We start from the raw sequence: 56008 nt of genomic DNA, 5'->3' as shown, positions 1-56008 counted from the left end.
GGAGCACGTTCTGGGTGATGCCGCGCGCCTCCGCATAGGCGACAGCCAGCGCGGCGCCTACCGCGGCCGGGACGGCACCGGGCGCCGCCTTGTCGAGCACCGGCGCCAGCGCGCGCGCCGCGCCGGCGCGCACCGCGGCGATGTCGAGGCCGGCAAGCGCGGCGGGGATCAGGCCTACATTGGTGAGCGCGGCGAAGCGGCCGCCGACGCCCGGATCGTGCTCCAGGAAGCGGACACCGAAGGGCTCAAGCAGCTTGCGAAGCTTGTTGAGCTTGCCGGAGGCCGCCGGTTCGCTGAGGCCCAGCAGGCGCTCGCCGATCGCCCCCTTGAGCCCGGCGTCCTCGTAGGCCGCGAGCAGCACCATCGCCTGGATCAGCGTCTCGCCGGTGCCGCCGGACTTGGACACGACGATTGCCCTGGTGGTGGCGAGCGGAAGGACGGCAAGCGCCTCGGCGAGGCCGTGCGGATCGAGATTGTCGAGGAAGTGCAGGCGCGGGGCGGGACGGAAATCGCCGGAGACCGGGAGGCGCCAGCCGGCGACCTGGGCCAGCGTCTGGCCTCCGAGGCTGGATCCGCCGGTGCCGAGCACCAGGACGTCGGTGCTGCCGTCGGCGAGCCAGTCGGCGGCCTCGCGGATCGCGGCGAGATCGTCGGTTTTCCCGGGCAGCGACAAGAGCGGGAGAGCGCCGGATTCCCTGGCTTCGCGCAGCCACACCAGCACCGGCGCGGTGCGGGCCAGGACGGCCTCGAATTCGGCGCGCGCGAGACCGGTATCACCGACCTCGACATCGAAACAGGTATCGATCGTCTGCTTGAGCGGCATGGCCCCTCCCTCGCCCGGCGACTGGCGGCCCGCAGCGGGCCACGTTTCCACCTTTAGGCGAAAGGCTTACCGTACGCTAGCCCGAACGGGACGGCCGACCGTGGCGCGGCGGCAACGCCGGCGTGGTCGCGTCAGCCACCCTTGGCGTCGGCGGCGATGCCGTCGGGACGGCCGACCATGGTCACGTAGAGGCTGCCGTCGCCATAGAGCCTCTGGGCGACGCGCCTGGCGTCCTCGATCGTGACCGCATCGATCAGGTCGTTGCGCTCGTTGATGTAATCGATGCCGAGCTTGTCGCGCTGGATCTCGACGAGCTGGCGAGCGATCTTGGTCGAGGTGTCGAACCGCAGCGGATAGGAGCCCTTGAGATAGCGCTTGGCCTTGTCCAGTTCCTCCGCGGTCGGGCCCTCGTCGGCCATGCGCTTGATCTCCTCGTCGATGATGGCCAGCGACTCCGCGGCGCGGTCGTTGCGGGTCGCCGCCCCGCCGGCGATCAGGCCGGCGCGGTCGAGGGGATAGAGGAAGCTGTAGACCGAATAGGACAGGCCGCGCTTCTCGCGCACCTCCTGATAGAGGCGCGAGGAAAACGCGCCGCCGCCGAGGATGTGGTTGACCACGTAAGCGGGGACGAAATCGGGATCGTCGCGCTTCAGGCCCGGCCGGCCGAACTGGATCACCGTCTGCGGGATCTCCATCTCGACGACCTTCCGCATGCCGCCGTCCGGCAGCTTCGCCTCGGCGACCGGGGCGAGGTCGGCGGTCTGCGGCAGGCCGCCGAAGATCTCGTCGAGCAGCGGGCCGAGACGCTCGGCGGTGATATCGCCGACGACGGCGATCTTGAGCGTGTCGCGGGCGAAGATGCGCTCGTGATAGGCGCGCAGGTCGTCGACGGTGATCGCGGCCACCGTCTCCAGCGTGCCCTTGACCGGGCGGCCGTAGGGGTGGCTGCCGAACACGGTGTCGGACCACAGCCGGCCGGCGACGGCGTTGGGATCGGTCAGCTCGCGGCGCAGGCCGGATTCGGTCTGGACGCGCATGCGCTCGATCGCGTCGGCGTCGAAGCGCGGCTCGGTGATGGCCAGGCGCAGCAGGTTGGAGGCCTCGTCCAGGTTCTCCGTCAGCGTCTGCATCGCGCCGTAGAAGGTGTCGCGGCCGGCGTCGAACGACATCTCGATCGCCAGGCTCTCCAGCTTCTCCTGGAAGGCGGCGGAGTCGATGTCGCCGGCGCCCTCGTCGAGCAGCACGCTCACCAGGTTGGCGACGCCGGGCCTGTCGGGCGGATCCTGCGCGGCGCCGCCGTCGAAGGCGAACTGCACGGACACCAGCGGCACGGCGGATTCGGACACCAGCCAGGCCTCGATCCCGCCGGGCGAGACCACCTTGTCGATCTCGATCGCCGAGGCCGGGCGAACGGCCGCGGTGCCAGCCACGGTCGCGACCGTGGCGACGGCAAGGGCCGGGACAATCGCGTCAGTCATGAACTTCCACACCAGGGACTTCAGCATGGGGAGGGAACCTCCGCTTTCGAATGATCGGGCGACAGCGCAATGTGCTTACTGGGTGCTTACTGGGTGCTTACTGGGTGCTTACTGGGTGCTGACAGGGCGCTTACTGGACGGCGCTGGCGCCGGCGGGGTCTGCCGCGCCGGTCGCGCCGCCCTGCGGGACGGACGCCTGCTCCTGCGGCTCGGCGCGCAGATAGGCGGTCACCGATCGCTCCGGCGTCAGGTACTTGCGCGCGACGTCGACCACCTGGTCGGCGGTGACGGCGCGAACCTTGTCCGGCCACGCGGCGATGTCGGCGACGGTGCCGCCGGTGGTCAGCGCGGTGCCGTAGATGCGGGCGAGCGAGGACTGGCTGTCCTGGGCGTAGACCGATTCGGCGATCAGCGCGTTCTTGACGCGGCTCAGCTCGGCCTCGGTGACGCCGCCGGCGACGAGATCGGCGATGACGCCGTCCGCAGCCTGGGCCAACGTGTCGAGATCGACGTCGGGCTTGGGCACGCCGTAGACCATGAAGCGGGAATCATCGAGGGCGGATCCCTGGTAGAAGCCGCCGGCCGCGGCCGCCTCGCCGCCATTGACGACGAGCGCCTTGTAGAGCCGCGAGTTGGCGCCGCCGCCGAGGATGCCGGCGAGCACGTCGAGCGCCTCAGCCTCGCCCGGCTCGGCGGTGCGGTAGCTCGGCGCCAGCCATGCGATCCGCACGCTTTCCTGCTGCACCCGCGGGCTCGACATCGACACGGTGCGGGCGGCCCGCGGCTCCGGCTCGCGCGGGCGCAGGCGCTCGCCCGGCTCGGCGCGGCGCGCCACCTTGCCATAGGTCTCCTCGGCAAGCGCGCGGACCTCGTCCGGCGTCACGTCGCCGGCGACGACCAGGATGGCGTTGTTGGGAGTGTAGTAGCGCTTATAGAAGTTCAGCGCGTCGTCGCGGGTCAGCGCCTCGACCTCGTGCTTCCAGCCGATGATCGGGCGCGAATAGGGATGCGACATGTAGAGGGTGGCGTCGAGCTCCTCGCCGAGCTGGGCGGAGGGGTCGTTGTCGGTGCGGCTGGAGCGCTCCTCGAGAACGACCTGCAGCTCGGACGTGACGTCCTCGGGCGCCAGCACCAGGCCGGTCATCCGGTCGGCCTCGTATTCCATCATCAGGCCGAGATGGTCCTTGGCGACCTTCTGGAAATAGGCGGTGTAGTCGGAGGAGGTGAAGGCATTCTCCTGGCCGCCGATGTCGGCGACGACCTTGGAGAACTCGCCGGCGGGATGCGCCTCGGTTCCCTTGAACATCAGATGCTCGAGGAAATGGGCGATGCCGGACTTGGTCGGCGGCTCGTCGGACGCGCCGACCTTGTACCAAACCATGTGCGTGACCACCGGGGTGCGGTGATCCTCGATGACGACGACCTTGAGGCCGTTGTCGAGTTCGAAGGTCGTCACCGCGTCGGCGGAGGCCGCGCCCGCCGGCGCGCTGAAAGCAAAGCCGTAGGCCATCATTGAAACCAGTGCCGGAAAAACCAGACGTATCGCTGCGACTGCTCGCATCGGGCTACCCTCACATAGTTGGCCACCCCGGTCCGATCGACCGGCGCGACGCTGCCAAACGATATAGACGGGTGCCCCGTCCGGCGCCACCACGCTCCCGAAGTCGTGATCGGCCGGACCTCCTCTGACGTCCAGGTATTAACTGTTGCCCCACAGCCGCGAGAAGAAGCCCTTCTTCTCCGGCTCCCCGGTGCCCTCCACCGACGGCGCCGGCGTCCGGTAGCCGGCCGGCGGCTCGTTCAGGGACTGGCGGGGCGGCTCCGACCGGAGCGGCTGGTTGGGATCCTTGCGCCGATCCAGGAGTTCGCGCGGACTGACCGTCTTGGCTACTTCCTTGCCACCCGGCTTCTTCGGGCCGAGCGCGACACCGGAGCCGTTGCTGCGGCCGTACATGCGGCCCCACTCCTCGAGTTCGCCCGGCGTCATCGGCTCGGAGGCGTACTCGACGTCGCGCGGCTTCTCCTTGAGGGCGGCCTGGCGCATCTCCGCCTCCTTCCGGCGGCGTTCCGCGTCGGGGTCGGTCGGCCACTCGGCGCCGTAGGATTCGCTGGCGGCGACCGGCGGCGGCAGGTCCCGAGCGGCCTGGTCGGCCGACGGCATCACCAGCGGCGAGCGCGGGCCGTACTCGATCGTCTCCTCACTGGGATCGACCTTCAGGCCCATCGCGACGAGCGGATCGCCGAGCATGTCCTCCACGGGATCGTTGAAGCCACTGCTGGATCCGGAGCAGGCTGCCAGAAGCCCGCCCGCCACGCAGATCGCGAAGCCGTTCGTCAGCCTCGCACCGAACCGACCATCTCGTTTCATGCGGTTACCCGTTCCCGTGCCTGCTGGCGTCGAGCCCCGTTCGGGCCCATCGCCCAAGCGCCATACGCAATACCAGCACGTGTTGTGTCTCGTTCGAGACTAGCCCGCTAATCGGGCTTTGGGGCTCTTTTGTGACTATCCGTCAGGGATTCATACAGAAGCCCGACGACACCCGCAACAATCGCGACGTCGGCGAGGTTGAACACGTACCAGGACCAGCCGAAGGCGCTGAAGTGGAAAAAGTCCGCAACGGCGCCGTAAACCGCCCGATCGACGGCATTTCCGATCGCCCCGCCGATAACAAGGCCGATCGAGACCGCCGTCAGCCTGGAATGAACCCGCGCGAGCCAGATCCACAGGGCGAGGCTCGCGACGATCTTGACCGCCACGAGGAACCACCGCCCCGCATCGGTATCCTGCTGGAACAGGCCGTAGCTGACGCCGCGATTCCAGACGAGGATGAGATCGAAGAACGGCGCGACCTCGATTCGCCCCCGCGCGGCGATGTCGATCGGGCCGAGCATCGCCCACTTGTGCAACCGGTCGAGCAGGAAGACGGCGAGCGCGACCGAGGCGCCAAGGCCGGTCAGCGGGCCCCAGAGGGTGCGGCGGAGGCTCATCGTCATTGCTGTGTCCCGCTGTCCAACGGCCGGCGTCCTATTCCGCCGCCGCGCTGCCCGCGTCGAACTCACGCATCGCCAGGGCGTCGCGCGGCGACAGATCCGGCCACGCCGGATCGGAGCCGACGTCGGGGAGGATCTTCCACGAGCGGGCGCACTTCCTGCCCTCGGCCAGCGCCGGGACGACGGCGACGCCGGAAACCTCGTCGATGCGGTGCGCGTCGGCGGGACCTTCGCCTTCCTTCAGGACGATCTGGCTGGTGATCGAGACCTCGGCCAGGTCGACGTCGGCGACAGCCGCGATCAGATCGGCATCGGTGAACCAGACCTCGGGCGCGGCCTCGAGGCTGGAGCCGATGCGCTTGGCCGCGCGCTCGATCTCGATCGCGCCGGTGATGACGCGGCGCACCCGGCGCACCCGCCGCCACTTCTCGGCCAGGCGCTCGTCGTACCAGCTCTCGGGAACCTCCGGGAACGTCTCGAAATGCACCGAGCCGTCCTCAGAGGGGAACCGCGACAGCCACGCCTCGTCCATGGTGAAGGGCAGCATCGGCGCCCACCAGCCGATCAGGCACTTGAAGACGCGGTCGAGAACCGTCAGGCAGGCCTTGCGCTTCGTGCTGGAGATGGGATCGCAGTAGAGCGCGTCCTTGCGGATGTCGAAATAAAAGGCCGACAGGTCGACGGTCGCGAAATTGAACAGCGCGTGCGAGATGCGCTTGTAGTCGAAGTCCTGGTAGGCGCGCCGCACCAGCCGGTCGAGCTCGGCGAGCCGGTGCAGCATGTAGCGTTCCAGCTCCGGCATCTCGGCCTCGGGCACGTCCTCGCCGGTGTAGTGGGCGAGCGAGCCGAGCGTCCAGCGCACGGTGTTGCGCAGCTTGCGATAGGCCTCGACCGTGTTCTTCAGGATCTCCGGGCCGATGCGCAGGTCTTCCGAATAGTCGGACGTCACCACCCACAGGCGCAGGATGTCGGCGCCGGACTGCTTGATGACGTCCTGCGGGAAGACCTGGTTGTTCAGCGACTTCGACATCTTGCGGCCATCCTCAGCCATGACGAAGCCATGCGTCAGCACCGCGTCGTATGGCGCGCGCCCGCGCGTGCCGCAGGATTCCAGCAGCGAGGAATGGAACCAGCCGCGATGCTGGTCCGAGCCTTCCAGATAGAGCGAGGCCGGCCATTTCAGGTCCGGACGCACTTCCAGGACGAAGGAATGGGTCGAGCCGGAGTCGAACCAGACGTCGAGGATGTCGTCGACCTTGTCCCATTCGGCCGGATCGTCGACGAGGCCCGACAGGAAGCGCTCGCGTGCGCCGTCGGCGAACCAGGCATCGGCGCCTTCGGCCTCGAAGGCATCGGCGATGCGGCGGCCGAGCGCGTCGGATTCGGCGAAACCGGCATTCGGGATCACCTGGCCCGTCTCGCGATGGACGAACACGGTGATCGGCACGCCCCAGGCGCGCTGGCGCGAGATCACCCAGTCCGGGCGCTCGGCGATCATGCTGCGCAGGCGGTTCTGTCCGGCGTCCGGCACGAAACGGGTCTCGGCGATGGCCTTCAGCGCCTTGCCCCGCAGGCCCTCGTCGCCCCTGCCGTCCTCCATCGAGATGAACCATTGCGGCGTATTGCGGAAGATGACCGGCTTCTTGGAGCGCCAGGAATGCGGGTACTGGTGCTTGAGCCGGCCGCGGCCGACCACGTTGCCGGCGGCGGCCAGCGCGTCGATGACGGCCTGGTTGGCATCGCCCTTGTCGCCCTTGTCGGTGATCACCCGCTTGCCCGAGAAGCCCGGCGCGTCCCTGGTGAAGAAGCCGTCGGCGTCGACCGTGTAGGGGATGGTCGGGTCGATGCCGCGGCTTTCGAGCGCGACCCTGTTGTCGGTCCAGACCTCGAAGTCCTCCGCGCCGTGGCCGGGCGCGGTGTGCACGAAGCCGGTGCCGGCGTCGTCGGTGACGTGGTCGCCGGCGAGCAGCGGCACCGCGAACTCATAGCCGCCGTCGAGACCTTTCAGCGGATGGGCACAAACCATCTGGCCGGGCTCGGCATAGTCGATGTCGCGGACCCGCTTGTAGTGCTCGACCCGGGCAGCCTTCATCACCTCCTCGGCGAGCTTGTCGGCGAGAACGTAGAGGTCGCCCGGCTTTGCCCAGTTTTCTTCCGGTGCCTCGACCACCTTGTAGAGGCCGTATTCGATGCGCGGGCTGAACGAGATCGCGCGGTTGCCGGGGATCGTCCACGGCGTGGTCGTCCAGATTACCACCGCGGCGCTGCCGGCCTCGGGGCCCTCGACGATCGGAAACTTCACGAAGATCGTGTCCGACGTATAGTCGTGATACTCGACCTCGGCCTCGGCCAGCGCCGTCTTCTCGACCACCGACCACATCACCGGCTTGGAGCCGCGATAGAGGCCGCCGTTCATGGCGAACTTCATCAGCTCGCGGGCGATCTGCGCCTCGGCGGCAAAGGTCATGGTCGTGTAGGGGTTCTCCCAGTCGCCCTCGACGCCGAGACGGCGGAACTCTTCCTTCTGGACGCCGATCCAGTGCTCGGCGAACTGACGGCATTCCCTGCGGAACTCGATGACCGGGACGTCGTCCTTGTTGCGGCCCGAGGCGCGATACTGCTCCTCGATTTTCCATTCGATCGGCAGGCCGTGGCAGTCCCAGCCGGGCACGTAGTTGGAATCGTAGCCCAGCATCTGGTGCGAGCGGGTGACGACGTCCTTGAGGATCTTGTTGAGGCCGGTGCCGATGTGGATGTTGCCGTTGGCGTAGGGCGGGCCGTCGTGGAGGACGTATTTCTCGCGGCCCTTGGCGATCTCGCGCTGGCGCTTGTAGACCTCGAGGCGGTCCCAGCGCTCGATGAACTCGGGCTCGCGCTTGGGCAGGCCCGCGCGCATCGGGAATTCAGTCTTGGGCAGGAACAGGGTTTCGGAATAGTCGCGCTTGGCGGCGGAATCGGATCCGTTTGTCATGGTCTTCAGACTGGCTTTCGGGGCGGTCGCTCGATGGTTTCGGACACGTGGTCGGGTTTCCCGGCTTTCCGCCCGTCGGGATCGATCTCCCGCCTCAGGCGAAAACCGGGCCGATAATTCGCCGCGCGGCTATGAGCCCCCGGACGGGTCTGCTCACGGATTCGCTCGCGGTCTCGCTCACGGGCTTGCTCTCCATGACCAGGACATCCGAATGCTTGGCGGGCCTTCTATCAGGCACTGGAGCCCGGATAAAGAGGCGGTTTCGGCTCACAGGCCCGCGTCGGACCCGCTGATCGGCACCTGCGCGTGCCTCCTGCGGGCGCGGAACACCACGTAGAGGCCGCTGGAGACGATCACCGCGATGCCGACCCAGGTCCAGAAATCGGGGAAGTCGCCGAAGACCAGATAGCCGAGGATCGTCGCCCCGACGATCTCGAAATAGGTCATCGGCGCCAGCGTCGAGGCGGGGGCGCGGTTATAGGCCAGGATGATCAGGAAATGCGAGACAGTGGAAATGAGCCCGACCACCGCCAGAAGGCCCCATTCGCCCGGGCTCGGCGCGACCGGCGTGATCAGCGGGAATCCGGTGGCCATGCCGACGGCGAGCGGGATGCTGATCGCCACCGCGCTGACGACGGCGGTGAAAAAATGCGTCGAAATCGGCGGCGCCGAGGTCTTGAGGCGGCGGGTGACGATCAGATAGCAGGCGTAGGAGACCGCCGCCGTGATCGGCAGCAGGGCGACGACGCCGAACAGGCCGGAGCCCGGGCGGATGATGATGACCGCGCCGGCCAGGCCGATGACGACCGCCGTCCAGCGGCGCGGGCCGACCGTCTCGCCGAGCACCAGCGCCGACAGCGCGGTCACGACCAGCGGGGCGACGAAGACCAGCGCGATCGCGTCGGCGAGCGGCATCACCACGATCGCGGAGACGAAGGCGACATTGGTGCAGCCGATGAACAGGCCGCGGAGGATCTGCAGGCCGTAGGGCCTGGGCAGCAGGCCGGCGATGCCCGGCCCGATCAGCACGAAGGGCAGCGTGAACAGCATCTGGAAGACCATGCGCGCCCAGGCGACCTGCACCGCCGGCACGGCACCGCCGAGATACTTCATGATGGCGTCCTGCATCGGTTGCAGGGTGGCGGCCAGCAGCATCAAGAGGACGCCGGCGACGACTTCGCGCTCTCCGATGACGGATTCACCTGCGGGGCGCGCGGACGGACTCGACACCGAAAGGCTCAGCGCGCGGCGTGACGGGCGGGCACGGACAGTCCGGCCGTGCCCTCGGCGTCGGCCCTGGCCAGCAGGCGGCGGGCCTCGGCGACGTCGACCTTCATCCGCGCGACCAGCGCCTCGACGCCGTCGAAGCGCGCCTCGGGGCGGATGAAACCGACGAACTCGACCTCCACCGTCTTGCCGTAGAGATCGGGCGAGACGTCGAGCAGATGGACCTCGAGCAGCGGCGCGCCGTTGTCGAACTGCGGCCGGCGGCCGAAGCTGGCGGCGCCGTCATGGACCGCGCCGTCGACCCGCATCCGCACCGCGTAGACGCCGTGGGCGAGGCCGGTTTCCGGGGCGAGGCCGATATTGGCGGTCGGGAAGCCCAGGTCGCGGCCGCGCTTGGCGCCGTGGACGACCTCGCCGCGCACGAACCAGCGGTAGCCGAGGATGCGCGCCGCCGCCGCGACATCGCCCCCGGCCAGCGCCGCGCGCGCCGCGCTCGCCGACCAGACGGTCTCGGAATCGCCGGCCTTGCCGACGATCTCGACGTCGAAGCCGCGCGCCCGGCCCAGCGCCTTGAGGACGTCCGGCGAGCCGGCGCGGCCCTTGCCGAAATGGAAGTCGTAGCCGACCACGGCGGCGCCGACGCCGAGCCGCTCGACCAGAAGCCAGTCGACGAAGCTCTCGGCCGGCGTCGCCGCCAGCGCCGCGTCGAAGCCGACCTCGACGACGCCGTCGAGACCGAGGGCCTCGAACAGTTCCGCCTTGACGGCCGCGGGCGTCAGCCGGAACACCGGGGCCTCGGGGCGGAAGAAGGTGCGCGGATGCGGCTCGAAGGTCAGCGCCAGCGCGGCCACGCCGCGGGCGCGCGCCATTTCGATCACACGGCTGAGGACGGCCTGGTGGCCACGATGGACACCGTCGAAGTTGCCTATCGCGACGACGCCGCCGCGCAGGGCCGCGGGCACCGGATCGGCATTGGTGATGATGGCGAAGCGGTGGTCGGGCATCGGATCGGCTGGCGGCGTGGTGGTGACGGTCAGCCGCGCTTGCGCAGGCTGTCGCGGGAGGGAACCATCACGATCGCCTCGCCGTCGAGCACGGTCTTGGCGTCGACCGTGCATTCGCAATGCAGGCGGACGCGGCGCTTGTCGGCGTCGAGCTCGACGACCTCGACGTGCGCCTTGACCACGTCGCCGATGCGCACCGGCGCGCGGAAGTTCAGGCTCTGGGAGATATAGACGGCGCCGGGGCCCGGCAGCCGGGTTCCGAGCACGGCGGAGATCAGGCTGGCGGTATAGAGGCCGTGGGCGATCCGCTCGCGGAACGGGGTCTGGGCGGCGAAGTGATCGCTGAGATGCACCGGGTTGTTGTCGCCGGACAGCTTGGCGAAACCGATGACGTCGTCGGCCATGACGGTCTTCATCAGCACTTCGGTCATGCCGACGCGCAGATCCTCGAAAAAATAGCCGAAACCGGCCGGCGCCATGTTCATCGTCGGTCCTCTTTCCAGTACGGGCCCCTTTCCAGTACGGGCCCCTTTCCAGCACGGGCGATGACTAGCCGCGCAAACTAGGCGGGAGCGCCGACAGGCGCAATCCGCCAAATTCCGCAAACCAGCGGTTTACCAACCAAAACGGGCTGGGACCACCTTAACCTATTTTTCAGCGCGCGTTCCTACGGTCGGCGGCCTCAACGAGACGGGCAGGCGCCATGTCGCAGGACGCGGCTGGCGGCGGACAGGAGCCCGGAAAAGAATGGAGAGCTAGGATGGCGATCGACACCGCGATGCCGATTCTCGTCGTCGACGACTACAAGACGATGATCCGTATTATCCGCAATCTTTTGAAGCAACTCGGGTTCAACGACGTCGACGAGGCGACGGACGGGACCGAGGCGCTGCAGAAGCTGCGGGCCAAGCAATATGGTCTCGTCATCTCCGACTGGAACATGGAGCCGATGACCGGCTACGAGCTGTTGAAGCAGGTGCGCGGCGACGAACGTCTGTGCGGCATGCCCTTCATCATGGTCACCGCCGAATCCAAGACCGAGAACGTGATCGCCGCCAAGAAGGCCGGCGTGAACAACTACATCGTCAAGCCGTTCAACGCCGCGACGTTGAAGTCCAAGATCGACGCCGTCTTCGGCGCCTGATCCCGCCGGAGCGGCGGGACACCCGCCCCTCCGCAACAATCGGCTGGTCAAGAGGGGATCACACCATGGCCAACACGGAATCGGGCGCCGCACGGGTTTCGCAGGTCCTCGAGGAAATCGGCATCGGCACGAACGGCGATATCACCGTCAACGAGATCCTGTCTCTGGCGCAGACGATGTCGTCGTCGCTGTCGAGCGTCTATCGCGCCGTCGACGCCTCGATCCAGCGCGAGTTCCGCGAGATCGCCTCGTATATCGAGGCGATGAAGACGGATATCGCCGGGCTGCAGGCCAACGACCTGAAGCAGACGCACCTGCCGACGGCGGGCAAGGAACTCGACGCCGTTGTCGAGGCCACGGAAGAGGCCACGAACACGATCATGGAGTGCGCCGAGGCCATCATGAACGCCGACGACGCCGACCATGACGCCTACAAGGCGCTGGTCGACGAGAACGTCATGAAGATCTTCGAAGCCTGCTCGTTCCAGGACATCACCGGCCAGCGCATCACCAAGGTGGTCGAGACGTTGCGGATGATCGACGACCGCGTCAGCCGCTTCGCCCAGCGCATGCGGGTCGAGGACTCCGAGGGCCATGCCAACGAGGACGAGGCGAGCCGCGTGCGGCGCAGGAAAGACCTGCTGCTGGACGGGCCCCAGGCCAGGGGCGAGGGCGTCAGCCAGGACGAGGTCGACGACCTGTTTTCCGCTGCCTGACGCGCGCCCGTCAACCGGCCGGCGTCACCAGACGCGCCGTTACCTGACCCGCCGCTACCAGACCAGCCGCGACATCACCGCGCGCGGCCAGACATCGGCCTGCCGGAAGGACTGCTCCAGTCCCGGCAGGTCGAGTGCATCCTCGCGGATCAGTTCGCCGCCGTGAATGCCCGACGCGATGAACAGGGCATCCACGCCCGACCGCGCCGCGCCGGCGAGATCCGTGCGCAGGCTGTCGCCGATCGCCAGCACGCGCGCGCGCTCGACCGGACGGCCGGCCGCCGTCGCCAGGCGGGCCAGGGCCTCGTCGTAGATCGGCGGGTGCGGCTTGCCGGCCCAGAGCACCCTGCCGCCCAACGCTTCGTAGGCATCGGCGAGCGCGCCGGCGCAGTAGAGCAGTTCGTCGCCGCGCTCGACCACAACATCGGGATTGGCGCACACCATCTCGACGTCGCGCGCGCGGAACGCGGCGAGCATGTCGGCATAGTCATCGGGGGTCTCGGTGGTGTCGTCGAACAGGCCGGTATTGACCACCAGCTCGGCATCGGCGGCGCCGGTGAGCGGCATGTCGATCCCCTCGAACACCCCGAGGTCGCGCTCCGGCCCCAGATGGAAGGCCTTGCGGCCGGCCCGCTCGGCCAGCATCGCGTGCGTCAGGTCGCCCGAGGAGACGATGTCGTCATAGGCATGGTGCGGCACCTTCAGGCCGTCGAGCATCTCGCGGATCGGCGCAGAGGGACGCGGCGCGTTGGTGATCAGGACCACCCGGCCGCCGGCCTCGCGGAACCGGTGTAGCGCATCGCAGGCGTCCGGCCAGGCGCGGACGCCGTTGTGGACGACGCCCCAGATGTCGCAGAGGATACCATCATAGCGTTCCGCGAGATCGCGGAACCGCAACAGGATTTGCGGGTGCGGCCCGTTCGCCGGGCTGGTGTCTGACATTCAGTTTATCGTGGGGTTGCGGGCGGCCTGCGCGGCCTCGGCGCGGACGATGCGCGGCGGCGAGAACAGGTTTCCCTGGGCGAACCTGACATCGTAGTCGAGGATGTCGACCACCTGGGATTCCGACTCCACGCGGGTGGCAATCAGCGTGATACCGTACCGGGCGAGCAGCTTGGCCAGGTCGGCGGCGTGAATGTGGGCGCTCGCCGAAAGCGGCGGCTGCATCAGCGTCTCCGCGTCGATCTTGATGTAGCGGACACCGTGCTTGGCCAGGCGCGCGCCGTCGATATCGAGCCGGGTCACGTTGTCCAGCGAAAAGCGGAAGCCCAGTTCGGCGAGCGCGTCGAGATTGGCGAGCTCGATGGGACCGAGATCGTCGAAGGCGGCCTGCGTGAACTCGAAGACGATGGCGCCGGAGAGATTGCGGTTCTCGCCCATGAAATCCACGAACTGCTGGAAGAACTCGCCATCCCCCAGGGACCGGGCCGAGATGTTGCAGAAGACGCCGACGTCGTTGTTCTTGCGGGCGATCTTGCGCAGGATCTGAACCGTGCGGAACAGCACGGCGTTGTCGATGATCGGCATGATGCCGGTCCGCTCGGCGAGCGGGATGAACTGCCGCGGCATCAGCGAGCGGCCCTCGTCGGTGCGCAGCCGCGCGAAGGCCTCGTAGTACCGCACCCGCCGCTGCGGCAAGGTGACGATCGACTGCAGATGGATGAGCGGCCCGTGTTCCTCGACCGAGCGCCGCAGGATCGCCGCGGCCTCCGCATCCGACATGCCCGGGAACGCCGGGGTCTCCTCAAGAGTATCCGACGCACCGGCGGCCTGCCCGCCGATCTCCGCGGCGGCCAGCGCCCCCCGGGTGGCCGGAGCCGCGCCCTCAAGCGTCGAAACGGTCTCGGCGAGACCCTCTATCCGGTCCTCGATCTGGCGCATGTCGGCGACGATGGTCTCCACCCGTTCCTCGATCATGTCGTCGACGCGGACCGTCAGCGTCGCCTCGATGTCGGCGATCCGTTCGTTCAGCGCCGCGATCTCGTCCTGGAACCGGCCGGAGACGCGCACCACCTCCCGCAGCTCGGCCTCGACGGCGGAGCGCTCGCGGGCGCGGGCGGAATAGAATTCGGCCAGCACCATGATCAGAAGCGCGGCGAAGCCGATCCAGCCGGCCTCGGCCACGCTCATGCCGACGCGGGCATAGAGGATCGTCGCCAGCGATCCCGCGATCACCACCATGCAGAAGGCGACGAACCACGGCGACGGCGACGGCAGGACAGAGCGCGGCTCGTCCAGGCCTCTCAAGGTGTCCGCTTCGACCGGTGACGACACTGACATGCGGCGGATACTAGGTGATTCTCGCCGCCAAGTAGCGCGGCGCTTAACAAATCGTGTACCTGCCCGTCAGCAGCCCGCGCCGCCCGATACCTGGAACTTCAGCGTCGGCCGGCCGGCCTTCATGACCGTCACCTCGCCGGCGGAGACGGGAACGTCCTCGGGATCGGTCTCCTCGCCGAAATCGACCTCGACGACGACCCTGACCGTGTTGTCGGCGCTGTCGAACACCTGGCGCGGGTACTGGCCGAAGCCGATCGGCTCGCCGTCGGCGGTGGTGCGCGAGAAGGTGACGAGCGTGCCGTCGATCATCATCACCGCCGGCATCGGGCCGTTGGCGTCGTCACTGCCGCCGCCGGGCATGGCGTCGACGAAGACGATTTCCTCCTCGCCCTCGCGGCTGAGGAACAGGCCGCACCCGCTTTCGAACGGAAGTGCGGCCAGATCGAGGACGCCGACATTGGGCATCTCGTCGGACGATCCCTGGCCGGCGGGAACCGGCGTCGAGGTGCTGATCCGGGACGAGTCCTTGGCCGGCTGCGCCGGCGCGGGCTCCTCCACCCTCTCGACGCCCACCAGGTCAAGGGCGTCGGGAACGACCAACACATAGGCGGCGCCGGCCGCGATCAGCACGGCGACGCCTATGACCAACATGCTCTTTATCGACATCGGTTCCGATCCAATTACCGCCGTGCGGTCAGCTCAGCTCGCCGAGCAGCTTGCCGAGCCCGTCGAACAAACCGCCGATCTGGTCGCGGGAGATGGTCAGCGGCGGCGACAGCGCGATGGTGTCGCCGGTGACGCGCATCATCATGTCATACTCGTGGAAGCCCCTGTCCATCGCCTCGTAGGCACGGGCGCCGACGGCGCCGGGCCGCGACTCCAGGTCTATGGCCGCCACCAGGCCGATGGTGCGGATGTCGACGACGTTCGGCTTGCCCCTCAGGCTCATGGCCGCGTCGGCCCACTCGGTCTCCAGTTCCCTGGCCCGATCGAACAGGCCCTCGTCGAGATAGACGTCGAGGGTCGCCAGACCGGCGGCCACCGCGATCGGATGGGCCGAGTAGGTGTAGCCGTGGAACAGCTCGATCACGTGCTCGGGGCCGTTCATGAAGGCGTCGTAGATGGGCTTGCGCACGATCACGCCACCCATCGGAACGGTGCCGGAGGTGACGCCCTTGGCGAAGGTGATCATGTCGGGGACGACACCGTAGCGCTCGGCGGCTGTGGCGAAGCCGAGACGGCCGAAGGCGGTGATGACCTCGTCGAAGATCAGCAGGATGCCGTGCTTGTCGCAGATCTCGCGCAGCTTCCTGAGGTAGCCCTTGGGCGGCGGCAGCACGCCGGTGGAGCCGGCCATCGGCTCGACGACGACGGCGGCGATGGTGGAGGCGTCGTGCAGGGCGACGATCGATTCGAGATTGTCGGCCAGGTGCGCGCCCCATTCCGGCTCGCCGCGGGTGAAGGCCTGCTCGGCGCGGTTATAGGTGTGCGGCAGGTGGTCGACGCCGGTCAGGAGACCGCCGAAGAACTTGCGGTTGTTGACGATGCCGCCGACCGAGATGCCGCCGAAACCGACGCCGTGATAGCCGCGCTCGCGGCCAATCAGGCGGGTCTTCGAGCCCTTGCCCTGGACGTTCCAGTAGGCCAGCGCGATCTTCAGGGCCGAATCGACGGCCTCGGAGCCGGAATTGGCGAAGAAGACGTGGTCGAGATCGGCCGGCGCCATCATCGCCAGGCGGTTGGCCAGCGCGAAGGCCTTGGGATGGGCGAACTGGAAGGCCGGCGCGTAGTCGAGCTCGGCGGCCTGCTTCTGGATCGCCTCGACGATCGGCGCGCGGCCATGGCCGGCGTTGCAGCACCACAGCCCGGCGGTCGCATCGAGGACCGCGCGCCCGTCCGGGGTATAATAATGGACGTCCTTGGCGCGCGAGATCAGGCGCGGGTTCTTCTTGAACGCCCGATTCGGCGTGAACGGCATCCAGAATGCTTCGAGATCGTTGGGCGACAATTCCGCCGATGTGTCGATGTCATGCGCGACCGACATAGATGTGCTCCTTGAACGGATTTGGTTCTCGTTGGTGCAGCGCGCGGGACGATAGCAGAGGCCCGCGGGTCGGGAAACCACCCGCGCGGCGGCGCGGGCAACCGTTTCTTTACCCTAATTGCGGATTAATCGGGGCGTTCGCGGTCGTCAGTCTGCAGGAAAGCGAGGGGTTCGTCCGGGCATGGCATCGGCCGAAACAGGTTCACCAGTCCGTCGGGTTCTCGTCGTCGACCGCGATCCGGTCTTCCGGCGCTTCGTGCGCGAGGAGGCAGCATCGCGCTCGGGCCTGGCGCTCGTCATCCTCGAAGCCGAGAGCTGGAGCGAGGCGCGGGCGGCCGACGATGCGCCGGTCGACGCCATACTGCTCGGGATCGACGGCGCCAACGGCGAGCGGAGCGCCGATCTCGCCGCCGCCGCCGCCGAGGCGCCCGTCATCGCGATCAGCGGCACCGGATCGCTCGGCCTGGCGGTTGCCGCCATGCGGGCTGGCGCCGCCGACTTCCTGGTGCGGCCGACCCGACCCGAAGCCGTCGCCGAGGCGATCGAGCGGACGCTCGAGCCGACGCCCAGGCCGACCCTCGTTCCGGCCGGGTCGGCGCGGCAGACGGCCCGCGCCCCGTCCTCCGATTTCGAGCGGTTCATCGGCCGTTCGGAGGTGATGCGCGGCGTTTTCGAGCTGATTTCGCGGGTCGCCAGTTCGAAAGCGCCTGTTTTCGTCACCGGCGAGAGCGGAACCGGCAAGGAACTGACCGCAGAGGCGGTCCATGGCCGGTCCGGACGCACCGGCGCCTTCGTCGCGCTCAATTGCGGCGCGATCCCGCGCGACCTGATGGAAAGCGAGATTTTCGGCCACGTTCGCGGCGCCTTCACCAGCGCCAACGAGGACCGCGCCGGCGCCGCCGAGCTCGCCAATGGCGGCACGCTGTTCCTCGACGAAATCTGCGAAATGGCGCCGGACCTGCAGACCAAGCTCCTGCGCTTCATCCAAACAGGCACGCTGCGCCGGGTCGGCGACACGCGGTCCAGGCCCGTCGACGTGCGCTTCGTCTGCGCGACCAACCGAAACCCGGAGGCCGAAGTCGCCGCCGGCCGGTTCCGCGCCGACCTCTACTACCGCCTGCACGTCCTGCCGGTTCATCTGCCGCCGCTTCGCGAGCGGTGCGAGGACATCCTGCCGATCGCGGACGCGACGCTGCTGGCGTTCGCCGCGGAGGAAGGCCGCGGCTTCACGCGGTTCGACGCGGAGGCCCGCGCCCTGCTCGTCCACTACGAGTGGCCCGGCAACGTGCGCCAGCTGCAGAACGTCATCCGCCGCGCCGTCGTGATGAACGACGGGGACGAGATCACCGCCCCGATGCTGGCGATGGCGCTCGCCCGGGCCGGCCAGACCGGGGTCGACACACCCGGCCACGGCACAGCCGCCGGCAGCCCGATCAAACAATCCGGGACGATCGAGCCTTTCTGGCTGCAGGAGCGGCGCATCATCGAGGACGCCCTGTCGGCCTTCGACGGCAATGTCGTCCAGGCCGCCGCCGCCCTGCAGATCAGCGCCTCCACCATCTACCGCAAGAAACAGGGCTGGACGGCCGAAATCCGGGTGGCGAACTCGGCCGCCTAAGCGCGCAAAAACGCTGCGTCCGCTTGCCGCGGCCCGTTTCCATGCGCCAATATGACGGCCGGATGCGGCGGCTGAACGAAAAGGCCGTGCTTCGGGGGGTGAAATGATCCGTTTTTTCCGCAGCGCCCTGGTCGGCGCCATCGTGTCGTGGCTCGCCGTGGCGCCGGCCGTCGCCGACGAGACCCTGAGGGCGCTGGCGAGTGAGGCCGAACAGGCCGCCGCCGCCGGCCAGACCCTGGAGGCGCTGGACCTCGCCGACCGGTTCGCCCAGGCCGTATGGCAGATGGTCCCCCTCGCCTTCCGCAAGACCGCGCTGGTCGATTCCGCGCCGACCGCGTTCGGCCGCGAAAAGCCGCGCGCCAGCAACGCCTATTTGGTCGACGAGGAGATCCACATCTACGCCGAGCCGGTGGCATTCGGTTGGATGTCCACCGGCGAAGGTTACCGGACCGACATGGTCGCCGACGTCAGGGTGGCGACGGCCGAAGGCAAGATCATCGTCGGCCACAAGGCGTTCGCGGAGTTCCAGATCGCGTCAGCGGACCGCAATGCGGATGTTTTCCTGGCGCTGACCTACGTGTTCGGCGGGCTCGGCCCCGGCGACTACGTGGTCACGACCACGCTCACGGACCGGGTCTACGGCAAGACAGCGGCCTTCTCGCTGCCGATCACGATCAAGCGCGGCTAGATGACCTGAACGTCGACGCGGTCGGCATAGAAGGCGAGACAGCCGGCGATCTCCGCGACCGCCGAGTAGGGCGTCTCGTAGGACCACACCGCGTTGCGCCCGGCTTCCCCCAGCGCGGGGATCGAGAAATAGCAAGCCTCTCCCTTGAACGGGCAGTAGCTCGCGTGCTCGCTGGGCTCGAGCCGGTCCATCGCCGCGTCCGCGCGCGGCAGGTAGTAGACCGGCGGATAGTGCGCCTCCCGCATCACGAGGGCGCGATCGCTTTCGGCGACAACCTGGCCGCCGGCGAGGACGGTGACACGCTGTCTTGCCGGCGCAATCGTGATCGGATGGTCGGGTCCGGGCAGTTTCATCGGATACTCCCCATCGGACAACTCAGTGAGGGGGATCAGCCCCTGCCCTCCCGCTCCAGACCGACCAGCGCGGCGCGGATCGGCGGCAAGCTGAGGGCGGCGATCGTCAGGACACCGTAAACCACGGCGAAGGTGAGCGGCAATCCGGCAGGTCCCTGCGACTGCATCGCCAAACTGGTGATCCAGGGGCCGATCAGGGCGCCGATCCCCCACATCACGCCGAACGCGGCGTTCGCCGCCACAAGGCGGATGCCGGTCAGATACTGGCCGATCAGGGTTATGGCGATCGTATAGACGCCGAAGGCCGCCGCGCCCCAGAAGAACAGGAACACGTAGGTCAGGACATGGGACAGCGGCAGCAGCGGCAGCACGATGGCACCGGCGAACGCGGCACCGGACAGCAGCGCCAGCAGGACACGGCGGTTCATCCGGTCGGCGAGCCAGCCGATCGGAAACTGTAGGATCACGTTGCCGGTAACCAGCACCGACAGGGTGATGATCGTCACCGTCTGGGTCTCGCCGCGACCGAACGCGTAGACGACCCACAGGGCGAAGGTCGCGGCGTCGAAGAAGGAGAATACCGCAACGGCGAGCAGCAAAACCGGGATCGCCAGCATGACCCTCGGCAACTCGCGAAACGAAACCTTCTCCATCGCCGGCACCACCGTCCTGAGCCAGAGCACGGGCGCGCCCATGAGAAGGTAGATCACCGCGACCGAACCGAACGAGACGGCGCCCTGATAGCCGAGCACCGGGACGAGCAGCGGGCCGAGCGCGAACAAACCGGAAATCACGGTGGTGTAGGTGCCGATGACACGGCCGCGAAACCGTTCCGTCGCGAGGACGTTGATCCAAACCTCGCAGATGACGAACAGAGCATTGGCGCCGATGCCGAGCAGGAAGCGCAGGATGCCCCAGACAACGAGATCCTCGGTCAGTCCCAGAAGCGTCATGGTCGCGGCGGTTCCCAGCAGCGACCAGACCGCAATCCGCCAGGCACCGAACCGCCCGGTAAGCCACGGCAGCATGAGCGAGCAGACGAGGACGCCGAGGCCCTGGATCGCCGCCAGCACGCCGATCGTCACGGTCGACACGCCGCGTTCCTCGAGATTGAGGGCAATGGCGGGGTAGATGTAGCCGACCGACAGCGCGAACGCCCCGATCACCGCCATGACGGCGGCCAGCGCGGGCAGCGGTAGATCGCCATTGGCTCGTGTATCGGTTTGTGGGCCTGCCATCGCCTTCGGCTCGCATGCGAAAGTAATTTCGCGATAGACGAAGGCCGCAGGCGGTGCAATCCGAATCCGGCGCCCGCCAGATTCCCGCAATTCGCGAACAGCTTGGCCCAACGCGCGCAACCGATGATAGGGTTGCGAAGGGAACGCGGATTACCGAATCGCGGGATGGGGGAACAGACAGTCGATGCGGGGAAACGAGAAAGACGGCGCCTGGACCAGGCCCCTTCGCATCCATCTCGGACTTGTCTTCGTTGTCCTGTTGATCGGTATCGCCGGGCCGATGCTCTGGCTTTCCTACGACCGCGGGCACGACGCCGCCTACGAGGCCATCGACCTCGAAATGGCATCGATCTCCGAACGCATCGTCGACCATTACCGCATCGCGTTCGCCGACAAGCTGGCGATGGCGCAACTGGCCGCCGCGCTTGACGACATGGCGACGTCGCCGCCGGCCAGTCTCGACGAAAAGCGCAGCTTTCTGTTCGAGACGATCGAACTCGCGCCGGAACTCGACGGCATCTTCGTCGGGTATCCCGACGGCCGCTTCCTCCGCCTGGTGAGCCTGCGCGAAGGATCGCCCTGGCGCGCGCCGCTGAAAGCGCCGGAAGACGCAGCCGCGGCGCTGGAGATGATCATCCCCGACGCGGCGGGCGGTCCGACCGTGCGCTGGACCTTTCTCGGCGCCGATGGCGAACCGACCTCGTTCATTCCGACCAAGCCGACGGATTTCGATCCGCGCACGCGGATCTGGTATCGCGAGGCGTCCCAGGCGACAGGGCCGATCGCCACCGAGCCGTATTTCATGCCGTTCAGCGGCGCCTACGTGAAGACCATCGCCCTCAAGCACAAGACCGATCCGGGCGTGGTGATCGCCGCCGACGTTCTCATGGATACGGTGGCGCGATTCCTGGACGAGGAGCGGGTCTCACCGAACGCGCAATCCTACATCTTCGATCCGAACGGCAAACTGATCGTCCACTCCAACCCGGTCCTGATGGCCGAACTCACCGAGATCGCGGACGGTCAACGCGGCGACGACCACGTCGACTTGGCCGAGCACGACACGCTGCTGCCTCAGATCGACGCGGCGCTGAAGACGCTCGGCAGCGGCCGGACGCATTTCGCGCACGCCGGAAAGATCTACGAGGTGCTGCTCGCGCCGATCGACTTCGTCTCGGCGTTCGCGGGCTACACCATCGCGGTCGCCGCACCGCGGAGCGACTTCACGGCCGAAGTCGACAGGGGGCTGCATCAGGGGCTAGCGATCGGCGCGGCCGTTCTGGGCGTCGGCATCGTCATCACCATCATCATTTCGCGGCTGATCAGCCGCTCGCTGATGACGCTCACCGGCCAGGCCCTGCGGCTGAAGGATTTCGATTTCTCGGAGCCACCGCCCCTGCGCTCGCGGATCTCGGAAATCGTTACGCTGAACGGCGCACTCGCCTCCGCGCGCATCGCGATAAGCTCGTTCGGGCTGTATGTGCCAAAGGAACTCGTCCGCCGCATCGTCGATTCGGGCCTGTTCGACCGGCGCGCCGCGGTGCGGGAAACCGTCACCGTCATGTTCACCGACATCAAGGACTTCACGACGATCTCGGAACGGAACGCCCCGGAGACCGTCGTCTCCATGCTGTCCGACTATTTCGAGCTGTTGAATGGCTGCGTGGAAGCGAATGACGGGACAATCGTGCAGTTTCTGGGCGATTCCATCAACGCAATGTGGAACGCGCCCATCGCCTCGCCCGACCACGCCCTGGACGCCTGCCGCTGCGCCCTGCAGATGAAGGCGGCGCTGGCGGACTTCAACGCCGCCCAGCGCGCCGCGGGAAAGTCCGAGCTGATCACGCGCATCGGCATCCACACGGGGCCGGCGGTGGTCGGCAATGTCGGGGCCGAAGACCGGCTCCAGTATACGGCGATGGGCGATACCGTGAACGTCGCCTCGCGGCTGGAAGGGCTGAACAAGGAGCTCGGCACCGAGATCCTGGTCAGCAAACAGACGCGCGAACTGTGCCCCGGCGATATCGAATTTACCGCGCGGGGCGAAGTTCGGGTAAAAGGGCGGGCGGAGCCGCTCGAGGTGTTCGAGCCACACCGCATCGTCGCTCCGGCGCAAAGCGGGACATAAACAGGAGACCTGGTACATGATCGTCGAGATGGTCAGCTTCGAAGCCCCCGAGGGCATGAGCAACGATGACATTGTCGCGGACGCGCGCGGCGTCGTCGCCCACTGGCAGGCCAATCCCGATCTCGTCCGCAAGCATTTCGTGCGCGCTGCGGACGGAAAGCTCGCCGGGATCTATGTCTGGCCGAACAAGGAGGCCGCGCTCAAGGCGCATGACGCCGCCTGGATCGCCCGGTTCAAGGACCGCACGGGCACGGAGCCGACCTTCGCCTATTTCGACCTGTTCATGCTGATCGACAACGAGGCGGGCACGGTCAGCGAGTTTCCCCTTCCCTAAATCTCCCGGCCGGGTTCACGTAGCGGCAGGGCTGGCATGCGCCGTGGGCGATAGGCGGCCGGCAAGCGCCGTGCTATGGGCGGTGAGGAACGTCTTCGAAGGTCCCCGATCATGTCCGACGCGACCGGCCGCACGGCGGACAACGCCGCGTCCATGCGCCCTGCCCTCGTGGTGGCGCTGTCGATCTTTCTGCTGTCGGGAATGGACGCCATCGTAAAGGGGTTCGGTCCGGAATCCTCGATCCTGCAGATCGTCTGGTTGCGCTACGTGATGGGCGCGCTGTTCGCGTTCGTCGTCTTCCTGGCGACGGGACCGCACCGGATCACCCGGCAATCGCTCAAGTCCAACGGCCTGCGCGCGTCGGTGATGATCGTCGCCGCCGGATCGTTCTTCTACGCCATCACCCGGATGCCCCTGGTCGAAGCGGTGACGCTGTCTTTCACCGCGCCGATCTTCATGATCCTGATTGCCCGGCTGATCCTCGGCGAGCCGGTCACCGTCCGCGCGATCGGGGCCGTCGGCCTCGGTTTCGTCGGGATTGTCGTCGTCGTGGCCGGGGACATCGGCTCGGGTCAGTCGCTGACGCCGACCGGGATCGCGGCGGCGCTGTTGTCGGCGATCGCCTATGCGCTCGGCATCGTGCTTCTGCGCAAGCACTCCGCCCACGACGCCATTCCCGTGCTGATCTTCCTGCAGGCGATCCTGGCGGCCATCATCCTGACGCCGGTCGGGATCGCGACCTGGAACGGGATCGGGATGAACGACCTGATCGCGTTCACCGTGGTCGGACTGCTCGGCACCACTGGGCACCTGCTGATCGCCTGGGGGTTCAAACATGCGGCGGCCGGCCGGCTGGCGCCGCTGGAATACACCAACCTGCTCTGGGCGACCGCGTTCGCGATGCTGTTCTTCCAGGAACGGCCCGGTCCGGCCACCTATCTCGGCGCGGCGCTGATCATTCTCGCCTGCCTGATCGCCACCCGCCCGGGCTGGCCGATCTTCCCGCGGCGACGCTACACGGCCTCCGGCGACTGAGCCCGAATCGCCCGCGCCGACCGCTCCGCCCCTTGACAGTCCCACCACCCCAACTTATCTCGTTCAGCGACTGCTGGCACTCATCAATCGAGAGTGCTAACAGCCGTCCCAAACACTCTGTGAACCCGTGGCTCCGCGAAGAGAGCCGCATAATTTGGAGGGTACTTTACATGCACTTTCGTCCTCTGCACGACCGTGTGCTTGTGAAGCGCATCAGCGAAGAAGAGAAGACCGCGGGCGGCATCATCATCCCGGACACCGCCAAGGAAAAGCCGAGCGAAGGCGAAGTCGTCGCCGTCGGCCCGGGCGGCAGGGATGAGGCCGGCAAGCGTATCACGATGGATGTCAAGGCAGGCGACCGGATCCTGTTCGGCAAGTGGTCTGGCACCGAGGTGAAGGTCGACGGTCAGGATTACCTGATCATGAAAGAGTCCGACATCATGGGCGTCATCGAAACCAAGGCTGCGAAGAAGAAAGCCGCGTGACCTGACGGGTCTCTGCGGTTTTTTTATTTCTGCGCAAGCACTTAACAGAGGTAGCAAGAAATGGCTGCGAAAGAAGTCAAATTTTCCCGCGACGCCCGTGAGCGCATGCTCAACGGCGTCGACATCCTCGCCAATGCGGTGAAGGTGACGCTGGGTCCGAAGGGCCGCAACGTCGTTCTCGAGAAGTCGTTCGGCGCGCCGCGCATCACCAAGGACGGTGTGACGGTCGCCAAGGAGATCGAGCTCGAGGACAAGTTCGAGAACATGGGCGCCCAGATGGTGCGCGAGGTGGCGTCGAAGACCAACGACATCGCCGGTGACGGCACCACCACCGCGACCGTTCTCGCCCAGGCGATCGTACGCGAAGGCGCCAAGGCCGTCGCCGCCGGCATGAACCCGATGGATCTGAAGCGCGGCGTCGACATGGCCGTCGAAGAAGCCGTCGCGAACCTCCAGAAGCGTTCGAAGAAGATCAAGACCTCCGAGGAAGTCGCCCAGGTCGGCACGATCTCGGCGAACGGCGATCGCGAGATCGGCGACATGATCTCCGAGGCCATGCAGCGCGTCGGCAACGAGGGCGTGATCACGGTCGAGGAAGCCAAGTCGCTCGAGACCGAACTCGAGGTCGTCGAAGGCATGCAGTTCGATCGTGGCTATCTCTCGCCGTACTTCATCACCAACGCCGAGAAGATGATCTGCGACCTCGAGGATCCCTACATCCTCCTGCACGAGAAGAAGCTGTCGAACCTCCAGGCGATGCTTCCCGTTCTCGAGGCGGTCGTCCAGTCCGGTCGTCCGCTGCTGATCATCGCCGAGGACGTCGAGGGCGAGGCCCTGGCCACGCTCGTCGTCAACAAGCTGCGCGGTGGTCTGAAGGTCGCGGCCGTGAAGGCGCCGGGCTTCGGTGACCGTCGCAAGGCCATGCTCGAGGACATCGCCACCCTGACTGGCGGCCAGGTGATCTCCGAGGACCTCGGCATCAAGCTCGAGAACGTCACCCTCGACATGCTGGGCAAGGCGAAGAAGGTCAACATCACCAAGGAAGAGACCACGATCGTCGACGGCTCCGGCAAGAAGAAGGACATCGAGGGCCGGGTCGGTCAGATCAAGGCCCAGATCGAGGAGACGACCTCCGACTACGATCGCGAAAAGCTGCAGGAGCGGCTGGCGAAGCTCGCCGGCGGCGTTGCGGTGATCCGTGTCGGCGGCGCCACCGAGATCGAGGTGAAGGAGAAGAAGGATCGCGTCGACGACGCCCTCAACGCCACCCGCGCGGCGGTCGAGGAAGGCATCGTTCCCGGCGGCGGCATCGCTCTGCTGCGCGCAAAGACCGCGGTTACCAAGCTCTCCTCGGACAACGCCGACATCCAGGCCGGTATCAACATCGTCCTGAAGGCGCTCGAGTCCCCGATCCGGCAGATCGTCGAGAACGCCGGTGTCGAAGGCTCGATCGTGGTCGGCAAGGTGCTGGAGACGAAGGGCGATACCTTCGGCTTCAACGCCCAGACCGAAGAGTATGGCGACATGGTTGCCCAGGGCATCATCGACCCGACCAAGGTCGTTCGCACCGCCCTGCAGGACGCCGCTTCGGTTGCCGGCCTGCTGATCACCACCGAGGCGATGGTGGCCGAGCTTCCCAAGAAGGAATCCGCGGCTCCGGCCATGCCCGGCGGCGGCATGGGCGGCATGGACTTCTAAGAAGTCTCCCGCCTATTCGCAGATACGAGGGGCGGCCTCCGGGCCGCCCCTTTTGTTTTGCCGTATGCCCTTCCCGCGAACACACATCGTTGCGCCCGGTTTCTAACTCTGGTTGAATTTCCCTTGGGGGAAGTGCAATGGACCGGGGTGCGGACCGATGAGGGCGCGATCGCACCGGCGGCTGACGATCGCTGCCGCGTTTGCGTTCGCGCTCGTCACGACGTCTGCGGCCGCTTCCGAAACCCACTCTCCGCGCTGGCACCTGTTTTTCGGTCTCGACGGCGCCGAGGACTCCTTCTTCGGACACGGTGGCCTGGTCTGGGCGCCGGTCGGCGATCTCGACCATACCGGCTGGCGGCTCAGGGCCAGCGTCAACGGCGGGCAGTTCAACTACCTCGCAGGAACCGTCGATATCACCGGCCGCCTGCTTTCGGCGGAGGTGATGCCGGGATTCCAGTGGATCGGCGGCAACATGGGACTGACGGTCTATGGCGGCCCGACGGTCCAGGATCAAACGACCGAGCCCTACGATCCGGGCAAGTCGCCGCAGGGCACGCGCCTGGGCGCCAAGGCGCTTGTCGAGGGCTGGCTGCGGCTGACGGACAGCACGTTCCTCAACGGTTCAGCCTGCTACGCCACCGCCGCGGAGACCTATTGCGCCAGGATCGCGATGAGTGTCGACATCGCGGCGAACATCAGTCTCGAACCGGAAATCGCGGCCTTTGGCGAGCCGGGCTACGACCAGCAGCGCTACGGCCTGCTGATCGGCTACCGGCCGTCGCGCGCCATACAGATCAAGGCCGGAGGCGGCTGGGCGGTCGAGCCGAACGCCGACGGCCCCTATGTCGCCGTGCAGGTCAAGATGTGGAAATGATCGCGATCGGCTCTCAGCCTGGAACGGCCGGACCGCGACCAGCCACCAGCAGAAATCCCGTCCGCGCGATCAGCACTATCATGACGATCGCCGCCAGCGAGACGCCGATATCGCCCCACACGCCGAGGGGCAGATCGAGGGACGTGGCGACGATGGCACCGATCGAACCGGCGAATACGCCGGTAAACGTCACGCTGACCGGCATGACCACCGGCTCGTCGTCGAGCCATTTCGGCCTGGCTGGCGAACGGTAGACCCGCTGGACGGTCATGAACATCACGACCACCACGGCGAGCACGACAACCGAGAGAAGGAAGACCATCGATACCCCCCCCCCAAAGGGGACGACCGTCCCTGCTGCGCGAGACGCCCTCGCGCATGGCTCGCGGCGGAGTTCTCGGCTTTCGTAAGGCGCTGCCCGGCTGCGGGATATCACGCCTGCCGGGGGCACTTTCCAGGCCGGACGCTCCGTCCGACGGGTCAGATAGTGCTCCCGGGTTCCGGCTTTCGCAAGTCCGTCCATGGGGTCACAAAAATAAAATCCGCCGCCTCTTTCAAACCGAGCGCTTTCGACAGATATCATAAGCGCGCCGGCGCCGTTGCGCCCGCCCCGAGGCCCGAAAGGCCCGTGGATCCCCGAAGGAAGACCTACTCGGATGTCTACCCCGTTGGAACCTGTCGCGTCGCCGCGTCCGGCTTCGGCCATCCTCGCGATCGCAATCCTGAACACGATCGGCATGACGATCCTGTTCGGCTCCGAAATCGGTTTCGTCGCGCTCGCGCTGGACTGGTCGGCAGCCGGCCTTTTGCACCTACCGCCGGAGATCTACCTGCCGCTCGGCGCCATCCCGATGACCTGCGCCCTCATCGCGACCGTCTGGATTGCCAAAAGGACGTGGGCCTACGAAACCGGTCACGGCACCGACTAGTCCCCCGGGCTAGGCTCCCAGGCGCTGCATCACGCTGTCGTAGAGCGAGTTGCGGGCCTGGAACACATACTCAGCCTGCGCGACGCCGACCGTGTCGGCGCCCTGCTCGCGCAGGTACTCGGCCAGGGGGTGGATCGCGCCGACCGGGCAGTGAAGCACGAGCGGCCCGTTCTTCTCGACACCGTAGGGCGCCTCGCAGCCGAAGCGACCGATCACGCCGTCCGCGATCTTGCGCGCGTCTCCCGGCACGACGGCACGGACCTCGCGGATGGTGCGAGCGCGCTCTTCGGCGGCGATCCGGTCGAGAAGGCTCTTCAGCGCACGGCGCTGCCGGCCGTTCCATGCCGCCCTCAGGGACGCGACCAGATTGGCCTCGCTCTTCAGGATGACGCCGTCATCGAGGATCTTCAGCGCGTTGGCGGCCAGCGTCGCGCCCGTCGTCGTGATGTCGACGATCAGATCGGCCGCGCCGGACGCCGGCGTGCCTTCCGTGGCGCCCAGGCTTTCGACGATCAGATAGTCACCGACCGAATGCTCGGCGAAGAAGGCGCGGGTCAGGTTCACGTATTTGGTCGCGACGCGCAGTCTGCGGCCGTGGCGGGCATGGAATCCCTGCGCCACGTCGTCGAGGTCCGCCATGGTGCGCACGTCGATCCACATCTGCGGCACGGCGACGACGACGTTGGCACCGCCGAATCCGAGCGGGGTGACGAGCGCGACGGCCTTGTCGGCATCGGGGATCACTTCGCGAACGAGATCCTCTCCGGTAATGCCCAGATGAACGGCGCCGGCGCCGATCTCGCGGGTGATTTCGGAGGCTGAAAGAAACAGCACCTCGACGCCGGGCACGCCGTCGATGACACCGCGATAGTCGCGGGCGCCGCGAGAGCGCTTAACGGCAAGACCGGCGCGGGCGAAGAACTTGTCGGCGTTTTCCTGCAAGCGCCCCTTCGAAGGCACGGCGATCAGCAGCGTTTCGCTCATGCCGGCTCCTCCCCGACGAGACGGTCTATCCAGATGGCGCATCCCACGGCAGGGATCTCCCGCGGCGCGCCCAGGAGACTCAACAGCTTGTCGTAGCGACCGCCGCCGATGACCTGGCCCGCTTCGCGGTGGGCCGGATCGTAGATCTCGAAGACGAAGCCCGTGTAGTAATCGAGCCGGCGGCCGAACTCGGCGGAAAAGGTGACGCGGTCCAGCGAGACACCGCGCTCGACCATGGTCAGGAACCGGCGGGCGAGACCGACCAGATTTTCGTTCACGTCGAGACCGGCGCCATCGGCAATCTCGGTAAATTCCTTCAACGCCGTTTCCGGCTCGCCGCGCACGGCGGCAACACGGGTCAGCACGTCCCGGGCCGTTTCGTCGAGCCCGCGTCCGCCGGCAATCTCGGCCTGTTCCAGCAGGCGCTCGGCGATCTCCTGCGGACTGCGGCCGCCGATCGGGGCGATGCCGGCAACCGCCACCATCTCCTCGACCGCCGCACGGGCCGCCTCCGGGTCGGTGCGCGCGAGACCTGCGAGGAAGGCGTGGCGCTTGTCGTCCGCAGCCAACGGCGCCGGCTTGCCCGACAGGACTTCGGCAAGACCGCCGGGCCGGCCGAAGGCGGCGCGCAGGCGGCGCGGCCACGGCTCGGGCAGCCCGAGGGCGGCGACGAAGGCCATGAACAGGCCCGGATCGCCCAGCCTGATCTCGGGATCGCTCAGGCCGAAACGGCTGACCGCATCGAGCGACAGGGCAATGATCTCGGCGTCGGCGTGATCGCGGTCTTCGATGCCATAGAGTTCGATGCCGGCCTGGGCGAATTCGCCCGGGGTGCCTTGCTGGGGACGGTAACGGAACACCGGCCCGAGATAGGAGTAGCCGGCGGCCTTGTCGGCCGCCGGACCGGCGAGATGATCGAGGCTGACGGGGATCGTGTAATCGGGCCTCAGGCACAGCTCGCGGCCGGAGGGGTCCTGCACGAGATAGAGGCGGCGGCGAATATCCTCGCCCGACAACTCCAGGAATACCGAGGCCGGCTGCAGGATCGGCGGATCGACGCGATTGAGCCCGCGCTCGGCGAAAAACGCGAGCAGCGCGTTCAGGCTTGAGTCTTTGTCGGCGGGCCGGATCATCGATCTTGGTCCGTTTGCGCGGGGGTTATCTCAGCGAACACGAAAGAGTCGCTGCCTTTTAACAGGCAAGCGCGCGGAAGGCGACAGGCTGGCCCGTCGCCTTCGGCTCAGCGGTGTCGGCCGACGATTTCGCGGACGGTGTCGACGAGGTCGGCGACCGCCGCCTCGACCTGGGCGGGCCGCGCCTCTTTCCACTCGGCATGATCCTCGATCGCCTCGGCCAGACGGGCGCCCTCGATCAGGTCCTTGATTTGGACGACGCCGCGTTCGCGCTCGTCCGAGCCCTGGATGATCACGCAGGGGGCGTTGCGGCGGTCGGCGTATTTCATCTGCGCCTTCATGCCCGAGGTCCCCACATACATTTCGGCGCGGATACCGGCGGCGCGCAGGCCGGCCACCATCCTCTGGTAGTCGGCGATGCGGTCGCGATCCATGACGAGGACGACGACGGGGCCGAGCGTCTCCCTGGTCTCGACACGGCCGAGCGCCGACAGCGCGGCGAGGAGACGGCTGACACCGATCGAAAACCCGGTCGCCGGGGTGTCCTCGGGACGGAAACGGCCGACGAGACCGTCATAGCGTCCGCCGCCTGCGACGGACCCGAAGCGGGCCTTCTCGCCCTTCTCGTTGACCGTCTCGAAGGTCAGCTCCACCTCGTAGACCGGGCCCGTGTAGTATTCCAGGCCGCGGACGACGGAAGGGTCGATGATGATGCGGCCATCATCATAACCAGCGGCAGCTACAAGTGAGGCTATTGCCTGAAACTCTTCTACGCCTTCAGCAAATGTTGAATTAGCTCCATACTGACTTTCTTTCATTGCGGTCAGCATATCTTTCAATTTGACCGACTGACCGACCGGAGCCGTTTCTGAGGTGAACTCGTGGACCGGATTCAGGACGTTAGGCTGAGTATCAGTCCCGAGCGGCCTCCTGAGCCTAAGAAACCATTTAATGAGCGAAATCTGTTCCGGCGCCAGTCCAACACCGGGAGTAAGATCGCCGCTCGCGTCCCGACGACCGCTTGGTCCAAGCAGAAGTTCAACCGCCTTCATTCCCAATCGGTCAAGCTTATCTATGGCGCGCAAGGTCGGAACCCGCAAGTTCTCGGGGATCTTTGCCGTTTCCATCACGCCGTCGAGCACCTTGCGGTTGTTCACGCGGACGACGTAGTCGCCACGCGGGATGCCCAGCTCCTCCATGACGTCGGCGGCCATCATGCAGATCTCGGCATCGGCGGCGACCGACGCGGAGCCGACAGTGTCGGCGTCGAACTGCATGAACTGCCGGAAACGCCCCGGCCCCGGCTTCTCATTCCGGAAAACGTAGCCGTAGCGATAGCTGCGATAGGGTTTGGGCAGGCGGTCGAAGTTCTCGGCGACATAGCGGGCGAGCGGCGCCGTCAGATCGTAGCGCAGGCTCAGCCATTGCTCGTCGTCATCCTGGAAGGAGAACACGCCTTCGTTCGGCCGGTCCTGGTCAGGCAGGAACTTGCCCAACGCCTCGGTATATTCGATCGCCGGGGTCTCGACCGGATCGAAGCCGTAGCGCTCGAAGACATGGCCGATCGTCTCCAGCATGGCGCGGGTAGCGCGCAGCGTGCCGGTGTCTTGGTCCTGGAAACCGCGCGGAAGCCGCGGCTTCAGGCGATCCGCCTTGTCGGTCTTAGCCATCGATAAACGCCGTGAAACACTAGGAGAAACGCCCGCTAACACGCAGGCCGGCCCTACCTAGATCATCGCCGCCGATACGGCAAGGCGGAGCACCGAATACCGGCGGCACCGCCGTCAGTCGAACAGGGCGTCGATATCGTCCTGGGAGGCGACGCCAGTATCGTCTTTGAGCGCGGGGCCATGCATGATCGTGCCTTCGTCCCGCGTGCTTTGCGGAAGGACGAACGCCTCCAGATCGCTCCACAGCGACATCATCGTGTCGACGCGCTCCTCGATGAAACGCAGAGTATTCACGACCTTGGTAATGCGCTGGCCGGTCAGATCCTGGAAGTTGCAGGCTTCGAAAATCTTGACGGTGTGATCGCGGATGTCGTTGAGCAGATCGACACTCTCGCTGTCCTTCAGGCGGGCGCTGAGGTCATTTGCATCGTTGTCGATTTGCTCGGCGGCCAGAAGCAGTTGCTCGGTGGCCTGCTCCGTGCCCTTGACGACGGCATCCAACTGGTCGGTGACGCTGTGGATGTCCCTGCCACCCGGGCCGGCATGGAGCGCGGCGAGCTCGAGCTTGGTCGTGTTGATCGCGTGCTGGACCGACTCCATCTCGATGCGCAATTGGCGGGCCTCGTCGGCCCGGCCGCGATAATCCTCCACGATTTCCTTGGAAACCATCTGGTCGGCATCGCCGATCGAAGCGCGGATGTCGGCGAGCGCGTCCATGATTTCGCGGAATCTGGCTCCGTCGCCGTCCCCCCCGGCGCCACCCACGGTGCTACCGCCGTCGCCACTTCTCTCGCCCTGTTCCTGGGCCATTTCGATGCGAAAGCGTCGCGCCGCGGAAGCCATTTCACTGCCTCGTCTCAACCTAAATCCGAGTGCGCAATTTGCCCTTCGCGCCTTAATGAACCGTTCCCGGGTTCCGCGACGGGATCCGAAGCCGGATTGCTGAACGGGCGATGAACCAGAGGTTCAATGCGGGTTCAGCAGCACGCTCTCATTCTTTGCCTCGACGAACGGCGACAGACCCGCCGTCGGCGCAGTTCGAAGGAGAGCGACATGACCGCCAAGACTACCCTCCGCCGCATCGCCCGGTTCGCCGTCGGCGCAGCCATCCTGATGACCTTGCCACTGACCGCGGCCGCCGGCCAGGCGCAGTCCGAGGTCGCCACCCCGCGCGTCGCCGTCCCGCATGTTCCCGCCCCCGGCGGGGGTGCCGGCATAGCCGGATGCTGGTCCTCGCAGCGACTGATCTACGGCCCCTATGCCTTCTCGTTCTGCAACAACGGACGCTATGGCAGTTACCAGGTGCGCGGCGGCGGGCTGGCCTGCGACGGCAGCGTGACCGTCAGCCCCGGGCGCGACGGCACCGCCACCGTGCGGTTGAGCCGCAGCCGCTGCAACGGGCGCACCGACTGGAGCGCCGACTACCTGGTCTGCCGCGGTATTGGCGGCCGCGGCGTCGGCAATTGGGGCACCGGTTATGGCAACGGCGGGTACGGGCAATACGGGACACGCGGCCACCGCCCCGAGGTTGCCGTGCCGCGCGCACCGGCCCCGCGGCATCCGCGCGTCGCCATTCCAGCTGGCCGTCTCGACTGCACCTACTATCCGACGGTCGCCGGCTATCACCCGATCGGCCTGGCAATGGTCCGCAACTAGCTTCCCCGCTCCCATGCGGCCGCCAGGCTGCCGGCGGGCACGGTGTCCATCACCGTGCCCGTCTCTGCTGCATTAACGCCGCGTCAACCACTTCGGCAGATGCCGCGTCAACGTGAAGTCCGGTTTACCATTCGCTCGCCGGTCGCCGCCTACCCTCGCCTCACTGACGGGGAACGTGTGTATCTCCCCGCATCACGACGAAATGTAGAGCGAGTACGTCGATGAAACGCCTTCTCTTCGCGACCGCCCTTGTCGCCGCCGGAGCGGCCAGCCCCGCCGTCGCCAGCCAGTACGACAACAGCAGGATGCCGTTTCCCGCCCTGATGAACGCCCTGTTCGGCGAGCAGACCGCATCCGCGTCGACCGACCGGCGCCTGGATCCTTCGCGTCCGACCTACCAGCAGCCGCAATCCGCTCAGCCAAAAAGATCCTACAGACAGCCCGGCGTGCCCGCCCAGGGATCGCGCACGGCCAGCCAGCCTTCCGGATTCGTGCAGCCCGGCCAACGGCTGCCGAGCTATTCGGGCATGACCACGACGTCCAGGGGAAGCCGAAACGTCTCCGCGATTCAGCCGCCCCCGCGCACGCGCGCGGACGCCAGGCGTCAACTGCCGCAATTCAATCCGGCCTTCGCTCCGAAAGTCGTCTCGTATAACGGTCCGGAGAAGCCCGGCACCATCGTGATCAACACGAACGAGCGGTTTCTGTACCTCGTCCAGAACGACGGCAAGGCGATGCGCTACGGCGTCGGCGTCGGTCGGCCCGGCTTCGAGTGGGCCGGCACCCACAAGATCACCCGCAAGGCCGAATGGCCCGGCTGGACCCCGCCAGCAGCGATGAAGAAGCGCCAGCCCGGCCTACCGGATCACATGCCCGGCGGTCCCAACAACCCGCTCGGCGCGCGCGCCATGTATCTGGGCTCGACGCTCTACCGTATCCACGGCTCCAACGAACCCTGGACCATCGGCCGCGCGGTATCCTCGGGCTGCATCCGGATGCGCAACGAGGACGTGATCGACCTTTACGAGCGGGTCGGCGTCGGCACCGCGGTCAAGGTGATCTAACTCAAAGCCGGACGGACCGGCGACAGGATTTACAGGGGGAAGACGTCAAAGGCGGGCGGTCCGATCAACGGGCCGCCCGCCTTCTCTTTCGATGCCACTGACTTGTCGACAGTCCGCCTTCGGCGGCGAAACCCTATTGCCGTAGAAGCGTGCGGGCCTTGACGAAGAAGTCCTCGATCTCGCTTTCGAGATGGTTGGCACGCCCCTGAAGCCTTTCGGCGGCCGTCTGCAAGGCCTTGGATGCCGAACCTGTTTCCTCGACCGAGCGGGTGACGACGGCGATGTTGCCCGACACCGTGTCGGTTCCAGTACGCGCCAGCACCATGGACTCGGAAATTCCCTGCGTCGCCTCCGTCTGCGCGTGAACGGCCGTGGCAATGGCGTCGGAAATGCCGGCGATCTCGCCGATGATCGACGACACGCCGCCGATCGCGGAGACCGCACGGTCGGTTTCCCCGCGGATCAGGGCAATCTGCTCCTCGATACGGTCGGTCGCCTGGGCGGACTGGCTGGCGAGCGCCTTCACCTCAGCGGCGACGACAGCGAACCCTTTGCCGGCCTCACCGGCACGGGCCGCCTCGATGGTCGCGTTGAGGGCGAGCAGGTTGGTCTGCTCGGCAATCGCGCGGATCAGCTCGACGATCTCGCCGATCGCCGCGGCGGCCCGCTCGAGACCTTCGACCGTTTCCTGAGAGGCCCGCGACTCCATGACCGCCCGGTCGCTGATCTGCTTGGCTGTCAGGACCTGTCCTCCAACCTCGTCGACCGCCCCGGCCAAACGCGCGACCGCCTCGGCCGCGGCGGATACCTCGCGGTTCATGATCTCCGCCTGCTGGCCGATCTCCGCGGTCTTGGCGCCGCTGTCGTGCGTCGCCGATGCCATCTGGTCGGCCGTGGCCCCCATTTCCTGAGTGGAGCCGCGAACCTCGCGCATCAGGTCGGACAGTTCCTTTTCGAAGTGGTCCGTCACCTGCTCGAAATGGCCGAACTTCTCGCCCATCGAACGGGTCGCCGCGTTCATCACGTCGGCGGCATGACGGAACGAGCCGGAGAGGCCACGCCGCAATACCCGGCGGAAGAAGCGGCCATCACGCACATGGGCGAGCGAAGCCGTCGATTCACGGGCGAAGGCATCGACGATGTCGAGCTGGTGATTGATCGCCCGCATCAGCCTTCCCAGGCTGTCGCGCTCGCCTTCGCGGATGCCGATGATCCGCGCCTCGAGATCGCCGCGGGCGGCGCGCTCGCAAACGCCGGCGACCATGTCGAGTCGCTGCCCGAGGCGGCCCAGCTTACCGAGCAGCAGCCCCGTGGCGACGAGCATCGCCGCGGCGAGCACCGCAGTCGCTACCGGGCTGAACCAGGTTGCCGCAACGATCGCTATCGACAGGACGCTCGCCGTGACTGCCAGGAACCGTGCGCTAGAGAGAGAAGACGAGCTCGTCATACGGCATGCCTTTTTCTTTGAGCAGGGCTTGGAGCAGCCCGACAGAAGCCTCCAGGCCGTGCGCCCGGTTTTCATGCCGGGCTTCCTCGGCCTTCAGGTCGGCGTAGATCCCGGAGATGACAGGAAGCACACGCCGTTCCGGCGTGCGCCGGCTCGAGTGGTAGCCGATAATCGAGCCGTCCGGTCCGAAGCTCGGCGTAACATGGGCGAAGACCCAGTAGTGGTCGCCATCGGCCGCCAGGTTGACGACATAGGCGAAGATCTCCTTGCCCGCCTGAAGCGTTTCCCAGAGCAGCCAGAAGATCGCACGCGGCATGTCCGGGTGGCGGATGACAGAATGCGGCGCGCCCAGCGCCTCCGCTTCGGTCATCGCGGACAGGCGAAGAAACACGTCGTTGGCGTAGGTGATACGACCCTTCAGGTCTGTCTTGGTGACGATAAGCTCGTCTTCCAGGAAAGTCCGCTCGCGTCCGGTCGGCTTGACGGTGCGGGTAAGCTTGCGGCTTGGCGCACGAGGGGCTTTACCCCGGCGAGCCGCAGGAGTCCGTTGAAGCATTTTTGTCGGTCGCTCCCCCAAGAGGGATGTTATGGGCGCAACGAGACGTTTCGTTGCGAATAGGACCGACCCTAGAAGTTCGCACCTTAACGAAAGATGAAATGAGCACGGCACGAGTACTCCGAAAACGGCTTATAAACCAATGGTTTATCAGCCGACAACACATACACCCTGTGTTGCATGCCACCCCTCGCGGATCGAGATGCCAACCGGGTCCGGGCCGTGGTATACATGGGGTAATCGGCTTCCACGGCAGGCGCATTCAATGACAACCAGCGGTGTATCACAGCGGAGAACCGGAGTGACGCCGCCGTCACAACCGCCTCTGGTGGCGATCGGCGCAGCCGCACTTGCCGTCCTGCTATTCGGTGGCGGTTTGCTCTGGGCGCGCTTCGGCGAGGCGGTCTATGTCGAGCGCATCCTGGCTGCGATCACCAGCTGCTTCTGACAGGCTTCCGGTCCACGAAGCATCTCGGGCCTCGCGGCTCCCGCAACAGCGCGCCCCGCCTTCCTCTCACACAATCAGCTCGTAGGCCGGCAGCGTCAGGAACTCCTCAAACGTTTCCGAGGTCGACATGTCGCGAAACAGAGCAATCGCGTCCGGGAAGCGGCCCGCGTCGTAGACGGCGGCGGTCAGGTCTTCGCGAACCCCTGCCATCTCGTCGTCGAGCGTTTTCAGGAACAATTCCGTGGAAACGGTCCGCCCGTCCTCGAGCGCGGCGCTGTGACGGAGCTGCTGCCAGATCTGGGCCCGGCTGATCTCCGCCGTCGCGGCATCTTCCATGAGGTTGTAGAGCGGCACGGCACCGCGCCCGCGAAGCCACGCCTCGATGTACTGGACACCCACGCGGATGTTTTCGCGCAAGCCCGCTTCGGTGCGCGTGCCCTCGTGGATTTCCAGCAGTTCGGCCTGGCCGAGCGCAACGTCCTCGCGCTTGTTGTCGAGCTGGTTCTGGCCCGGCATCAGCCGGTCGAACACCTCCATCGCGACCGGCACCAGGTCGGGATGAGCGACCCATGTCCCGTCGTGACCGTCTCCGGCTTCGCGTTCCTTGTCCGCCTTCACCTTGGCGAGCGCGATCTCGTTGGCTTGCGGATCGCGCCGGTTGGGGATCTGCGCGGCCATTCCGCCCATGGCGAAGGCGCCGCGGCGATGGCAGGTCTTGATCAAGAGCAGCGAGTAGGCGCGCAGGAAGGCCTTGCCCATCACCACCTGACCGCGGTCCGGCAGCAGGAAGGCCGGGTTGTTCCGGAGCCGTTTGATGAAGGAGAAGATGTAGTCCCATCGGCCGCAATTGAGGCCGACAATATGGTCCTTCAGCTCCCAGAGAATCTCGTCCATCTCGAAAGCGGCCGGCAGCGTCTCGATCAGGATCGTCGCCTTGATCGTTCCGTGCGGGAGACCGAGGGCATCCTGCGTATGAACGAAGACATCGTTCCACAGCCGGGCCTCGAGATGGCTTTCCAGCTTGGGTAGATAGAAATAGGGCCCGGCGCCGGCGGCGAGCGCCTTCTTGGCGCTGTGAACCATGTAGAGCCCGAAGTCGAACAGGGCGCCGGACACCGGCTCGCCATCGACCAGCACATGGTCCTCTGGCAGGTGCCAGCCACGCGGGCGCACCAGCAGCACGGCCGGGTCGGACCGCAACTTGTATTCCTTGCCGCTATCGGGATCGACGAAATCGATCTTGCCGTCCCATCGGTCCTTCAGGTTGATCTGGCCTTCCACCTGGTTGTCCCAGGTCGGCGCCGTCGCGTCCTCGAAGTCGGCCATGAAAACCTTGGCGCCGGAATTCAGCGCGTTGATCACCATCTTGCGGTCGACGGGACCGGTGATCTCGACACGGCGATCAAGCAGCGGCTCCGGGATCCGGGCGACGGTCCAGTCGCTCTCACGGACGTGACGGGTCTCCTCCAGGAAATCCGGCAGTTCCCCGGCGTCGAACCGCTTCTGGCGCTCCAGGCGCATCTTCAGAAGACGGCGACGCTGCTCGTCGAAGCGACGGTGCAGGTCAGCGACGAAGGCAAGCGCCTCGTCGTTCAAGACCTCGTCGTAGCGCTCCTTCAAAGCGCCGCGAATTTCCACGCCGGCCACGTGTGCGGTTGCGCCCATAACGCCGCTCCTCATTGCATTTGCCCGTTTGCGTTTTCTTGCTGGTGCCGGGCAGTGTCACATATGGCGCGGCGCGGTGAAACAATCGTCGCAAACCGGCTCTTTTTCCAAATTGGAAATAATCTGACCCCGCCTTCTCCATTCAGGCAATCCAAGTAGCGGGTGCCTGCCGACGCGACGAAAAGCCTGAAAAAACGGGCGTTTCGTAACCAAACCACAAGAGTTCACCGTTTACCCATGCAACTTCATGGGAGAAATGCAGAACACCTTCGGGGCAACAATGATCATCAAAACCATCGCAATCGGGGCCGCGGCCTTGCTGGCGTCTGTCGGCATAGGCGCCACGCAAGACGTGCCGACCCCGACGACTTCACTGATCGACGAACGCGTGATCGCCAACATCCGGGATTTCCTGGACGCGCCGGTGGTCTGGCGTTCGGTCACGGCACGCAACAAGGTCACCGCCGGCCTCTCCGACGCCGACATCGACACGCTCGACAAGCAGTGGCGGGCCGAGCGCGAGGTCGCCGACCAGCCGATCATCGCCAGCGTGCTGACCAGCCCGCTCTCGAGCTATCTGACACGCATCCAGGCCGGCAACCTGGGCCTGTACAGCGAAATCTTCGTCATGGACGCGGCCGGGCTGAACGTCGGCCAAAGCGCCACGACGTCGGACTACTGGCAGGGCGACGAAGCCAAGTTCCAGAAAACCTATCCCGTCGGGCCGGAGGCGATCTTCGTCGACGAGGCCGAATTCAACGACACGACCGGCACCTGGCGCGCGCAGGTCAACGTGACAATCGTCGATCCGGACGGACGGTCCATCGGCGCGGCGACGGTTGAAATCAATCTCACGGAACTGCAGCGCCGCCGGCTGCTGGGCCTCAATTCCTGATCCGGAGTCCGACCATGACAATCGCCAAGAAACTCGTCGTCAGCTTCGGTGTCATCGTTTTCCTGAACATCCTTGTCGGCGTCCTGATCTGGACGGCCGGCAACCGCATCAGCAACGCCAACACCGAGGCCGCCCGGGTCGCGAGCATCGCCGGCGCGATCGCCGGCATCTCCACCTCCTTCGAGGCCGAGCAGGGAACGATCCGCGGCTTCGTGATGTCGGGTGACCGCTCCTTCCTCGATTCCGCCAATGCGGCGCAGCAGCGCCGCGCCGAAGCCACGGCGCTGGCCCGTGATGTCGTCACCCCCGGCTCGGAGCTTGCGGCCGAACTCGACGGCGTCTTCGGCCAGATGTCGAAATGGGGCGCTGAGATCCGCGATCCGCAGATCGCGCTCATGCGGCACCCGCTGACCGTGGACGAAGCCCGGCTCTACGAGGCCTCGGGGCAGAACGAGGCCCAGATCGGTGTCATCCGGGCCGGCCTTCTGAACGCCACGCGCATCGCGGAACAGATGACTGCGGCGGGCACCGCGACGGTTGCCGCCGCGGTGAGCCTTACGCGAACCGTGATCCTGCTTGGGGTGGCGGCGGTCGTTGCCGCGGCGATCGGACTGGGCATCTGGGTGCAGCGCACCGTGACCCGCCCGGTGCTGACGCTGACCGCGCAGATGAGCGAACTGGCCAATGGCGATACCGCGCTTGCGGTCCAGGGCGTCGACCGCAGCGACGAGATCGGCGCCATGGCGAAGACCGTCGAGGTGTTCCGCGCCAACGCCATCGAACGGGCCCGGCTCGAGCAGAAAGCGGCCGGCGAGCAGGAGCGGGACGCCGAACGGCGGCGTCGGGTCGAGAGCCTCATCAACGGCTTCCGAAGCGACGTGACCGAAGCCCTGCAAGCGGTCTCGGCGAACATGGACCAGATGCGCGAGACGGCGCAGGTTCTCACCGGGATCGCCGGCAGCACCGCCGGTCGCGCCTCGAGCGTTTCGTCGGCATCCGCGGAGGCATCCTCCAATGTGCAGACCGTGGCCGCCGCGGCCGAGGAACTCGCCAGCTCGATCACCGAGATCGGGCGTCAGATCAGCGAGACCAACTCGACCGTGCATCAGGCGACCGAGGCGGCACGGCGGTCGAACGACCAGATCTCCGGCCTCGCATCCGCGGCACAGCGCATCGGCGACGTGGTCGGCCTGATCTCCGACATCGCAGAGCAAACCAACCTGCTGGCCCTGAACGCCACGATCGAGGCGGCCCGCGCAGGCGAGGCCGGCCGTGGCTTCGCCGTGGTCGCCAGCGAAGTCAAGACGCTGGCCGGCCAGACCGCGAAGGCGACGGAGGACATCTCCGAGCAGATCACGGCGATCCAGCAATCGACCGGAGACGCCGTCACGGCGATCCAGGCGATCGCCAAGACGATCGAGGAGGTAAACGACCACGCTTCCGCCATCGCCGCGGCGATCGAGGAGCAGGGCTCGGCGACCGCGGAAATCAGCCGCAACGTAGCCGTTGCGGCATCCGGAACGCAGGCGGTCGTGGAAAATGTCGCCGGCCTGGATGCCGCCGCGGGGGAGACCTCTCAGTCGGCCGCGCAGGTCGAGACCGTCACGTCTTCGGCCGTCGCGGAGACCGAACGGCTGCGCCAGTCGATCGACCGGTTTCTGGCCGACGTCGCGGCCGCCTGACGTCCGCGACAGCCGAACCTATCGAGGCGGGCCGCCCGTTGACGGGTGGCCCGTCTTTCTTCGTCCTGATGCGATAGGCGGATCGTCCTCGGCCCAGTAGGCCGGTTCCCAAGTTTGGGCGCATTGGAACCAAATTAACTTCGTTGCCCTAGAAGCCCCCCTCGGCGCCATCGTGCCGCTGAGGACCCACGGAATGATCATCGATCTGCGGCACTACTCGTCCCATGAGCCGGTAGCGGCTTCGGTCTGCGTCGCTGGGGCCGGACCGGCCGGCATCGCGCTGGCGCTCGAACTGGCCGGCAAGGGCATCGATGTCGTCCTGCTAGAATCCGGCGGCCATGGCTACGAGTCCGACACGCAGGCCCTTTACGAAGGAGACGTGGTGGGCGACGCGAACACGGACGTCGCCTCCTCGCGCCTGCGCGAATTCGGCGGCACGTCCGGCCATTGGACCGGGCTGTGCGCACCGCTCGACCCGATCGATTTCGAAGCGCGCCCCGGCGTCCCCCATTCCGGCTGGCCGATCTCGCGGACCGATCTCGATCCCTACTACGCCAAGGCGCAACCCTATCTTCAGCTTGGTCCCTTCGACTACACCTTCGCCGACTGGAAGGCCCGGCTCGACGAGCCGGCGCTGCCGCTCGATCCGGCAATGGTCGGCGATGCCGTCTACCAGCAAAGCCCGCCGACCCGGTTCGCGGAGACCTACTGGGATCCGATCGAGGAAAACCCGCATATCCGCTGCTTCCTGCATGCCAATCTCATCGACATCGCGTTGAAGGACGACGCGGTCGACCATTGCGAGTTCTCGACGCTGGAGGGCGGCACGCTGCGCGTTCGCGCCGAGACCTATGTCATCGCCTGCGGCGGCATCGAGAACGCCCGCATCCTGCTGAATTGCGACACGCAGCGGGCCGGCGGCATCGGCAACGAGAACGACCTCGTCGGCCGTTACTTCATGGACCATCTCAACTGCGAGGTCGGCACGGTCCTGTTCGCCGACGAAACCATCGACCTTTCGCTCTACAACGAGGTGGTCGAAGCCGACGGAACGGCGATGCAGGTCGGGCTGAAACTGCCGTTCGACATCATGCGGCGAGAGCAACTGCTGAACAACACCGCCTTCCTGGTGCCGCAGTACGAAAACACCACGTTCAGCAACGACTTCCGCGGTCACGGCTGGGTTTCGTTCTCCGCGATCGTCAAGGCCTTCGCGCACGGGCAAAAGCCCGACCGTTTCGCCGAAAACTACTGCAATGCTGTAGAGGACGCCGACACCATCGCGGTCGGCATCTATCGCCATGTGATGCGCCCGTTCGCCGCCAAGGGCCTGGCGCTGGCGGCCAAGCTCCGGCAGGATGCCGAGCAGTCGCCCAATCCGGCGAGCCGCGTCTATCTGGTCGAGGATACCGATCCCTTCGGCTGGCGGCGGATCGCTCTCGACTGGCGTATCGCGCCGTCCGACCTGCTCAGTCTGCGCCGGACCCATGAACTGATCGGTGCAGCGATCGGGGCGGCCGGCCTCGGACGGGTCAATGTCGGCATCACCGAACCGCCGGATCTCGACGTCGTCTATACCGGTTACCATCACATCGGCACGACGCGGATGAGCGACGCCCCCAAGACGGGCGTCGTCGACAGGAACTGCCGCGTCCATTCGGTGAAGAACCTATACATGGCCGGCAGCTCGGTCTTCACGACCGCGGGCACGGCCAACCCGACACTCACGATCGTCGCACTCGCCGCGCGTCTCGCCGACCACCTGGCAGGCATAGTCACGGTCCCGGTCACGGCCACGGGTGCACGGTCGATCGGAAAGAGCTGAGCATGGGCAAGATCACACGCAGACTGGCAATCGGGCTGACGGGTATCGTCGGCATCGGTGCCGTGGCCTATGGCGGGTCGCTGTTCGCCTGCCGGTTCGTGCCGCGCAAGCACCCTGATTTCTTCGCGCTGCTCAATGCCGTTCCAGACAACGCAGCCGCACGCCGCATCGGCCGGGCCATCGTCGCGGCGGGGCACGCGCCAGCCGACTTCGACCGCCTCGCCGCCCTCATTTCGCAGCGGCCGCTGATCCGAACCGCCCTGTCGACCGACTGTCCAACGACGCGAAAGCGGCTCGTTCAGGACCAGTGCAGCGCCGACTTCGCCGACGGCCGCATGGTCAGCGTCGACGGTTGGATCCTGTCGGAGACCGAAGCCAACCTGTGCGCGGCGGCATGGCTCGCCGAGGGCGAAACCGCCTAAGCCGCCGGGTTGTCGATCCGCCCGGCGAGGCCATCCGGCATCGTTCCGCCATAGGCCCAATCGAGCAGTTCCACCGTGTGGATGATAGGCAGGCCCGTGCCGCTGCCGATCTGCGTCATGCACCCGATATTGCCCGCGGCGATCAGGTCCGGCACGGTGCTCTCGATGTTGCGCACCTTGCGGTCGCGCAGACGCTCGGCGAGCCTCGGCTGCAGGATGTTGTAGGTGCCCGCCGAGCCGCAGCAGATATGGCCTTCGGGCACGTCCTTGACGGTGAAGCCCGCCGCCGTCAGGAGCGCCTTCGGTTCCTCGCGGATCTGCTGGCCGTGCTGCATCGAGCAGGCCGAATGGTAGGCGACCGTCAGGCCGGGGGCCCCGGACGGCGCCGGCAAGTCGAGGGTCGCGAGATACTCGGTGATGTCCTTCGCCAGAGCCGACACCGTCGCCGCCTTGTCGGCATAGGTCGGGTCCTCGCGCAGCATGAAGCCGTAATCCTTGACCGTGGTGCCGCAGCCGGACGCGGTGATCAGGATGGCGTCGATGCCGTCGCCTTCGATCTCGGCGGTCCATGCGTCGACATTGGCCCGGGCGAAATCCAGCGCCGGCGCTTCCTTGCCCATGTGATGGACGAGAGCCCCGCAGCAGCCCTCCCCCTTCGGCAGCACGACCTCGATATCGAGCCGGTTCAGAAGACGGATGGTGGCCGCGTTGATGCCGGGATCGAGCACCGGCTGGGCGCAGCCGGAAAGCAGCGCGACGCGCCCGCGCCGCTTCCGCTTCGGCGCAAACACGGCCGGCCCCTCCATCTCGCCGCGGGACGGCAGGGCGGACGGGGCCAGCGACAGCATCGCGGCGACACGCTGCAGCCCGGGGGTCGCCTTGAAGACCGGCAACATCAGTCGGCCGAGCAGCGCGCCACCGAGCGCCAGCCGGAAGCGGCCGGGATAGGGCAGGATCGCCGCCAGCAGCGACCGCATCGCCCGGTCGTGCCAGGGACGGGTATAGGTGTCCTCGATATAGGCGCGGGCGTGGTCGACCAGATGCATGTAGTGGACGCCGGAGGGACAGGTCGTCATGCACGACAGGCACGACAGGCAGCGGTCGACGTGGCGCACGACCTGCGCCGAAGCCGGCTTGCCGCCCTCGAGCATGTCCTTGATCATGTAGATGCGCCCGCGCGGGCTATCGAGCTCATCGCCGAGTTCGAGATAAGTCGGACAGGTGGCCGTGCAGAACCCGCAATGGACGCAGGTTCGCAGGATCTTTTCCGACGACGCCATATGCGGATCGGCGAGCTGGGCCAGGGAGAAATTGGTCTGCATCGGCTCACACGCCCGCGTACATACGACCGGGATTGAGCACCCGGTCGGGATCGAAGGTTTCTTTCAGCTTCCGCGTCAACGCCATGACCGGTTCGGGCCGCGGCTCGAAGACGGCTATCGCGGCGCGGATCTCGCCGGGCGCACGCATGCACGTGGCATGACCGCCGGCATCCGACAGGGCCGCGCGGATCGCAGAGCCGCCCGCATCGCCCTCGGCCGGCACGGCGCCCCAGATCAGGCCGCCGCCCCAGTCGTAATACAGGCGCGCACCGGTCGCGTCGCGGATCGCGGCGGCAACCTCCGGGGCCTTGTCCGGGGTGGTCGAGATCTTCCAGACGGCCTCGTCGTCATGCGCGGCGAGCGGTTCCAGCTCGCCGATCGCGGCCCAGCGCGCCGCGCTGTCGGCCCCGCGCAGGATCTCGCAGCCGCCGAAGCCGGCGAGTGCATCGCCGAGCGCCTTGCCACGATAGGCCATCTGGGTCTCGAAGCCCTCCAGACGCAGGAGCGTGCGCGCCGGCGCGCCGGCGACGGCGGGCAGATGCGCCGCGCCGGTGACTTCCCACGGGCTGCCCAGCCCGGCCGAAAGGCAGGCGACAGCCTGATGGTCTTCCAGTCCCTCGAAGACCAGCGTCGCCTCGGTCTCCGGCGCGGGCAGCGCCTTGAACGTCACTTCGGTGAGGACGCCCAGCGTGCCGAAGGCACCGCTCATGAGCTTGACCAGGTCCAGGCCGGTGACGTTCTTCATCACGCGGCCGCCCGACTTCACCGTCTCGCCAGCGCCGTTGACGAACCGCACGCCGATCAACGAGTCGCGGGCCGCCCCGGCATGGACGCGGCGCGGACCGGACAGGTTGCACGCCACGACCGCGCCGATGGATGCCTTGTCGGGGTCGCCACCGTAGAGCCGGTGCAGACGCGGCGGGTCGAAGGGCAATCGCTGGCCCTGCTGCTTCAGTCTCGCCTCGATTTCGGCGAGCGGCGTGCCGGCTCTTGCCGCGATCACCAGCTCGCTCGGCTCGTAGAGCGTGATGCCGGCGAGCTTGCCGAGCGACAGGGTGGCGGCGGCCTGTACGGGCCTGCCAAGCGCCAGCTTGCCGCCACCGCCGGCGATTTCCAATGGCTCGGACCTGGCCCGGGCCGCGCGGACGATCTCCTCGACCGCCGCTTCGCTATCAGGTGTGTACTGCGCCATAGCCGGGCTCAGGCTGCCTCGTTCGTCTTGAGCCGGACCGGTTCGGGCCGCCCGGCAAGCGGGAACACCTTGGCCGGATTGAGCAGCCATTGGGGGTCGAGCATGGTCTTGATGCGCATCTGCTGGTCGAGGTCGATCGCGTTGAACTGGCTTGTCATCAATTCCCTTTTCTCGATGCCGACGCCGTGCTCGCCGGTGAGGCAGCCGCCGACCTCGACGCAGAGCTCGAGGATGTCGGCACCGCAGGCTTCGGCCTTTTCGAGCTGCTCGGGATCGTTGACGTCATACAAAACGAGGGGGTGCAGGTTGCCGTCGCCGGCATGGAAAATGTTGGCGACGCCGAGGCCGTAGCCTTCGCAGATCTCGGAGATCTTCACCAGCACTTCGGGCAGGCGCCCGGTCGGGATCGTGCCGTCCATGCACATGTAGTCGGAGATACGGCCCATGGCGCCGAAGGCCGACTTGCGGCCCTTCCAGATCGCGGCGCTCTCGGCCGGCGTCTTCGCCTCGCGCACATGCACCGCGCCGTTGTCCCTGGCGACGGCGACGATCTTGGCGAGCTGCTCGACGATTTCCTCTTCCGAGCCCTCGACCTCGATGATCAGCATCGCCTCGACGTCGAGCGGATAGCCGGCGTGTGCGAAATCCTCGCAGATGCGGATCGCGGGCCTGTCCATGAACTCGATCGCGACCGGCAGCATCCCCTGACCGATGATATCGGAAACGCAGGTGCCGGCATCGGTGTTCGAATTGAAGCCGAGGAGCACTGGGCGCGCGCCCTCCGCCTTGGGCAGGATGCGGAGCACGGCCTCGGTGACGATGCCGAGCTGGCCTTCGGAGCCGGTCATCAGCCCGAGCAGGTCGTACCCGGGGCTGTCCATATGCGTGCCACCGAGCTCGATCACGGTGCCGTCCATCAGGACAACGGTGAGACCGAGCACATTGTTGGTGGTGACACCGTATTTCAGGCAGTGGGCGCCCCCCGAATTCATCGCCACATTGCCGGCGATGGTGCAGGCAAGCTGGCTCGAGGGATCCGGAGCGTAGAAGAACCCGAGATGATCGACGGCGCCCGACACGGCGAGATTGGTGACGCCCGCCTCGACCCTGATCGCGCGGTTGGCGGTGTCGATGTCGAGCACCCGGCTCATGCGCGAGACGCCGACCACCACGGAATCGGCGAGCGGCAGGGCGCCGCCGGCCAGCGACGTGCCGGCACCGCGGCCGATCACCTTCACGCCCTCCTCGTTCAGGACCGCGAGAACCCGCGATACCTCGTCGGTCGTGGCGGGCAACGCCACGGCGAGCGGAATCTGCCGATAGGCCGTCAGGGCATCGGTCTCATAGGCGCGTAACTCGTCCTCGTCGGAGATCACCCAACGGGCACCGACGACCTCCCCGAGTCGCTCGACTATGCGCGCGCGCTTGGCCAGAATGCCCGCGTCGACGGCCGGTAAAGCCAGGGAAGACATAGGGTTTCTCCTTCAACCGGCCCCTCGTTCCAGTGGCGGCCGGTTTTTTTCCTTGATGCAGTTTGCCAACGTATCCGTTACTCTCATGAACAAAAGTCTACAAGAATTGTTTCCCTGAGGGAAAATAACACTGGGGGAGGACATGGCCGACCTGACGGATATGGAAATCTTTGCCAGGGTTGTGACGGCTGGGAGCATGTCGGCGGCAGGGCGCGAAATGGGGCTTTCGCCGGCGGTCATCTCCAAGCGGGTCCGGCGCCTGGAGGAACGGCTCGGGGCCCGACTGCTGCAGCGCACGACGCGACAGATCGCCCTGACCGAGGACGGACAGGGCTACTACGAGCGGGTTATCGGCATCCTCGCCTCGATCGAGGAAGCCGAGTCCTACGTCACCCGACGCAACGCGGCGCCGCGGGGGACGCTTAAAATAACCGCCCCGACGTCGTTCGGGCGCATGCATCTCGCGCCCAACCTCGGCAGATTCGCCGAACTCTATCCCGACCTGACGCTGAGCCTGATGCTGTCGGACAGCTTCGTCGACATCGTCGGCGAGGGTTACGATCTGGCGGTGCGTATCGCGGCGCTCGAGAACTCGAGTCTGATCGCACGCAGGCTCGCGCCGAACCACCGCGTGATCTGCGCCTCGCCGGCCTATCTCGAACGCGAGGGCGAACCCGAGACTTTGGCGGAGCTGGTCCGCCACAATTGCGTGTTCGCCACCCACCAGGACCTTTGGCAGCTCGAAGGACCGGACGGGCCGACTTCGGTTCGCGTATCAGGGAACCTGCAAACCAATTCGAGCGAAGTGGTGCGCGAAACGGTGATCGCCGGCCTCGGCATCGCGCTGCGATCGACCTGGGACGTCGGTCCGGCGCTGCAGCGCGGCGAACTGAAGATCATCCTGCCGGACTTCCGGGAGTCGCGGCGCGTCGCCGTCTACGCGGTCTATCCCAGCCGTCGCTTCTTGCCCGCGCGGGTCAGGGTGTTCATCGATTTCCTGGCCGAGCTGTTCGGGCCGGAGCCCTACTGGGACGAGGGACTGGACCTGACGTTCCTCGATCCCAAGGCGGGGCCCGACCGCGAGGCGGCGGCCTGACGCGCGCGGCCATGGTCTTCGCTATCTTTCGCAACGATTCACGGTGTTTCGCCGACGCGGGTGCGAGCGCCTCGCATTGGCTGGCCATCCCCTCTACCCTACGATTAGGTTAGTCGCCAATATAGTGCGCAAAGCTGATAGTGATTCGGGAAATGATCATTCGACTGGCAATTTTCGCTGTATTTTCACTGGTTATCGGCAGTGGTATCAGCGGCAACCTCGCTCACGCCGGCGGCAATGCCGGCAAGGGCCAGGACCTGTTTCATACCTGCGCGGCCTGTCACCAGATCGGCAACGGGGCGAGAAACGACGTCGGCCCCGTGCTCAACAATATCATCGGACGACGTGCGGCGAGCCGCGACGGCTTCGTCTATTCGCGGGCCATGAAGGAAAAGGGCGCCGACGGCCTGGTGTGGACCGAAGCGACGCTCGATGCCTACCTCGCCAATCCGCGCAACTACGTGCGCGGCACGCGCATGGCCTATGCCGGCTTGCACGATGACGTCGCCCGCGAGGACCTGATCGCTTTTCTGAAGACGCTCAAGTTCGACGGCCCCGCCGAAACGAAAATCCTGAAATAGGACCGCCCGCCGGCTCGCTCGCCTGCTTTACTCGCCAGCCTCACTCGTCGATGTGACCGCCGCGGATACGGCGCACGAGGAGCCAGACGAGGAGCACCGCGACAGGCACGGCTGCCGCGGTCGCCAACGACGGATCGAAGGCGATACCGAGCACCTTCTCGCCGCCCTTAGCGAGGTAGCCTATCAGGCCGACGATATAGTAGCTGACGGCGGCAACCGACAGGCCCTCGACGGTCCGCTGCAGGCGCAGCTGCAGGCGGGCGCGGCGGTTCATCGACTGCAGCAGATCGCGGTTCTGGCTTTCCAGCTCGATGTCGACGCGGGTTCGCAACAGGTTGGATGTCCGTGCGAGCTTCTGCGACAGATCAGTAAGCCGCCGTTCGACACTGTCGCAGGTGCGCAGCGCCGGCTTCATGCGCCGGGATAGAAATCCTTCGATCGACCCGTATCCGGGAATGCGCTCCTCGCGGATAGAAACGAACCGCTGCGTCACCAGTTCCCAGTAGGCGCGCGTCGCACCGAAGCGGTAGGTCGCCCCGGCCGCTTCGGATTCCACCTCGGCCGCGAGCCCCACCAGCTTTTCGAGCAGGTCGCGGGAGAGCTGCAGACCGACCTCATCCTTCATGCGCAGCGTAAGGGCGGCGAGTTCGTTCTCGATGCGGTCGACGATCGGGCCGATGCGCTGGGCTTCGGGAAGGCCGAGAATGGCGAGGGTGCGATAGGTCTCGATCTCCAGCAGACGCTGCACCAGCGCGCCGGCGCGCGCCGGCGTCAGCCGCGCGTTCGCGACCAGGATGCGCGTGAAGCCGGACGGATCGGGCCTGAAATCGGTGGCGACGACGGCGCCACCGCTATCGGCGCGCGCTACGCACAGGCTCGAGGAATCGAATATGCCGAGATCCGGCAGGTCGTCTTCCAGTGGCGCCAGCGCCAGACGGGTCGCGGCGATCAGAGGCCCGGGCGGTTTCGGCAGGAAGGCGGACAGGGAGGCGATGTTCGGGGCGGCGAAAGCATCGTTGGGCGGCGGGGCGACGGCCAGCGTCATGGTGGTGAATTCGGTGTGCCGTTCCCAGCGCAGCTCGGCGCCACCGAGGGTGACTACATGGTGCCGCGCGCCGGGGCCCGGCGGCAGGGCGCCGTGCGCCGTGCAGAAGCGGCCAAGCGCTTCGAGCTCCTCGGTCGCTTCCACGTCCGACAGGAAGGCCATGTGATGGAGTACGCGCGGCGTATCGAGCGGCCGGAAGGGGCGTGCATGCACCTCCCCCACCAGCGCATCGCGCAAAGGATGGATTTCAAACAGCGCCTGGGCCTTCGTTGGCTGCTGCGAGCCGTTCTGTTGCGCAGTGTCGTCCATGTGCGTCGTCCATGTGCGGTCGCCGTCGGGTGACGAAAAATCGGCGGCGACCCTAAACGAGCGGCTCGGCGAGGCAAGCCTTTTTGAGGGGCTATTGCAGCAGGTAGCTCGGCAGCCAGAGCACCAGCGCCGGGAAGGCCATGCACAGGAGCAGGCCGATGACCTGCAGCGCGACGAAGGGAATGATGCCGCGATAGATGTGCTGGATCGTCACCTCGGGCGGGGCCACGCCCTTCATATAGAACAGCGCGAAACCGAACGGCGGTGTCAGGAACGACGTCTGCAGGTTCACCGCCGCAAGGACCAGGAACCAGATAACGTTCGCCTGGGTGACCCCCTCCCAATCGCCGACATGACCGCCGAAATCGAGCAGGCCAACGATCGGCGCGAACACCGGCAGCACGATCAGCGTGATCTCGATCCAGTCGAAGAAGAAGCCGAGCAGGAAGATCATCAGCATCAGCACGGACAGGATGCTCCACGGGCCGACGCCGGTGGCCTGGATGAACTCGATGATCAGATGCTCGCCGCCGAGCGTGCGGAAGACGAAGGAAAAGCAGGTCGCGCCGACGAAGATGCCGAACAGCATGCCGCCGGTCAGCGCCGATCGCTGGCAAACCTCCACGAAGACATTCCAGGTCAAGGTCCGATTGAAAACGGCAAGCAGTATCGAGCCGCCCGCACCGACGCCGGCGGCTTCGGTCGGCGTGGCAAAACCGGCGAAAATCGAGCCGAGCACCAGCACGATCAGTAACACGGGCGGAACGAAGCTGCGCAGGATCATCACCCAGAACTCGCCGCGGTCGGCCGGGCCGATATCGTCCGGCAGCGGCGGTGCGAGCTGCGGCTTAACGTGGCACAAGGTCCAGATGTAGACCGCGTAGAGCAGCGAAAGCAGCAATCCGGGAATGATGGCCCCGATGAACACCGTGCCGACGGGAACCGACAGCAGGTCGGCCATGATCACGAGCATGATCGATGGCGGGATGAGGATGCCGAGGGTTCCGGACGCGGCGATGGTGCCCGTTGCGAGCGGCAGATGGTACTGCCGCTCCAGCATGACGGGCAGCGCCAACAGCGTCATCATCACCACCGAGGCGCCGATGATGCCTGTGGTCGCGGCCATGATGGTGCCCATCAGCGTGACTGACAGGGCCAGGCCGCCGGGAACGCGGCGCAACAGCACCTGCAATGCGTGCAGTAGGTCCTTGGCGACGCCGGACTTCTCAAGCATCGTCCCCATGAAGATGAACATCGGGATGGCCACGAGGACCGGGCTCTCCATGGTGCCGCCGTAGATCCGCAGCGGTATCAGGGAGAGCTGCTGGAGACGGAAGACGCCGGCAAGGTCACCGATCAGGGCAAAGGCCAGCCCGACACCGCCAAGCACGAACGCCACCGGATATCCGGTGAACAACAGCAGCGCCAGGACGAAGAACATCCAGAGCGGCAGGAACTCGATGAATATGTCCATAGTTCCCGCCCTCAGCGTTCCGCGGCTATCGGTTCAACGGCGTCTTCGGGGATATCCGCGTGATGGGTTCCCGCGTAGTAGCCGGACGCGGACCGCAGGGCCTCCGGTCCGAACAGATAGACGACGCACTTCACAGCGACCGCGACGCCGGCGAGCCCGAGGATCAGGAAGCCGAGCGGCAGGAACGACTTGATGATGAAGCGCAGCGGCAGCCCGGTCTGGGCCGACGACTGCTCTAGGAGCTTGAACGAATTCTGGGCGAAGTCGTAGCCGAAGCGGATGACCACGTAGCAATAGGCGACGAGGAAGAAGATGCAGCCCAGGAGCTCGATCCAGACGCGGGTGCGCGGGGCGAGCTTGTCGCGGACGAGCTCGATGCGCACATGCGCGTCCTTGATGTAGGCATAGCCGAAGCACAGCAGGAACAGGACCGCGTGCAGATGCCATTCGGCTTCCTGCAGCTTGGTCGAGGTAAAGGTGTGATACCAGCCGGTCTCGGCGAAGGTCGGCCAGAACTCGAGCATTTTGCGCTGGCTGACGTCGTAGACGATGATGAAGATCATCGGCACGTAGAGGAACGACGCGGCCTTGCCGATCCGGACGGTCATCTCGCCAAGCGCGTCGCTCTCACGCAGATAGAACGACCAGCCGTCGGGGCTGGCCCGGCGCGCGGCGATCCAGATGGCGATCGCAACAAGCACCAGGGTGGCCACCACGAGCGGGCCGGATACGTTCGTCGTGACTTCGTGAATGGACAGGACCGCTGAAGAAAACGCGTCACCGTCCTCCGCCGCCTTGGTAATCAGCCGCAAGTCCGCACGCGACATCTCGAAGGCATCGTCAACGGGGACGGAAACCGCCATCAGTGTCGCTGCGGTGAGGAAGTAGCCCGGCCGGGTTACCTTCACGGCGGCAACGAAAAGGGCGAAAAAACCGATGACAAGCGCGATCCAGTGAAGACCGAACGGCGCCATCACGACGGCGAAGGCCGAGATCACGGCCACTAAAGCGCTCAGGGTGCCCATCGAACCGAAACCGTCCGTAAGTGCACGGCCCGGACGCGCCGGACCGTGCATCAGGTTCTTCTAATACGGCTCAGTCGAGGTAACCGAGGTCCTTCCACTTCTTGTAGTTCTCGCGGAACGTCGCCAGCGATTCCCAGACGCGGGCGAAGTCGGCATCCGCGGCAACCTGCTCGGCCACGACCTCGTCCCACGCAGCCTTCAGCTGGTCCAGGACCTCCGGCGGCCAGCGGTGAATCTGCACGCCGTTCTTCTCAAGTTCCTGAAGCGCCTTGAACTGGATCGCCTCGCCCTCGGCCAGGCCATAGGCGATGGCGGCATCGCACACGGTCTCGATCTGTACCTTCTGGGTGTCGGACAGGCTCTCCCACAGGTCGAGGTTGATCATCAGGTCGAACAGCGTCGCCTGCTGATGCCAGCCCGGGAAGTAGTAGTGCTTGGCGACCTGGTAGAAGCCGAGGTTCAGGTCGATCGCCGGCATGGAGAATTCGGTGGCGTCGATCGTGCCCAGCTCGAGCGCCGGGAAGATGTCGCCGCCGGCCAGAAGCTGGGTCGAAACGCCCATCTTCTCCATGACCTTGGCGCCGAGGCCGAAGAAGCGCATCTTCAGGCCCTTGAGATCGTCAACCGACTTGATCTCGTTCTTGAACCAGCCGGACGCCTCGGGCGCGATGACGCCGCAAGTGACCGAGTGGATGCCGTACTTCTCGTAGATCTCGTCGAACAGCTCCTTGCCGCCGCCGAACTTCATCCAGGCGATGTATTCGCCGGCCTGCGGTCCGAACGGCACCGCCGCGAAGAGCTGCAGGGATGGCACCTTGCCGGCCCAGTAGCCCGGCGTGGACCAGCCGGCTTCGACGGCACCCGACGCAACCGCGTCGAACACCTCAAGAGCGGGAACCAGAGCGCCTGGTTCCTGGAAGACGAGCTCGATATCACCATCGGTGACCGCCTTCAGTTGCTCCGCAATGTGCTTGCCGAGCGTTCCAAGCTGGGTCAGCGAGCCCGGATAGGTCGACTGCAAATTCCACTGCTCGGCTTTCGCAGCGCCCGCAAAGCCAACACCAAGAGCCAGAGCCGATACGGCGAGTAGTTTCTTCATCTGTTGAAGTCCCTCCCTGTTGAACGACGCCCCCGGATTCTGCGTTCCGAGTTTTGCGTCGCTCCGCAAACATACGGCGTATTTCGCCTTCGCCGACTAAAAATAGACCGAACACACGAGCGGAGACTAGTCATCCATTGGTGGCAAAGCGTTTCGGAACGCCGTTTACTTGCCGAAATTTTGGGCACATGCGTCGCGGGCGGCGGCGCAGCCGGCCGGTTCAGCCTCGATTCCTCGGCCGTATCGCCGCGAACTCAGGCCGTCAGCTCGCGATAAAAATCGTAGGCCGCCAGAATAATAACGATCCCCACCACGACGGCGAGATCGATGCGCTTCACGTAGACGACGAGCACGCCCAGGAATGCCACAAGCGAGATCAGCGCCAGGGAAGCGAAGAGCCTGTCAGTCCACATTGTCCGGCACTCCCATCTTCGTCGCATCACGCATGTGTCGCCAGCTCCCCCACCAGCCAGCGCGCGGTGCGCAACAGCCGTCCGTCCTGCCCGCGACGACCGACGAGCTGAACGCCGATCGGCAGACCGTCATCGCCGACCATCAGCGGCACGGTGACCGCAGGCACCTGGCAATAGGTCCAGATCGTGCAGAACGCGGGGTCGCCGGTCGACGCCAGCCCGGGCGCCTCGCCCGGGGCTGCCGGTGTCACGATCGCGTCGTAGCGATCGAAGATCTGGTCGAGCGCGGCGTTCAGGATGTCGATCCATTCCTTCGCGAGAATGTAGTCGACCGCGAGAACGCCCCTCCCATCCTCGATGATCTCGCGAAGGCGCGCGCTCAATCGATCGTGGCCGGTATCGTAGTACCGGGCGAAATGGCGGGCGATGTCGGCATTCATGACGGTGCGATGCAGCTCGATCGCCCGGTCGAAAGGCTCGGGCAGCGCAACCTCGTCGATCGAATCGCCCAACGCGTCGCAGAGTTCGGCGAAGCCGGCGCGGGTGTCTTCGTCGGTCCGGTCCCACACCGGCGTGCGCACGAAGGCGAGGGTCGGGCGCACCGGCGGCTCGGTCGTCGCGGTCTCGTGGAGCTTCGGCGACCCGGTCGTCCGCATCCACGGGTCGGCGGGATCGTATCCGGCGATGACATCGGCAAGCAGCGCGGCGTCCTCGATCGATCGGGCCATGGTGCCGAGGGAATCGAAAACCGGCGACTCGGTCAGCACGCCGCGGCGCGAGACGAGATCGTGGCTCGGCTTGAAGCCGTAGACGCCGCAGAAGGACGCCGGGCGGATCACCGAGCCGTTGGTCTGGGTACCGAGCGCACCGGGCACCATGCCGGCGGCGACGGCGGCCGCTGAGCCGGACGACGAGCCGCCCGGCGTGCGGGCGGGGTCGTGGGGATTGCGCGTCTTGCCGGGGGCATAGACCGCGAGCTCGGTTGTGACCGTCTTGCCCAGGATCACGGCTCCGGCGGCGCGCAACCGGGCCACCACCGCGGCATCGTCGCCGGGGCGGCGCCCCTGATCGAGAACCGTGCCCCGTTCGCACGGCAGGCCGCGCACATCGATGATGTCCTTGATGCCGATGGGCACGCCGTGCAGGGGACCGAGCGGCCGCCCGCTGGCCCGGTGCGCGTCCAGGGCCCGCGCCTGCGCCAGGGCATAGTCCGCGTCGAGGTGGGCCCAGGCGCAGACCTCCGGCTCGCGATTGGCGATGCGGGCAAGGCAGGCTTGCGTGACCTCCTCCGCCTTGACCGTGCCGGCGGCCACGAGGCCCGCGAGCTCGACAATCCCAAGGTCAGCCAATCCGGTTCCCGGCATCTCGTTCATCGCCCGCGCCCCGCTAACGGCCATAGACCTGCTCCGGAAGCCAGAGGGCGATTTCCGGGAATATGTACAGCAGCGCCATCGCGGTGAAGATCATCACCAGGT

At 66.4% G+C, this 56008-nt stretch carries 53 protein-coding genes (2 of these 53 running past the window's edge); 20 read left to right on the top strand and 33 right to left on the bottom strand.

Going from position 1 to position 56008, the window contains the following annotated elements:
* From ACSF9G_RS14875 to ACSF9G_RS14835, 9 genes are all read right to left on the bottom strand, one after another.
* A protein-coding gene (locus tag ACSF9G_RS14875) for a phosphoglucose isomerase-related protein (protein ID WP_436642866.1) crosses the window boundary here: on the bottom strand, window positions 1-823 show its 5' portion. Its footprint begins 497 nt before the window's first position; only the first 823 of its 1320 coding nucleotides appear in the window; its start codon is at window positions 821-823; its stop codon lies off the left edge, out of view.
* 131 nt (window positions 824-954) lie between these two features.
* Entirely contained in the window at window positions 955-2328 is a 1374-nt protein-coding gene (locus tag ACSF9G_RS14870; RefSeq protein WP_436642865.1) for a M16 family metallopeptidase, read from the bottom strand.
* Window positions 2329-2431: 103 nt separating this feature from the next.
* A complete protein-coding gene (locus ACSF9G_RS14865; RefSeq protein ID WP_436642864.1) occupies window positions 2432-3862 on the bottom strand; it encodes a M16 family metallopeptidase in 1431 nt (476 codons plus the stop codon).
* Between the two features lie 138 nt (window positions 3863-4000).
* Window positions 4001-4669, bottom strand: a complete 669-nt coding sequence (locus tag ACSF9G_RS14860; RefSeq protein ID WP_436642863.1) for a hypothetical protein — start codon at window positions 4667-4669, stop codon at window positions 4001-4003.
* Between the two features lie 107 nt (window positions 4670-4776).
* A complete protein-coding gene (gene lspA, locus ACSF9G_RS14855; protein ID WP_436642862.1) occupies window positions 4777-5295 on the bottom strand; it encodes a signal peptidase II in 519 nt (172 codons plus the stop codon).
* A gap of 31 nt (window positions 5296-5326) precedes the next feature.
* Complete coding sequence (gene ileS / locus ACSF9G_RS14850; protein ID WP_436642861.1) at window positions 5327-8263, bottom strand: isoleucine--tRNA ligase; 2937 nt, start codon at window positions 8261-8263, stop codon at window positions 5327-5329.
* Window positions 8264-8530: 267 nt separating this feature from the next.
* Window positions 8531-9493 (bottom strand): DMT family transporter, encoded by a 963-nt coding sequence (locus ACSF9G_RS14845; protein ID WP_436642860.1) that lies wholly within the window; start codon window positions 9491-9493, stop codon window positions 8531-8533.
* Window positions 9494-9501: 8 nt separating this feature from the next.
* Entirely contained in the window at window positions 9502-10494 is a 993-nt protein-coding gene (locus tag ACSF9G_RS14840; RefSeq protein ID WP_436642859.1) for a bifunctional riboflavin kinase/FAD synthetase, read from the bottom strand.
* A 29-nt stretch (window positions 10495-10523) separates the two neighbouring features.
* Window positions 10524-10973 carry a MaoC family dehydratase gene (locus ACSF9G_RS14835; protein WP_436643263.1) on the bottom strand — a complete coding sequence of 150 codons (450 nt, stop codon included), beginning with the start codon at window positions 10971-10973 and terminating at the stop codon, window positions 10524-10526.
* A gap of 281 nt (window positions 10974-11254) precedes the next feature.
* Here ACSF9G_RS14835 and ACSF9G_RS14830 point away from each other — a divergent pair, with 281 nt between their 5' ends.
* Window positions 11255-11638, top strand: coding sequence for a response regulator (locus ACSF9G_RS14830; protein WP_261613963.1), 384 nt, complete (start codon window positions 11255-11257; stop codon window positions 11636-11638).
* A gap of 65 nt (window positions 11639-11703) precedes the next feature.
* Window positions 11704-12354: a protein phosphatase CheZ gene (locus tag ACSF9G_RS14825; protein WP_436642858.1), complete on the top strand. Its 651-nt coding sequence runs from the start codon at window positions 11704-11706 to the stop codon at window positions 12352-12354.
* Between the two features lie 54 nt (window positions 12355-12408).
* Here the strand turns inward: ACSF9G_RS14825 and ACSF9G_RS14820 are convergent, their stop codons facing one another.
* The 4 genes from ACSF9G_RS14820 to aptA all read right to left on the bottom strand — a co-directional run bounded on the left by ACSF9G_RS14820 (window position 12409) and on the right by aptA (window position 16678).
* Window positions 12409-13296: a TIGR01459 family HAD-type hydrolase gene (locus ACSF9G_RS14820; protein ID WP_436642857.1), complete on the bottom strand. Its 888-nt coding sequence runs from the start codon at window positions 13294-13296 to the stop codon at window positions 12409-12411.
* Window positions 13297-14634: an EAL domain-containing protein gene (locus ACSF9G_RS14815; protein ID WP_436642856.1), complete on the bottom strand. Its 1338-nt coding sequence runs from the start codon at window positions 14632-14634 to the stop codon at window positions 13297-13299.
* A gap of 66 nt (window positions 14635-14700) precedes the next feature.
* A complete protein-coding gene (locus tag ACSF9G_RS14810; protein WP_436642855.1) occupies window positions 14701-15285 on the bottom strand; it encodes a hypothetical protein in 585 nt (194 codons plus the stop codon).
* A 43-nt stretch (window positions 15286-15328) separates the two neighbouring features.
* Window positions 15329-16678, bottom strand: coding sequence for an omega-aminotransferase AptA (gene aptA / locus ACSF9G_RS14805; protein WP_436642854.1), 1350 nt, complete (start codon window positions 16676-16678; stop codon window positions 15329-15331).
* Between the two features lie 181 nt (window positions 16679-16859).
* Between aptA and ACSF9G_RS14800 the strand changes: the two genes are divergently transcribed.
* Window positions 16860-18296, top strand: coding sequence for a sigma 54-interacting transcriptional regulator (locus tag ACSF9G_RS14800; RefSeq protein WP_436642853.1), 1437 nt, complete (start codon window positions 16860-16862; stop codon window positions 18294-18296).
* 103 nt (window positions 18297-18399) lie between these two features.
* Entirely contained in the window at window positions 18400-18984 is a 585-nt protein-coding gene (locus ACSF9G_RS14795) for a hypothetical protein (RefSeq protein WP_436642852.1), read from the top strand.
* Here ACSF9G_RS14795 and ACSF9G_RS14790 read toward each other — a convergent pair.
* Complete coding sequence (locus ACSF9G_RS14790) at window positions 18981-19337, bottom strand: DUF427 domain-containing protein (protein ID WP_436642851.1); 357 nt, start codon at window positions 19335-19337, stop codon at window positions 18981-18983. The genes ACSF9G_RS14795 and ACSF9G_RS14790 overlap by 4 nt on opposite strands.
* A 35-nt stretch (window positions 19338-19372) precedes the next feature.
* On the bottom strand, window positions 19373-20575 hold the full coding sequence (locus tag ACSF9G_RS14785; RefSeq protein WP_436642850.1) for an MFS transporter: 1203 nt from the start codon (window positions 20573-20575) through the stop codon (window positions 19373-19375).
* A gap of 184 nt (window positions 20576-20759) precedes the next feature.
* On the opposite strand from ACSF9G_RS14785, the gene ACSF9G_RS14780 reads away from it, so the two are divergent.
* From ACSF9G_RS14780 to bcsS, 6 genes are all read left to right on the top strand, one after another.
* Window positions 20760-22703 carry an adenylate/guanylate cyclase domain-containing protein gene (locus ACSF9G_RS14780; RefSeq protein WP_436642849.1) on the top strand — a complete coding sequence of 648 codons (1944 nt, stop codon included), beginning with the start codon at window positions 20760-20762 and terminating at the stop codon, window positions 22701-22703.
* 16 nt (window positions 22704-22719) lie between these two features.
* Window positions 22720-23037: a hypothetical protein gene (locus tag ACSF9G_RS14775; RefSeq protein WP_436642848.1), complete on the top strand. Its 318-nt coding sequence runs from the start codon at window positions 22720-22722 to the stop codon at window positions 23035-23037.
* A gap of 111 nt (window positions 23038-23148) precedes the next feature.
* Entirely contained in the window at window positions 23149-24072 is a 924-nt protein-coding gene (locus ACSF9G_RS14770; protein ID WP_436642847.1) for a DMT family transporter, read from the top strand.
* Window positions 24073-24242: 170 nt separating this feature from the next.
* Window positions 24243-24557, top strand: coding sequence for a co-chaperone GroES (gene groES / locus ACSF9G_RS14765; RefSeq protein WP_436642846.1), 315 nt, complete (start codon window positions 24243-24245; stop codon window positions 24555-24557).
* A gap of 60 nt (window positions 24558-24617) precedes the next feature.
* A complete protein-coding gene (gene groL, locus ACSF9G_RS14760) occupies window positions 24618-26255 on the top strand; it encodes a chaperonin GroEL (RefSeq protein ID WP_436642845.1) in 1638 nt (545 codons plus the stop codon).
* A gap of 157 nt (window positions 26256-26412) precedes the next feature.
* The gene (gene bcsS, locus ACSF9G_RS14755; RefSeq protein ID WP_436642844.1) at window positions 26413-27129 is read left to right on the top strand and encodes a cellulose biosynthesis protein BcsS; all 717 of its coding nucleotides are present in this window, start codon (window positions 26413-26415) and stop codon (window positions 27127-27129) included.
* Window positions 27130-27142: 13 nt separating this feature from the next.
* Here the strand turns inward: bcsS and ACSF9G_RS14750 are convergent, their stop codons facing one another.
* Window positions 27143-27451: a hypothetical protein gene (locus ACSF9G_RS14750; RefSeq protein ID WP_436642843.1), complete on the bottom strand. Its 309-nt coding sequence runs from the start codon at window positions 27449-27451 to the stop codon at window positions 27143-27145.
* A gap of 334 nt (window positions 27452-27785) precedes the next feature.
* Here ACSF9G_RS14750 and ACSF9G_RS14745 point away from each other — a divergent pair, with 334 nt between their 5' ends.
* Window positions 27786-28058, top strand: a complete 273-nt coding sequence (locus ACSF9G_RS14745; RefSeq protein ID WP_436642842.1) for a hypothetical protein — start codon at window positions 27786-27788, stop codon at window positions 28056-28058.
* Between the two features lie 9 nt (window positions 28059-28067).
* Here the strand turns inward: ACSF9G_RS14745 and hisG are convergent, their stop codons facing one another.
* The 4 genes from hisG to ACSF9G_RS14725 all read right to left on the bottom strand — a co-directional run bounded on the left by hisG (window position 28068) and on the right by ACSF9G_RS14725 (window position 32688).
* Complete coding sequence (gene hisG, locus ACSF9G_RS14740) at window positions 28068-29042, bottom strand: ATP phosphoribosyltransferase (protein ID WP_436642841.1); 975 nt, start codon at window positions 29040-29042, stop codon at window positions 28068-28070.
* Window positions 29039-30175, bottom strand: a complete 1137-nt coding sequence (locus ACSF9G_RS14735; protein WP_436642840.1) for an ATP phosphoribosyltransferase regulatory subunit — start codon at window positions 30173-30175, stop codon at window positions 29039-29041. Before ACSF9G_RS14735 ends, hisG begins: the two co-directional genes overlap by 4 nt.
* 107 nt (window positions 30176-30282) lie before the next feature.
* Entirely contained in the window at window positions 30283-31845 is a 1563-nt protein-coding gene (hisS, locus tag ACSF9G_RS14730; RefSeq protein ID WP_436642839.1) for a histidine--tRNA ligase, read from the bottom strand.
* A 114-nt stretch (window positions 31846-31959) separates the two neighbouring features.
* On the bottom strand, window positions 31960-32688 hold the full coding sequence (locus ACSF9G_RS14725; RefSeq protein WP_436642838.1) for a protein phosphatase CheZ: 729 nt from the start codon (window positions 32686-32688) through the stop codon (window positions 31960-31962).
* Window positions 32689-32898: 210 nt separating this feature from the next.
* Between ACSF9G_RS14725 and ACSF9G_RS14720 the strand changes: the two genes are divergently transcribed.
* Complete coding sequence (locus ACSF9G_RS14720; protein ID WP_436642837.1) at window positions 32899-33501, top strand: hypothetical protein; 603 nt, start codon at window positions 32899-32901, stop codon at window positions 33499-33501.
* A gap of 221 nt (window positions 33502-33722) precedes the next feature.
* Complete coding sequence (locus ACSF9G_RS14715) at window positions 33723-34565, top strand: L,D-transpeptidase (RefSeq protein ID WP_436642836.1); 843 nt, start codon at window positions 33723-33725, stop codon at window positions 34563-34565.
* 133 nt (window positions 34566-34698) lie between these two features.
* On the opposite strand, the gene ACSF9G_RS14710 is transcribed toward ACSF9G_RS14715, so the two are convergent.
* Both ACSF9G_RS14710 and ACSF9G_RS14705 read right to left on the bottom strand, forming a co-directional pair.
* Window positions 34699-36012, bottom strand: coding sequence for a methyl-accepting chemotaxis protein (locus ACSF9G_RS14710; RefSeq protein WP_436642835.1), 1314 nt, complete (start codon window positions 36010-36012; stop codon window positions 34699-34701).
* Window positions 35987-36568 carry a PAS domain-containing protein gene (locus ACSF9G_RS14705; protein ID WP_436642834.1) on the bottom strand — a complete coding sequence of 194 codons (582 nt, stop codon included), beginning with the start codon at window positions 36566-36568 and terminating at the stop codon, window positions 35987-35989. Before ACSF9G_RS14705 ends, ACSF9G_RS14710 begins: the two co-directional genes overlap by 26 nt.
* Window positions 36569-36869: 301 nt before the next feature.
* Between ACSF9G_RS14705 and ACSF9G_RS14700 the strand changes: the two genes are divergently transcribed.
* A complete protein-coding gene (locus ACSF9G_RS14700) occupies window positions 36870-37016 on the top strand; it encodes a hypothetical protein (protein WP_436642833.1) in 147 nt (48 codons plus the stop codon).
* A 66-nt stretch (window positions 37017-37082) separates the two neighbouring features.
* Here the strand turns inward: ACSF9G_RS14700 and aceB are convergent, their stop codons facing one another.
* Window positions 37083-38681 carry a malate synthase A gene (gene aceB, locus ACSF9G_RS14695; protein WP_436642832.1) on the bottom strand — a complete coding sequence of 533 codons (1599 nt, stop codon included), beginning with the start codon at window positions 38679-38681 and terminating at the stop codon, window positions 37083-37085.
* A 280-nt stretch (window positions 38682-38961) separates the two neighbouring features.
* Between aceB and ACSF9G_RS14690 the strand changes: the two genes are divergently transcribed.
* The 4 genes from ACSF9G_RS14690 to ACSF9G_RS14675 all read left to right on the top strand — a co-directional run bounded on the left by ACSF9G_RS14690 (window position 38962) and on the right by ACSF9G_RS14675 (window position 43505).
* Complete coding sequence (locus ACSF9G_RS14690; protein ID WP_436642831.1) at window positions 38962-39576, top strand: hypothetical protein; 615 nt, start codon at window positions 38962-38964, stop codon at window positions 39574-39576.
* 14 nt (window positions 39577-39590) lie between these two features.
* Window positions 39591-41258 carry a methyl-accepting chemotaxis protein gene (locus ACSF9G_RS14685; RefSeq protein ID WP_436642830.1) on the top strand — a complete coding sequence of 556 codons (1668 nt, stop codon included), beginning with the start codon at window positions 39591-39593 and terminating at the stop codon, window positions 41256-41258.
* Between the two features lie 193 nt (window positions 41259-41451).
* Complete coding sequence (locus ACSF9G_RS14680; RefSeq protein ID WP_436642829.1) at window positions 41452-43083, top strand: GMC oxidoreductase; 1632 nt, start codon at window positions 41452-41454, stop codon at window positions 43081-43083.
* Window positions 43084-43085: 2 nt separating this feature from the next.
* Window positions 43086-43505 (top strand): hypothetical protein, encoded by a 420-nt coding sequence (locus ACSF9G_RS14675; RefSeq protein WP_436642828.1) that lies wholly within the window; start codon window positions 43086-43088, stop codon window positions 43503-43505.
* Here the strand turns inward: ACSF9G_RS14675 and glcF are convergent.
* From glcF to ACSF9G_RS14660, 3 genes are read right to left on the bottom strand one after another with little or no spacing between them, the layout of a single operon-like run.
* The gene (glcF, locus tag ACSF9G_RS14670; RefSeq protein ID WP_436642827.1) at window positions 43502-44827 is read right to left on the bottom strand and encodes a glycolate oxidase subunit GlcF; all 1326 of its coding nucleotides are present in this window, start codon (window positions 44825-44827) and stop codon (window positions 43502-43504) included. The two genes, ACSF9G_RS14675 and glcF, sit on opposite strands and share 4 nt — an antisense overlap.
* Before the next feature lie 4 nt (window positions 44828-44831).
* The gene (glcE, locus tag ACSF9G_RS14665) at window positions 44832-46019 is read right to left on the bottom strand and encodes a glycolate oxidase subunit GlcE (protein WP_436642826.1); all 1188 of its coding nucleotides are present in this window, start codon (window positions 46017-46019) and stop codon (window positions 44832-44834) included.
* Window positions 46020-46027: 8 nt separating this feature from the next.
* Window positions 46028-47491 carry an FAD-linked oxidase C-terminal domain-containing protein gene (locus ACSF9G_RS14660; RefSeq protein WP_436642825.1) on the bottom strand — a complete coding sequence of 488 codons (1464 nt, stop codon included), beginning with the start codon at window positions 47489-47491 and terminating at the stop codon, window positions 46028-46030.
* 142 nt (window positions 47492-47633) lie between these two features.
* On the opposite strand from ACSF9G_RS14660, the gene ACSF9G_RS14655 reads away from it, so the two are divergent.
* Window positions 47634-48587, top strand: coding sequence for a LysR family transcriptional regulator (locus tag ACSF9G_RS14655; protein ID WP_436642824.1), 954 nt, complete (start codon window positions 47634-47636; stop codon window positions 48585-48587).
* Between the two features lie 152 nt (window positions 48588-48739).
* Window positions 48740-49168, top strand: coding sequence for a c-type cytochrome (locus ACSF9G_RS14650; RefSeq protein WP_436642823.1), 429 nt, complete (start codon window positions 48740-48742; stop codon window positions 49166-49168).
* Window positions 49169-49208: 40 nt separating this feature from the next.
* Here ACSF9G_RS14650 and ACSF9G_RS14645 read toward each other — a convergent pair whose 3' ends face one another.
* The 7 genes from ACSF9G_RS14645 to ACSF9G_RS14615 all read right to left on the bottom strand — a co-directional run.
* A complete protein-coding gene (locus ACSF9G_RS14645; protein ID WP_436642822.1) occupies window positions 49209-50522 on the bottom strand; it encodes a DUF3422 family protein in 1314 nt (437 codons plus the stop codon).
* Window positions 50523-50613: 91 nt separating this feature from the next.
* The gene (locus ACSF9G_RS14640) at window positions 50614-51996 is read right to left on the bottom strand and encodes a TRAP transporter large permease (protein WP_436642821.1); all 1383 of its coding nucleotides are present in this window, start codon (window positions 51994-51996) and stop codon (window positions 50614-50616) included.
* Window positions 51997-52007: 11 nt separating this feature from the next.
* On the bottom strand, window positions 52008-53021 hold the full coding sequence (locus tag ACSF9G_RS14635; RefSeq protein ID WP_436642820.1) for a TRAP transporter small permease subunit: 1014 nt from the start codon (window positions 53019-53021) through the stop codon (window positions 52008-52010).
* Between the two features lie 70 nt (window positions 53022-53091).
* Window positions 53092-54120 (bottom strand): TRAP transporter substrate-binding protein, encoded by a 1029-nt coding sequence (locus tag ACSF9G_RS14630; protein WP_436642819.1) that lies wholly within the window; start codon window positions 54118-54120, stop codon window positions 53092-53094.
* Window positions 54121-54374: 254 nt separating this feature from the next.
* Window positions 54375-54533 carry a hypothetical protein gene (locus ACSF9G_RS14625; protein WP_436642818.1) on the bottom strand — a complete coding sequence of 53 codons (159 nt, stop codon included), beginning with the start codon at window positions 54531-54533 and terminating at the stop codon, window positions 54375-54377.
* Between the two features lie 26 nt (window positions 54534-54559).
* The gene (locus ACSF9G_RS14620; RefSeq protein WP_436642817.1) at window positions 54560-55930 is read right to left on the bottom strand and encodes an amidase; all 1371 of its coding nucleotides are present in this window, start codon (window positions 55928-55930) and stop codon (window positions 54560-54562) included.
* On the bottom strand, window positions 55920-56008 hold the 3' end of the coding sequence (locus ACSF9G_RS14615; RefSeq protein WP_436642816.1) for a TRAP transporter large permease. 1267 nt of this gene lie beyond the right edge of the window; the window shows 89 of its 1356 coding nt (coding positions 1268-1356); its start codon lies off the right edge, out of view; its stop codon occupies window positions 55920-55922. The genes ACSF9G_RS14620 and ACSF9G_RS14615 overlap by 11 nt, the downstream gene beginning before the upstream one ends.

It is taken from the genome of Microbaculum mangrovi, from assembly GCF_051390635.1.
Lineage (GTDB): Bacteria > Pseudomonadota > Alphaproteobacteria > Rhizobiales > Tepidamorphaceae > Microbaculum.
This window is presented reverse-complemented; position numbering and strand designations above follow the sequence as displayed.

Bases quoted from the DNA above. Each gene is read 5' to 3' on its own strand.
- ACSF9G_RS14635 (WP_436642820.1), bottom strand. From the start codon at position 53,021: ATGGGCACCCTGAGCGCTTTAGTGGCCGTGATCTCGGCCTTCGCCGTC.
- ACSF9G_RS14745 (WP_436642842.1), top strand. From the start codon at position 27,786: ATGTCTACCCCGTTGGAACCTGTCGCGTCGCCGCGTCCGGCTTCGGCC.
- groL (WP_436642845.1), top strand. From the start codon at position 24,618: ATGGCTGCGAAAGAAGTCAAATTTTCCCGCGACGCCCGTGAGCGCATG.
- lspA (WP_436642862.1), bottom strand. From the start codon at position 5,295: ATGACGATGAGCCTCCGCCGCACCCTCTGGGGCCCGCTGACCGGCCTT.
- groES (WP_436642846.1), top strand. From the start codon at position 24,243: ATGCACTTTCGTCCTCTGCACGACCGTGTGCTTGTGAAGCGCATCAGC.
- ACSF9G_RS14810 (WP_436642855.1), bottom strand. From the start codon at position 15,285: ATGTTGGTCATAGGCGTCGCCGTGCTGATCGCGGCCGGCGCCGCCTAT.
- ACSF9G_RS14800 (WP_436642853.1), top strand. From the start codon at position 16,860: ATGGCATCGGCCGAAACAGGTTCACCAGTCCGTCGGGTTCTCGTCGTC.
- ACSF9G_RS14645 (WP_436642822.1), bottom strand. From the start codon at position 50,522: ATGGACGACACTGCGCAACAGAACGGCTCGCAGCAGCCAACGAAGGCC.
- hisS (WP_436642839.1), bottom strand. From the start codon at position 31,845: ATGGCTAAGACCGACAAGGCGGATCGCCTGAAGCCGCGGCTTCCGCGC.
- ACSF9G_RS14630 (WP_436642819.1), bottom strand. From the start codon at position 54,120: ATGAAGAAACTACTCGCCGTATCGGCTCTGGCTCTTGGTGTTGGCTTT.
- ACSF9G_RS14865 (WP_436642864.1), bottom strand. From the start codon at position 3,862: ATGCGAGCAGTCGCAGCGATACGTCTGGTTTTTCCGGCACTGGTTTCA.
- ACSF9G_RS14860 (WP_436642863.1), bottom strand. From the start codon at position 4,669: ATGAAACGAGATGGTCGGTTCGGTGCGAGGCTGACGAACGGCTTCGCG.
- bcsS (WP_436642844.1), top strand. From the start codon at position 26,413: ATGAGGGCGCGATCGCACCGGCGGCTGACGATCGCTGCCGCGTTTGCG.
- ACSF9G_RS14685 (WP_436642830.1), top strand. From the start codon at position 39,591: ATGACAATCGCCAAGAAACTCGTCGTCAGCTTCGGTGTCATCGTTTTC.
- ACSF9G_RS14790 (WP_436642851.1), bottom strand. From the start codon at position 19,337: ATGAAACTGCCCGGACCCGACCATCCGATCACGATTGCGCCGGCAAGA.
- aceB (WP_436642832.1), bottom strand. From the start codon at position 38,681: ATGGGCGCAACCGCACACGTGGCCGGCGTGGAAATTCGCGGCGCTTTG.
- ACSF9G_RS14725 (WP_436642838.1), bottom strand. From the start codon at position 32,688: ATGGCTTCCGCGGCGCGACGCTTTCGCATCGAAATGGCCCAGGAACAG.
- ACSF9G_RS14815 (WP_436642856.1), bottom strand. From the start codon at position 14,634: ATGTCAGTGTCGTCACCGGTCGAAGCGGACACCTTGAGAGGCCTGGAC.
- ACSF9G_RS14780 (WP_436642849.1), top strand. From the start codon at position 20,760: ATGCGGGGAAACGAGAAAGACGGCGCCTGGACCAGGCCCCTTCGCATC.
- ACSF9G_RS14625 (WP_436642818.1), bottom strand. From the start codon at position 54,533: ATGTGGACTGACAGGCTCTTCGCTTCCCTGGCGCTGATCTCGCTTGTG.
- ACSF9G_RS14690 (WP_436642831.1), top strand. From the start codon at position 38,962: ATGATCATCAAAACCATCGCAATCGGGGCCGCGGCCTTGCTGGCGTCT.
- ACSF9G_RS14675 (WP_436642828.1), top strand. From the start codon at position 43,086: ATGGGCAAGATCACACGCAGACTGGCAATCGGGCTGACGGGTATCGTC.
- ACSF9G_RS14835 (WP_436643263.1), bottom strand. From the start codon at position 10,973: ATGGCGCCGGCCGGTTTCGGCTATTTTTTCGAGGATCTGCGCGTCGGC.
- ACSF9G_RS14710 (WP_436642835.1), bottom strand. From the start codon at position 36,012: ATGACGAGCTCGTCTTCTCTCTCTAGCGCACGGTTCCTGGCAGTCACG.
- ACSF9G_RS14720 (WP_436642837.1), top strand. From the start codon at position 32,899: ATGACCGCCAAGACTACCCTCCGCCGCATCGCCCGGTTCGCCGTCGGC.
- ACSF9G_RS14840 (WP_436642859.1), bottom strand. From the start codon at position 10,494: ATGCCCGACCACCGCTTCGCCATCATCACCAATGCCGATCCGGTGCCC.
- ACSF9G_RS14750 (WP_436642843.1), bottom strand. From the start codon at position 27,451: ATGGTCTTCCTTCTCTCGGTTGTCGTGCTCGCCGTGGTGGTCGTGATG.
- ACSF9G_RS14620 (WP_436642817.1), bottom strand. From the start codon at position 55,930: ATGGCCGTTAGCGGGGCGCGGGCGATGAACGAGATGCCGGGAACCGGA.
- ACSF9G_RS14775 (WP_436642848.1), top strand. From the start codon at position 22,720: ATGATCGTCGAGATGGTCAGCTTCGAAGCCCCCGAGGGCATGAGCAAC.
- ACSF9G_RS14680 (WP_436642829.1), top strand. From the start codon at position 41,452: ATGATCATCGATCTGCGGCACTACTCGTCCCATGAGCCGGTAGCGGCT.
- ACSF9G_RS14640 (WP_436642821.1), bottom strand. From the start codon at position 51,996: ATGGACATATTCATCGAGTTCCTGCCGCTCTGGATGTTCTTCGTCCTG.
- ACSF9G_RS14795 (WP_436642852.1), top strand. From the start codon at position 18,400: ATGATCCGTTTTTTCCGCAGCGCCCTGGTCGGCGCCATCGTGTCGTGG.
- glcE (WP_436642826.1), bottom strand. From the start codon at position 46,019: ATGGCGCAGTACACACCTGATAGCGAAGCGGCGGTCGAGGAGATCGTC.
- ACSF9G_RS14770 (WP_436642847.1), top strand. From the start codon at position 23,149: ATGTCCGACGCGACCGGCCGCACGGCGGACAACGCCGCGTCCATGCGC.
- ACSF9G_RS14830 (WP_261613963.1), top strand. From the start codon at position 11,255: ATGGCGATCGACACCGCGATGCCGATTCTCGTCGTCGACGACTACAAG.
- glcF (WP_436642827.1), bottom strand. From the start codon at position 44,827: ATGCAGACCAATTTCTCCCTGGCCCAGCTCGCCGATCCGCATATGGCG.
- ACSF9G_RS14660 (WP_436642825.1), bottom strand. From the start codon at position 47,491: ATGTCTTCCCTGGCTTTACCGGCCGTCGACGCGGGCATTCTGGCCAAG.
- ACSF9G_RS14715 (WP_436642836.1), top strand. From the start codon at position 33,723: ATGAAACGCCTTCTCTTCGCGACCGCCCTTGTCGCCGCCGGAGCGGCC.
- hisG (WP_436642841.1), bottom strand. From the start codon at position 29,042: ATGAGCGAAACGCTGCTGATCGCCGTGCCTTCGAAGGGGCGCTTGCAG.
- ACSF9G_RS14705 (WP_436642834.1), bottom strand. From the start codon at position 36,568: ATGCTTCAACGGACTCCTGCGGCTCGCCGGGGTAAAGCCCCTCGTGCG.
- aptA (WP_436642854.1), bottom strand. From the start codon at position 16,678: ATGTCGGTCGCGCATGACATCGACACATCGGCGGAATTGTCGCCCAAC.
- ACSF9G_RS14655 (WP_436642824.1), top strand. From the start codon at position 47,634: ATGGCCGACCTGACGGATATGGAAATCTTTGCCAGGGTTGTGACGGCT.
- ACSF9G_RS14870 (WP_436642865.1), bottom strand. From the start codon at position 2,328: ATGCTGAAGTCCCTGGTGTGGAAGTTCATGACTGACGCGATTGTCCCG.
- ACSF9G_RS14825 (WP_436642858.1), top strand. From the start codon at position 11,704: ATGGCCAACACGGAATCGGGCGCCGCACGGGTTTCGCAGGTCCTCGAG.
- ACSF9G_RS14650 (WP_436642823.1), top strand. From the start codon at position 48,740: ATGATCATTCGACTGGCAATTTTCGCTGTATTTTCACTGGTTATCGGC.
- ileS (WP_436642861.1), bottom strand. From the start codon at position 8,263: ATGACAAACGGATCCGATTCCGCCGCCAAGCGCGACTATTCCGAAACC.
- ACSF9G_RS14735 (WP_436642840.1), bottom strand. From the start codon at position 30,175: ATGATCCGGCCCGCCGACAAAGACTCAAGCCTGAACGCGCTGCTCGCG.
- ACSF9G_RS14785 (WP_436642850.1), bottom strand. From the start codon at position 20,575: ATGGCAGGCCCACAAACCGATACACGAGCCAATGGCGATCTACCGCTG.
- ACSF9G_RS14820 (WP_436642857.1), bottom strand. From the start codon at position 13,296: ATGTCAGACACCAGCCCGGCGAACGGGCCGCACCCGCAAATCCTGTTG.